This window comes from Anaerotignum sp. MSJ-24 (assembly GCF_018918145.1).
Classification (GTDB): Bacteria; Bacillota; Clostridia; order Lachnospirales; family Anaerotignaceae; genus Metalachnospira.
Genome location: NZ_JAHLPX010000008.1, coordinates 1 through 57,671, shown reverse-complemented (window position 1 = coordinate 57,671; position 57,671 = coordinate 1). Strand labels below are relative to the sequence as shown.

Below are 57,671 nucleotides of genomic sequence, written 5' to 3'. Positions count from 1 at the left end.
GATAAGTCCATGTATAAGCGAATACATGATATTCGGAACAACCGAGGAAATGATTATCGCCTCAAGCTCATCTGCCGAAACCTTGGAATAATCAAATAACGAGTGTATAAAGATACCTATTTCGTCTGCTGTCTGGTTATTTGAAGTTGTCATTCTCCAGCTTGCCATAAGCTTTTTACCTTTATATACGCCAAGCACAATATTTGTATTTCCTACATCAATTACCAACAGCATAAATACAGTCCTCCTCTTTGAATTGCAAAATATCAGTTAGAGCCGTTTTCTCCCCTCAACAGCTCTTCCTTTAATTTATTTCCTTCTTCGGTCATATTTATAACATACCACAGCTTAAGTGATTTAAGCAATTCTTTCTTCTCCGATTTTAAACTTTTGATTTCAAGCTCCGCTCCGATGTCATCAAAGTCAAAATCGCCTTCGTTTTTTATTATTTCAAATAAAATATTGCCGTCCTCTTCAAAGCTCATAAGAAATGTACAGCCGAGCCTTTCAGCCATTATTATACATATATTTCTTATTTCGTCCTTTATTGTGTCCGGTAAAACATTGAATTTCGGCTCGAAAAAATATTTCTGCTTTTCCCTTGATGCTCCGGCGATTACCGTCTTTTCCAAAAAAATCACCTCTTTAAAACAGAGAGAATAATATCTTTATTCTCTCTGTGTAAACTGTAAAACTTAATTAATTTAGGTTAGTCGCCTAATGTTGCAACCATAACTGCTTTGATTGTGTGCATTCTGTTTTCTGCTTCGTCAAATACAACTGATCTATCGCCTTCGATGATTTCGTTTGTTACTTCGTAATCTCTTACAGCAGGGAGGCAGTGCATAAATATTGTGCTGTCCTTTCCTGTTGCATCAAAAAGCTCTTTATTAACCTGATAAGGCTTAAGAAGTGCAACTCTTTCCGCTGACTTATCTTCCTCACCCATTGATACCCAAACATCTGTGTAGATGATGTCTGCATCTTTAACTGCTGCTTTGGGATCGTCATTGATTTCGATTGTTGCTCCGCTTTCCTTAGCATAGCCTTTGCAAAGCTCAACAAGCTTTTCATCGGGCCAGAGTGACTTAGGTGCTGCAATAACGAAGTGCATTCCCATTTTGCTGCAACCGATCATAAGGGCATTTGCCATGTTATTTCTGCCGTCGCCGATGAATACAAACTTAATTCCCTTCAGATGTCCGAATTTTTCTTTTATTGTCATGAAATCGGCAAGAACCTGTGTAGGGTGGTCCTCGTCTGTAAGGCCGTTCCATACAGGTACACCGCTGTATTTTGCAAGCTTCTCAACAACCTCCTGTGAGAAGCCTCTGAATTCGATACCGTCGAACATTCTGCCGAGCACTCTTGCTGTGTCCTCAACTGTTTCCTTGTGTCCGAGCTGAATGTCGTTCTTTCCGAGATATTCGGGATGAGCACCTTCATCAATACAGCCGACTGTGAAAGAACATCTTGTTCTTGTTGAAGGCTTTTCAAAAATAAGAGCTACGTTCTTATTCTTAAGATGCTTTTCAAAAATACCTTTTTTCTTTTTATCCTTTAAATCAATAGCAAGGTCAACGAGATATTCTATTTCCTCTGCGCTGTAATCCTTAAGTGTGAGAAAGCTTCTTCCTTTTAAATTAACACCCATTTTTATTCCTCCTTATAAAAGCCAAAGGGCTGCTTATTAACTAACTTAAACCGGCACGTCCATAAATATTAAGGATGTGCCGGCCTTGGTACATTTTTAAATTACCGAGTAAAAATTAAAGGTTTCCGAAGAACTGCTCTTTGTTTACAACAGCTCTGCCGTGTGTACCCTTGCAGATTTTGCCCTTTTCATCGAATACTTTAACATCGAATGTAAGGATTTTGCCTTTAACAACTTCTGTAAGCTCAGCCTCTACTCTTACCTTCTGTCCAACAGGTGTTGCAGCAAGGTGAAGGAAGTTGAATACTGTACCAACAGTTTCATATCCTTCGGGAAGTAAGGGTTTAACAGCCTCAAGGCAAGTCTGCTCGATCCATAAGATCATTGTAGGTGAAGAAAGTACGTTAATACCTTTGTTGCCTACTGCATCGGCTGTGTCTGCCGGTGTTACAACATACTCTTTTGTGTTCTTTAATCCTTCTTTGATACCAAAATCCATTTAAAAACATCTCCCTCTTCTTTATATTTGAATATTAAATGGGTTACAGGGTTTCTTCGGAAGCATTCAGAGTTTCTTCGCTTATATTTGCGGTTTTAAAAAGTGCTCTGAATTCATCTCCCGTAATTTTCTCCTTTTCCATAAGGAGCTTAGCCGAAGCATGGAGTACATTTATGTTTTCCTTAAGTATTCTCTTAGCTTCATTATATGACCAGTTAAGAATTTCCTTAACTTCAGCATCAATCTGATCGGCAGTGTTTTCACTGTAATTTCTTGTATGACCGATGTCACGGCCGATAAATACCTCATTGCTTTCATCGCCGTACTGTACAGGGCCGAACTTTTCGCTCATGCCGTACTTCATAATCATGCCTCTTGTCATTGATGTTGCTCTTTCAATATCATTGCTTGCACCTGTTGTTACGTCTTTAAGCACAAGCTCTTCTGCGGCACGGCCGCCAAGGAAGCTGATTATTTCATCTCTCATTTCGCCCTTTGTCACATACATTTTGTCCTCACCGGGAAGCGGCATTGTATATCCGCCAGCCATACCTGTGGGAATTATAGAAACGCTGTGAACGGGATCGCATTTTTCAAGAACCTCAAAAAGAATTGCATGGCCTGATTCATGATAAGCCGTAATAAGCTTTTCTTTTTCTGATATAATTCTGGATTTCTTTTCTGTACCGATACCGACCTTAACAAAAGCCGCCTGTATTTTTTCCATTGTAATCTTCTTTTCGCCTGCTCTTGCCGTAAGAAGTGCAGCTTCATTAAGAAGGTTTTCAAGGTCTGCTCCGGTAAAGCCCGAAGTTGTTTTTGCAACAACCTTGAAATCAACATCATCAGCAAAGGGCTTACCCTTTGAATGAACCTTAAGAATTGCCTCTCTGCCTTTAACATCAGGTCTTCCGACATAAACCTGTCTGTCAAAACGTCCCGGTCTTAATATAGCCGGATCGAGGATGTCGGCTCTGTTTGTTGCCGCCATTACTATAACGCCTTCGTTTATTCCGAAACCGTCCATCTCAACGAGAAGCTGGTTAAGAGTCTGTTCTCTTTCATCGTGTCCGCCGCCTAAGCCTGCACCTCTCTGTCTGCCGACAGCGTCAATCTCGTCGATAAATACAATACAGGGTGCATTTTTCTTTGCCTGGTCGAACAAATCCCTTACTCTTGATGCACCGACACCGACGAACATCTCAACGAAGTCCGAACCGGATATACTGAAAAAGGGAACGCCTGCTTCACCGGCAACTGCCTTCGCAAGAAGAGTTTTACCTGTACCCGGAGGTCCTACAAGAAGAACTCCCTTAGGTATTCTTGCACCAAGCTCAACATATTTCTTGGAATCCTTAAGGAAATCAACAAGCTCCTGAAGCTCGCATTTTTCCTCATCAAGACCGGCAACATTATCGAATGTTACCTTATTCTTTTCGTCCATTGTTACCTTTGCATTGCTCTTGCCGAAAGACATCATCTTTCCGCCGCCACCGCCCTGCATCTTCTGGAACATCACCATAAACAAAATTATGGCAACAACCATAAGCACAATAGACGGAAGTATCGACATGAACATGCCTGTGCTCGGTATATCCACTACCGTAAGTGTTATTTCTTTATCCGCACCGGATTCGTGCAGACCGTCCATAAATGTTGATACGGAAGGAATTGTTACCTTTGCCACTGTTCCGTCCTTAAACGAAACCGTTGCCGTTCCGTAGTTATCAACATCTGATTTTCTCTGCAAATCAATGGTTCTTACTGTTCCCTCATCAATATCCTCAACAAGCTGGTTATATGTATAACCTGTTGTCGCAGTCTGAGAAGAACTGCCTGTACCTGAGAATATCATAACCGCAATGATTATAATAAATATCACAACGTACAGAAACGCTCCTTGAAAAAACTTTTTCAACTTTTAATTACCTCCCAAAGATAATAATTAACAAACCTTATATCAAAGTCTGCTATTTTACCTATTCTAAACTATATTAAACTCTGTTATTGTATCATATTTATTAAATCTCTGCAACTTAATTGCTATAATTATACAATTTATTTAATACTTATAACTAAAACAAACATTTAAACCAAAACCGCAGAGTGTATAGCTCTACGGTTTGATATTTTTCTATATTATTCTTCATCAAAATTCATAACGCCGATATAGTCAAGGTTTCTGTATCTCTGGTCATAATCCAGTCCGTAGCCTACAACAAACTTATCGGGTATTTCAAAGCCGATGTAATCAACGGGAACTTCAACCTCACGGCGGCTCGGTTTATCCAGAATAGTGCATATCTTAAGGCTTGCAGGATTTCTTTCAAGTAAAAACTTTCTGAGCTGGCTGAGTGTATTGCCTGAGTCTATAATGTCCTCAACAATGAGTACATTCTTGCCTTCGATATTGCCGTCAAGATCCTTTTTGATTTTGATATGACCTGAGCTTTTTGTGTCTGAGCCATAGCTCGAAACAACCATAAAATCGAAAAGTACATCGCCTTTAATTTTTCTCGCAAGGTCAACCATAAAGAATATACCGCCCTTTAAAACACAGACCATATATATCTCTTTTCCTTCATAGTCCTTCATAATAACTTCCGCAAGTTCGTTAACTCTTTTTAAAACCTGCTCCTTTGATATAAGTATTTCAACTCTTTCCTTCATTTCGGGCTTCCTCCCACATATAAATATATAATATATTTTTTGTTTTTTCTGTGATATAAAAATCCATTCCCAATCTGCCGCCTATTGCGATTACTCTTCCGCCGCATGCCAGAAGCGGTATGCTGTTCCTTTTTTCCGACGGAATTTTTTCATCAATCATGTAGTCCTTAAGCTTTTTACTGCCTTTTCCGATATTTATTCTGTCACCGGCTCGTCTTGTTCGGATTTCTATAGGTTCACTGTTAATTTTATCATAATCTGCTTTTTTAGTATATACCTTTGTATCATTGCTGAATTTTTTTTCGTCATTTAGCGAAAGAAGTATCCGTTTGCCGATTTCCGGTATATATTTTTCCTCGTTGATATTGAGGACATAGCACATATCCTTAAGCTTTCCGGCTTTGCTTTCCGATTTTCTTATTATTTTTATACAGCCATAGCCCTTTTCCGCACATATACCGCCGGGAAGGTCAATTTTTCTGCCTGTTTCGCCCATAAGTATATCGTCTGTGCCTTCGATATGCTTTCTGCTGTAATCCTTTAAATTCGCTCTGCACGTTTTCAACGCAATTCTCAATATTCGTTTACGCATGACAGGCTTTTCTGCCGAAAGACTGTCCTTAAGCTCTACTCTGTCTGCCTCCGACCGAATGGCATATTCGGCATACTTCTCTTCGGCAAGCTCTTCGAGATAATTTTCGTCCTCTCTCAGCAAAACCGCTGTCGAGGCTATATTTGCTCCGGCAGAAGTGTTTATCTCGCTCTCAAGCCACGGCAGAAGTATTCTTCGCACCTTATTTCTTGTATAATCCGTTTTAAGATTTGTGCTGTCCGTACAGTAGGCTATATTGTTTGTATCGCAGTAATGCTCAATTTCCGCTCTTGTGCAGAAAAGCAAAGGTCTTATAATGCCGTTATTGACCGGCTTTATTCCGGCAAGCCCGTTAAGTCCGGCACCTCTGCAAAGGTGCATAAGCAGTGTTTCCGCCATGTCATTCGTATTATGGGCAACGGCTATTTTTGCACCGCCGAGCTTCTCCGCCGTTTCCCGGAATTTTTCGTATCTTACAAGGCGTCCGGTTTCCTCTTCACCCATACCTCGTTTTTTTGCCTCTGCCGGAATATCGCAATGATAAACCAAAAAATCTATGCCGAGCCCTTCACAGAATTTTCGTGATATTTCCTCATCTCGATATGCCTCATCGCCTCTGATACCGTGATTGATATGCACAGCGGTTATTTTTATATCAAATTTGTCCCTTAATGCCGCAAGTATATGCACCATAGCCGATGAATCCGCTCCGCCGCTGAGTCCGGCAACAACATTGCCGCCCTTTGACAGCATATTGTATTTTTCTATTGTTTCAAGCACCTTATTGTACATTTGTGTTCCTCCGGAGGTTTTATATATAGTTTTGACCTCATATCAGAATTATAACATTCCGATAAAATAATAAAAAGGTCAAAAACCCGTATTAACGAATTTTTGACCTTAAAATGCTTATATTATTAAGTATATTGACGATTTTTATAATTTATAGACGTACTCCTTAACACAGCTTTCAGTACCATATTCACTCATATATGTAGTGCTTATGCTCAAACAGTATTCACCGTCAATTATCCATTTATGAACCTTCTGCTCGGTCATATAGCACTTATCCGGGATTTGACTTGCCGCAATCTGTTTTGCTTTTTCGATAATGTCATCTGTTAAATTAACGGGCTTCGTTGCCAACAAATCCAAATCATAATCAACAGTTCTTTCTGTTAAATAATAAAGCTCCTTATTTTTTATAACAGCATAAAATCCTGTATTAGTATCAAATCCATTTATATATTTCTCATAATAAACCCTGTAAGTACTTTCGTCATCAGTATGAACCGGTTTAATTATGCGTTCATAATCATCTGGATTAAAATAGCTGTATTCAGATTTAATTTTGTTTTCAAGCTTATTAAAATCATATCCGGCAATATCGGTTACTTCAAAATTTTCATCATCTTTTTTATCGCTTATAGTTATTATATTTTTATCATATTCTTCTTCCAGTCCAAACCTTGTTATAAGCCAATTCATAGGAACATATATATTCCCGTCATAATTTAACAAGCCTGTTCTTTTATACGATTCATTCCCAAAAATATACACATTATTATACATTATCTTATTATCAACAATTTTTGCCGTTGCGTCTTTTTCTGTTGCAATTAATGGCTGATACTGTATATCTTTGTCACTGTTCATTATGTTTATACTGCCTTCAGCAGAATTATAGCTTACCTCCTTGCCTAAAAAATTGCTTATAGCTCTCAACGGTACATATTTATCGTCATCATAAGTAAATGTACTAAATATAGTTGTTTTTTCATTATATAAAAACACATCGGTATCAAAATGTATATTATAACTATCTGTATTAGCTGTTTCTGCATATGCCGTTTGAGATACCATGAGAATAGCCATTATAAATGCCGCAAATTTCTTCATATGTACTTACCTCCGGAAAATTATTTCATAAGCAATCAAGTTTTTATTATTTGTATTAATTATACCTTAATTGGATTATTTTGTATATATATTTTTGTAAAAGTCATTATATAATACCAATATGCTAAAAAAACGGACAAATCCATGTTTGCCCGTTTTAAACTATTTATATTTATATTTCTATCCCCAGACTCTTGCGGCAACAACAGTCATATCGTCCTGTATTCTGAATCCGGACCTCTCTTTTATCCTTTCAAGGACATTTTCCGCAATATCCTTCGGATCCTTCATGCTGTTTTCAGCCATAAGTCCTGTCAGAATCTGTTCCGACATATTTTCCCTGTCCATTACCTCTGCCGCACCATCCGTCAGCATAATTATAACATCATTCTTTTTCAGCCTGTATTCCGCTTTATCCATCTCAAAGTATTTCAGCATACCGATTGGCAATGATGACGAGCGTATGGCCTTTGCCTTTCCGTTTCGTATAACAAAGGTTGCCGCCGCACCTGTTTTTATAAATTCCGCCATACCCGTATACAGGTCAATATAGCACATATCGAGAGTCGCAAAGCTCTCCGAATTATTGCTCATAACAAGTACGGAATTTATCATTTTCAGTGCGGTTTCCCGTTTGAAGCCTGCCTCGGCAAACTGCTCCAAAAGCTCAATAACCGTTCTGCTTTCGTTTCCGGCCTCTTTTCCGCTTCCCATTCCGTCGGAAAGTGCCATCATATAGCCGCCCTTCGGCAGCTCCATAAAGGAATAGGAATCTCCCGACATATTTTCCTCGTCCTTTATTGCCATTGCCGCCGATGCCGAAATCCTGAAGCTGCATTTTTCACTAAGCACAAGTCTGCATACTCCGTTGCATCCCGATACACACTCCTTTTCCGTTCTTTTCATCTTTCGTCCGAGAATACTGCTTACCGTATCCACCGTATGCTCTCTGCATTCCTGTCTTCCCTTACAGCCTCTTCTGTATATCGCAACCTCATATTCACCGTTGTCACCTTCCTCCACAGTAACCTTTTCTATATTGTCGTTGTTTTTTCTCAGCTCATAATATATCACCTTTTCCAAGTTCTCTTTGAAATATATCCGGTTTTCTATTTCATCGGCAAGAGAGGAAAGCATCTCCTCAATGGCTCCCATTTGCTGTTTTGCAAGCTGTCTGCTCTCATGCAGACGCATATTCCATATAAGTCCCTCTCTGTGTCCCGAATAAGTCACATTAACGGCCTCGGCAAACTCCTTCTGCTTTATGCAGTAATCCCTGAACACCGATGGCATATCGGAGGTATGTATTATTCCCTTCTTCTCGCATAGAGAAAAAAGATCCATCATTGTCTGATATGTGCTGTAATATGAGCTGTTCCAGCAGCTCTCGCTTTTCTGACAGCCTTCACATACAAGACAGGCAACCCTGTCTGCCATTTCCGAAGTTTCCTTTTTTACCTCTTCCTCCTGTTTTTCCGCCGGTTTAAAGCTTTTTTCCAATGCCGACAAGCCTTCCGCATAGCCTTTCAGCCTTCCCGATATATATTTCCGCATGCCTGCATAATGTTCATTTCTTCCGAGCTCGGCTATATCAGACAGCATAAAGGTTTCCTTAAGCTTATCGGACGAAAGCATAAACATAATACAGGACGCACACACCCCCAATACAAGAGAAATTTTAAGAACTCCGAAATAATATCCTGTTAAAACCGATACCGCAAAGCAGCTCAGTACCGTAAACAACTTATTTTTCCCCATTGCTCCGCTGACAACGCCTGTCGAGCAAAGCACCGCCGCCGTTCTTATATCAACCGCTCCCGTAACCATCATAAGTCCAGAAACAACAATTCCTGCCATTGCACAATATTCGGTGCCGAACAGCCGTCCCGACAGCATTACGAAATAAAATCCCAGAATTATGTTCAGCGGTATAACTCCTTTATACAGCGATACTGCTCCGGCAGATGCCAGTCCCATAAGTATCACCAGAACAGGTATGTCATTTTTTTCAACGGTTTTGTTATATACCGCAGTTCTTACGGCGGAAAAGCCTTGGTCAAACACATAAACCAGTCCGAATGCCGCAAGTCCTTCTATAAAGGAAATAAGCAGTAAATATTTAATATCGTTCTGTATTATTCCCCGTATGACGCCCGACAGCATGAATGCCAGAAATGCCGCAAGTCCCTTTTCCGCCGTAAGCAGTGTTTTATGTACGCAGTTCCTTATCAAGCCATAGGCAATGCACAATATGACACATACGGAATAATCATTGAAAAACACTGTTTTGTTTTTGAGAAAATATCCGGCACATACGGTCATTGCCGCCGCCGGAAGAGATACGCCTTCTCCGGCAAATGCCATTATATAGGCCGCCCCGACGGGATTAAAAGAATTAAAGGCACAAAAGCTTCCGCACAAAAGACCTATGAGTCCGGTAAGGCCGCCCATTATTGGTGCTCCCGTAATTTCCTTATTTTTTATTACGGCTCTTGCCGATGTTGTTTTTTCCATATTCACTCCCCCTGCCTGTATGAGGGATTATATATTTTCAGAACCAATTTTTTTGTCTATATATAGACATCAAATAATCTTTTTTACAACAAAAAATCCTGTGGATAAAATCCACAGGATTTTTGAATACATATTAACTTAAAGAATTTTCTTGAGAAGCTCGTCAACCGAAGCTACGAGTGCGTCCGTTTTTTCAACGGCCTTTTCGAGAGAATCTGCCTTTACTCCCATATAGAACTTAATCTTAGGCTCTGTTCCGGAAGGTCTTACGCAAAGCCACGCTCTGTCATCAAGGTTGTAATAAAGAACATTTGACTTCGGAAGTGTGCTTGCCTCGGTTTCTCCGGTAAGCAGGTTTTTGAATACTCCTGTCTTGTAATCCTTTGCCCAGATAACCTTATTTCCGGCAAAATCGGAAGGTACATTGTTTCTGAGATATTCCATTATCTTCTGAATCTGCTCTGCACCGTCAACACCCTTGAGTGTAACCGATTTTACGCCTTCCTTATAGAAGCCGTATTTATTATAAAGCTCCATAAGTCCGTCATAAAGAGTCATGCCTTTATTCTTATAATATGCCGCCATTTCGCATACAAGCATTGATGCTCCTACTGCGTCCTTATCTCTTGCATATGTACCGGAAAGACAGCCATAGCTTTCCTCAAAGCCGAAAACATATAAATAGCTGTGATCTTCCTCAAACTGTTTTATTTTTTCGCCGATAAACTTAAAGCCTGTAAGCACGTCAAAGAGCTTAACACCATAGTTCTCTGCAATGGCTCTTACCATTTCCGTTGTAACTATTGTTTTTACCATTGCCGCATTTTCGGGAAGAGTGCCTTTTTCCTTTCTTCCGCCGAGAACATATTCGGTAAGCAATGCACCTGTCATATTTCCGGTAAGAATGTCATAGTTACCGTTATTATCCTTAACAACAACGCCTATTCTGTCGCTGTCCGGATCTGTTCCGATTATAATATCGGCCTGCTTTTCCTGTGCAAGCTTAATTGCAAGAGTAAAGGCTTTGGGATCTTCGGGATTCGGATAACCAACCGTAGGGAATGTTCCGTCGGGCTTTTCCTGTTCGGGAACAACATAAACATTTTCAAAACCGACCTCTGCAAGAACTCGTCTTACGTTCTTGTTGCCTGCACCGTGAAGCGGTGTATAAACAATCTTCATGTCCTTTGCCTTAATAACCTCTTCCGGTCTTACTGCCTGTTTTTTGATGTTTTCAACAAAAGCGTCGTCTATTTCTTTTCCGACAACATTAAAAAGTCCGTTCTTTACAGCCTCGGCTTTGTCCATCATTTTGATAGCGGAAAAGTCTGTTATGCTGTTTACTTCACCGATAATTCCTTCGTCCTTAGGTGCAACAACCTGTGCTCCGTCAGCCCAATATACCTTATAGCCGTTATATTCGGGTGGATTATGGCTTGCTGTAACAACAATTCCGGCTGTACATCCAAGATGTCTTACTGCAAATGAAAGCTCAGGTGTAGGTCTTAATTCATCAAATATATAAGCCTTTATTCCGTTTGCATTCAAAACAAGCGCTGACATTTCCGCAAATTCCGATGACATATTTCTTGAGTCATATGCAAGAGCTACCCCCATAGCCTTGCCTTCCGGATTGTTTTTGAGTATATAGTTTGAAAGTCCCTGTGTAGCCTTTCCGACGGTATACTTGTTCATTCTGTTTGTTCCGGCACCTATTATGCCTCGCAAACCGCCTGTTCCGAATTCAAGATCCTTATAAAATCTATCCTTAATTTCAAGATCATTGCCTTTTATGGCCTCAAGCTCTTTTCTGGTTTCTTCATCAAACTGAGGTGATGTAAGCCAGAAATTATATTTATCCATGTAGTCCATTTTCTGCCTCCTTTACTCTGCGTTGAGCAATACAGATATCGTTTTTTGTTCCTCATTAACTGATGTATTTATTGTGTAATCGGAATAGCCGTCCTTTTTGAAGGTTATCCGATAATCGCCATATTCTATCTGTGCCGAAAACGGTGTTGTTCCGATAAGCACATCATTTGCATAAACCGATGCTCCTGCCGGATTCGATTCCACGCTCAACATAGCTTTAGGCTGAACAAGCTTTTCGAGTATTATTTTTTCCTCAACAAGCGGCTCATTAACGGCTATTGTTGAGCTGTATGTCTTATAGCCTTCTGCCGAAACGCTTATGTTATAAGTTCCCATACTTAAAACTATCGGCGAGTCCTTTTCCACCTGTTTTCCGTCAACAATTATTATGCAGTCATCAACATTTACGCTGACCGTAAGCACACCTGTCTTTTCCTGTACGGATGCCATATCCACCGCATAGGTTTCTCCTGCCGCAATATGAATATCAACGGTAAGCTGATCTATATTAGAGCCCGATATTCCCAAAGAATGTGCTCCTGCGGAAACCGCAGTTTTATCATCATCGAACTCAACCTTTTCTCCGTCTATTGTTATTTCCGGATTTTCGATTTTATCAATATTATTCAGCTGAATATATCCATGATATTTTTCAACGCTTACCGACCATACAGTATTTCTTATTCCCTTAAGCGTTACAACGTCCTCACTGCACAAATCGTCGGCACTTATAAAATCACCGTTATATATAAACAGTGTGCTGTCGTTATAGTCATATTTCGTAGTGCCGTTTGATATAGTGTTTTTCGATGTATCTATATCAATATTTTCAAAGCCTGTTTTTTCCCATATATTATCTGTATATGCGATACTCACAATCTCATCTGTATCCTTTGATACTCCGAAGCTTACAATATCGCCTCTGGAAACGGTTTTTCCTACGGCTGTACTGCCGTCCTCAAGCGTTACCTTAAGATTTTCCGAAACGGCATAAAGCGATGTTTTTCCGTCTTCGGTGTTGATTATTTCGTATTTATTTTCATCAACGGACACAACAACTCCGTAAAAATAATCACATTCAACATCACCGTCTGATGTTTCCGTATTGTTTGATCTAAAGCCGGACGCAAGCTGTACTGCCGCAACTATAACCGCAACCGCAAGCACCGCCACAATCACAATAAGTATCAGACGCATTTTATCCTCGGACTTTCTTTTCTTTCCGCCGTTTGGGCCTCTGCCTCTCGGTACGCTTTTTACCGGAGGTATTTCCTCGGTTTCGCCGTAATACTCTTCCTCGTCGTCATCATAATCGGTATAGTCCGAATCATCCGGCTCGTCATAATCCTCATAATCATCGTAATCATCTTCGGAATTGTTATCCGGATTTTCTTCCATTTCGTTCAGCTTTGCCTTTATATAGTCTATTCGGACAGTTTCGCCCATATCTTTATTCTCGTCGAAATTGTATTCGCTCATAATGTCACCTCATCAATAGTTGGGGTTTATACATTTTTCCTAAGTACCATTTTAAATGTTTACAGTCAAAATAGCAACAAAAATTATATTGACCTCACAAGCCGCATTTCTCTGTCTTTTCCTGCAATGCAGTTTTCAAATCTTTCCACAGCCGCCTCGGATATACATACCCGGCGTTTGTTATAATGCTCATTGCACAGCTTAAGGAATTTATAGGGATAAATAAGCATTCCTTTTACAACGTCGCTTTCTGCCGAGGTAATACTGCGGTATCTGCTGTAATTTTCAAGAATAAGCGATATTCCGTATTCATCGGCATTTCCGCTTTTTATATATTTTCTTATAAGATGTGCCAAATCAAGAATACTGAGGTCATATGTACAGCCGTCAAGACCGGAAATTATTATATTCCCGTTTTCGGTAATTCTTACATTATCATTCTTGAATGAGTTGTGGCACACGCAATATACCTTTTCCGCCGCTGTACTTACGCCGAGATAATCGGATTTTTTCAGCAGCTCCTCCGCCATATTTATTCTTTCCGTATAATAGTCATAATATTTCATAATAAGAAGATCTATTGCGGAATAATTACCGTCGTTCTTTATTTTTCGTCTTATTCTCGAAAACTCGTTTAGTCTTTTCTCAAAAAGCTGTTCCAAAGAACCATAGGTTCTTCTCATTGTGTTATCCACAAAACCTTCGGCGGCATTGTGGAAAAACGCCAGTGCCGATGCCGCTTCGGATATATCCGAATTATCCTCCATATCCAGCCGTCTTGCCGGAATATATTTTATAAGCACATAGGCATTCTCGTCCATTCTGTAGCATGGCATATCCTCTGTTGTTCTGTAAGATATATCAACGCCGTTCATGCCTCTTGCCTTAAGATACTCCTTCAATATATATTCACGTTCAAGGCTTTCATCATCGGCATATGTTTTTTTAAGCTCAAGCATTCCTCTGTCCGTTTTGCATACAAGGCCCGTTCTTGTTCTGTATGCACTTATAAGCTTTATTCCAAACCCCTGCTGAAGTATTTTTGCATTTATATCCTCCATAATAATCCCTCCGCCTCATACAGTATGCCTGTTTTACAATATTATGCGGCAGAAGGCATATTTATTATATTTCGGATAAATTACATATCGGCAAAATTATCGGTAACGAATTTTTCGAGCTGATCCTCGGTATTAAATTCCGGATTCTTATGAACCTCATCCAAAACGGCGGCAAGCACCGTACCGATTTTCTTTCCGTCGGTAACACCGAGCTCACGTATTTTTGTTCCGTTTATGGCTAAATCCTTAATAAATACAGCCTCTTTGTTTTCAATAACTTCATTATATATATTTTGTGCATTATCTGCATTCGGACGGTTTTCGGCCTCATAAAGCTTAAGCAGAAGCTCATAATCCTCACAGCCGATAACTGACGCAAGCCTTTTTGTCGAGTATTTATCTGTACAAGGCTCTTCGCTGTCATATTTCGTAAGCACAACAGCGGTTTTCATTGTTTTTGTATCAAATTTAAGCTTTTTAAAGAAGCTCTCAGCATTCTTTTTACCCATTCTTTTAACGAATACCGCCCATCTGAGCGAAGGATTTTTCTCTGCCGCCGCAAGCTCCTTATATATTTCAACACAGTTGTTTTTCAAGCTTTCGGCAAGCATGGGAAATATATTCTCCGTAAGACCGCTTTCGGCAAGAAAGCTAATTTTTTCGGGACGGTCGCTCATAATAAGCTTTTGCAGTTCCTCTCGTATTCTTTCGGCACTTATTTTTGAAATAAGCTCTGCATTATCTTTAAGTGCCTTCCATGTATCCTCTTCTATTTCAAAACCGAGCTGTGCCGCAAAACGAACTGCCCTGAGCATTCTCAAGGCGTCCTCTTTAAAACGCTCATCAGCACAGCCGACTCCCCGTATACATTTCTTTTCTATATCAGCCATACCGCCGAAGGGATCAATAAAACCTTCCGAAGGATGGTATGCTATTGCGTTCATTGTGAAATCACGTCTTAAAAGGTCTTCATGTATATCTCTTGTGAATTCAACCTCGGACGGGTGACGGCAGTCGGTATATTCGCCTTCTATTCTGTAGGTTGTCACCTCATATTTATCGTTTTCAATACGGACTGTTATCGTTCCGTGCTTTATTCCCGTATCATAAGTATTTTTAAAGCAGGCTTTTGTTTCCTCCGGCTTTGCCGAGGTTGTTATGTCCCAATCTCCCGGTGTTCTTCCGAGAATCATATCTCTTACACAGCCTCCGACAATATATGCCTCATATCCATGCGAATTCAGTGTTTTTATTATTTTTTCAGCCTTGCTGTCAATTTTGAAATTATTAAGCGGCATAATATCCTCCATATACAAATTTTTACTGTTATTTAATAATAACATAAAAGTTTTAAAAAAAATATAAAAATGTTAAAAAAATTGTTGACATTCATTTCAATACATGATAATATATTTCTTGCAGTTGAGAAAACAACTTCTCACAAAACAATTTAATATGTGCACCTTTAGCTCAGTTGGTAGAGCAACTGACTCTTAATCAGTGGGTCTGGGGTTCGAGCCCCCAAAGGTGTATCGCAGCGGCGAGGTTTTGCAAATGTTTAGGTTGTGGGGCCTCGTTGTTTTTTTTGCGTATTTTTTATTGCCGCTTTTCTCCTTATATACTATTATATAATTAATATTATATTTAAGGAGGTAATTACCCATGGACGAAAAATTAATGCGCAGTCATATAGATCCGGAGCTTCTTGACAATTATGACAAGTCTGCCGGCTTTGACCTGCGTCATCTTGATACCTTTAAGCCTGCCTGTGACAAACAGGAGCTTGCCAATCTAAAAGACGATCCCGATGTTCATATTTATGAAAAAATGATTCCCGGCCCGGAAGGTGCACCGGATATTAAGCTCCGTATTTACGAACCAACAGACAGAACAGCCGAGCCTCTTCCATGCGGTATGTTCTTCCACGGCGGCGGCTTTTTATTCGGAAGCGTATACAGACAAAACGATATGTGCTTGCGTATGTGCAAAAACGTAAATATGGTTGTTGTGTCCGTCGAATACAGATTATCACCTATGTATAAAGCTCCTGCACCCATTGAGGACGCCTATGCCGCTCTGCTCTGGGTAGACAAAAACCATAAAGAAATAGGTATAGATAATACTAAAATAGCCATAACCGGATTAAGTGCCGGAGGCTGTGTAACTGCCGCTCTTGCCCTTATGACAAGGGACCGAAAAGGCCCTAAGCCTGTTTTACAGATTCCGTTATATGCAATGCTTGACCATAAGGCAGATACTTGTTCACAGCACGCAATAACAAGCGAAAAGGTATGGTGCTATAATTACAGCAAAATTGCATGGGATACATATATAGAAAAAGGCACTGAATTAAATTATTATATATCACCTATTCTTGCCGAGGATTTATCGAATCTTCCGCCTGTATTCTCGTTTATAGGCACAGTCGATCCGCTTCTTGACGAAAACATAGAATATTGGAACAAGCTTATTCGTGCCGGTATACCCGTAGAATATCACATATTCCCCGGCTGTTATCACAGCTTTGAAATAGCCGTTCCGGATTCCCATTACGGAAAAATGGCATACAAGCTTATGTACTCAGCTTTAAGACGTGCATTTGGCACAGAAAAATAATTTTATACACAAAACAGGCTGTATTATCCACATGATATACAGCCTGTTTATCCATTTCTATACATATTCAATTAGTACTTCCATTCTATTTAATGCTTATTTTTAAACTCCAAATTTTGATTTTAGATTAATTCTTACATTATATTAACAGCAAGCTTTTGTACAGGAGTTCCGTTCGTATACAAATTCATATAAACATTGGTGCATTTTTTATACTGTGCAAATGTTTTTCTCGCCTGGCATTCATCGCAATATACCTTCCAACAGCCACAGCATTTGCAGTTGCGTCCGGAATTTTCAATAAAACCGATAACATCGCCAAGCGGATAACCGAGAAACACACCGATTTCATGCGGAAATTCAAAGCTGTCCGTTATTCTGTGCTTAAGTCTTGCCAAAACATTTTCAAGTTTGTTGACCGTATAACCGTATCTTTCAAGAAATTTAACCACATGAATATCCATAAAAGTTTTCAACAATCTTGCCTTTCTATATACATAAATAAGTGCACGATTCCCGTTTCTTTTCATAACTGACACTGTTATGCCCTTATTTTTGAGTTCAAGATTGCAATTTTTAACCTCGTCAAGCAATTCAACATCGGATTCAAATTCATAGGTAAACATATTTGCCGTTTTAAGTCCGGCTAATGTAGGTGAACAAAATCTAATTAAGCATTTTTCAAGCATGCACATTCTCCATTCTCTGAACAACTGTTACAGTGTTCTTTAAGTATCTCATGAAGTGCATTGGCACTGCTTGTGTGGATTCTCGCTACGCATGTACCGCATTTCTTTGCTTCCTGTAAAGCACAGCATGTCATACTGTGTGAAACCGTATTTGTAAAAACAACAAGTAAGTCGGGCTGTCCGATTTTTCTTTTAAGCGAGCTTGCTTCCTTTGTAAATACCTTAGCCTTATAGCCATAAGTTTTGCAAATCTGCTGATACTGTCTTTCCATTCTTTCGTTTCCACCTATAATTACAACACTCATATTTTCATCACCTTTCCATTTATCGTTAGTTGTAACTAACATTAAGTTTTTTTATTAGGCGGACTTATAAAGCCCGCCTATATTGATTTAATTAATTTTGTTTATTTGCAACCATGGTTGCAGCCACCGCATGAACCACAGTTTCCGCCGCAAATATGCTTACCTTCTTTACGATCCTTATGTAAGCTTTTAATTATAAGAATCACAATAGCAATTATAATTACTGCTCCGATTAATGTGGACATACAATCGCCTCCGTTTTAATTAGTTTCTTGCAGCAGCATCTACTGAAGAAAGCTGGTTTACATTCTTTTCCTGGTATCCTTTTCTGAAAAGGAGATACAGGATTATTACAAGGACTATTACTGCAGCTACTGTACCAACACCAAATGCTACCTGTCCTGTTGCAAGACCAACAAGCTGGTATACGATTAATGCGATTGCATAAGCGAATACGCACTGATAACCGATTGCACCCCAAGTCCATTTAGCGTTGTTCATCTCTCTCTTAATAGCTCCGATTGCGGCAAAGCAAGGTGCGCAGAGAAGGTTGAAGATAAGGAATGAGTAAGCTGTAAGCTGTGTGAAGTGCTGAGCGATATTACCAAGGTCACCAAATGCACCTTCTTCTACAAGCTCAAGAGCATCTCCAGAAACTGCATAAAGTGTACCGAATGTACCAACAACTTCTTCCTTAGCAACAAGACCAAGTACTGTTGCAACTGCTGACTGCCAGTTGCCGAATCCAAGAGGTCTGAAGATTATTGCTATCGTATTACCGACATTAGCAATGATTGAAGCATCAATATCCTCTACCATTCCGAAGCCTTCTGCTGTGAAACCAAAGCTTGAAAGGAACCATACTGCGATTGATGAAAGTGTAATGATTGTGCCGGCTTTCTTAATGAATGACCAGCCACGTTCCCATGTACCTCTGAGTACGTTCATTACTGTAGGTTTATGGTATGCAGGAAGCTCCATAACGAAGGGAGCGGGATCACCTGCAAATATTTTTGTTTTCTTAAGAATAATACCTGAAATAACGATTGCAGCAATACCTATAAAGTAAGCTGAAGGAGCAACCCAAGACGCACCACCGAAGATAGCACCTGCCATTAAAGCAACGATAGGCATTTTAGCACCGCAGGGAATGAATGTTGTTGTCATAATTGTCATCTTACGGTCTCTGTCCTGCTCGATCGTTCTTGATGCCATGATACCGGGAACACCACAACCTGTGCCGACAAGCATAGGAATGAAGCTCTTTCCCGAAAGTCCGAAACGACGGAAGATACGGTCCATGATGAATGCAACTCTGGCCATGTATCCACAGTCTTCAAGGATACAAAGCATAAGGAAGAGTACAAGCATCTGAGGAACGAAACCAAGAACGGCACCAACACCGCCTACGATACCGTCAACAACAAGTCCTGTGAGCCATTCAGCACAATTTGCATTTTCCATAAGTGTCTGAACACCAGGGCTGATGATTTCTCCGAAGAGTGTATCGTTTGTCCAGTCGGTAAGAATACTGCCGACTGATGAAATTGCTATGTAATATACAAGCCACATGATACCTGCAAATATAGGAAGTGCAAGCCATCTGTTTGTAACAATTCTGTCGATTTTATCAGATGTTGACATTTCACCTGCTTTGTTCTTCTTATAGCAGTCGTTTATAATCTTTGAAATCCATTCGTATCTTGAGAATGTGATTATTGATTCAGCATCGTCATCAAGCTCTTTCTCGCAAGCGTCGATGTCGCCTTCGATGTGCTTGAGTGTTTCCTGTGAAAGATTGAGCTGTTCAAGAACCTTCTCATCTCTTTCAAAGATTTTGATTGCATACCATCTCTGCTGTTCTTCGGGAAGGTTATGAAGAGCTGCCTCTTCGATATGAGCGATTGTGTGCTCTACACAGCCTTCAAATGTATGAAGGGGAATTGTTTTTCCGTTCTTCGCCATTTTGATTGCTTCCTCAGCAGCCTCCATTGTTCCTTTTTCTCTGAGGGCAGAGATTTTGCAAACCTTAACGCCAAGTTCTTTTTCAAGTCTTTCAATATTAATCTTGTCGCCGTTCTTTTCAACAACGTCCATCATGTTGATTGCAACGACAACAGGAATACCAAGCTCTGTAAGCTGTGTTGTAAGGTAAAGGTTTCTTTCAAGGTTTGTACCGTCGATGATGTTAAGGATAGCATCGGGACGTTCACCGATAAGATAATTTCTTGCTACAACCTCTTCAAGTGTGTAAGGTGAAAGAGAATAAATACCGGGAAGGTCAGTAATTGTTACATCTTTGTGACCTTTGAGTCTACCTTCTTTTTTCTCTACTGTAACGCCGGGCCAGTTTCCTACAAACTGATTAGAGCCTGTCAGCGCATTAAATAATGTTGTTTTACCACAGTTGGGATTTCCCGCCAGGGCAATTCGTATATTCATAAAACTGTTCTCCTCTCAGGTTATTATTAACCAATTTTTACCCTTTAATTTATAGAGCATATACGCCCTAAGCATTGATTACTCAACTTCTATCATTTCAGCGTCGCCTTTACGGATTGAAAGCTCATAGCTTCTTACCGTAATTTCAAGCGGATCTCCGAGTGGTGCAACCTTTCTGAGATAAACAGATACGCCCTTTGTGATACCCATATCCATTATTCTTCTTCTTACCGCACCGTCACCATGGAGCTTTTTAACAACTACTGTTTCGCCGATTTTCATGTCTTTCAGTGTTTTCATCTTTCATTTCTCCTTAAACCATAATCTTTAATGCCATTTCTTTGCTTATCGCAACTCGTGCTTCTTTGACCTGGACAATAAGATTTCCGCCCATCACAGAAACAACCTTGATTTCTCCTCCGACAACAAAGCCAAGCTTTTCAAGAAACTGTTTTGTTTCTGTCTGACCGCCGATTTTTCTTATTAACCTTGTCTCTCCGACATTGACCATTGATAAAGGCATACTATCACCTCTTAAGTTAGCATTATATAACATTAATTCAAAAAATAAATTAGGTTTCCCTAACTTTGCTTTATTTATATTAGTATATGCTAACTATTTTGTCAACATTTTTTTACTCTATTTTTTAAATAATATTTAAGATTTTTTCCATTAACAATTCGTCTTTTTGCTGATATAATATGCCCAAGGAAGGGAGATATGTATAATGAAGAAAAATTATTTCAAAAAATATACAGCACTTTTAATGGCATCAGCCATTGCCGTAGGAGTTTCGGCATGTACAAAAAGTTCTGATAATACTGCAAATAACGACACAAAAGCCGAACAGTCTGCAGAGGAAAATAATACTGCCGACAGCACCGATTTTGTAATAGACGAGGCTTCCGAAAACGCACTTCCGGAAGACGCACAAAATATGATTGAGCCTATGGAGGTCATAACGACCTGTATGATTGAAAACAACTATCTTTATGATACAGAAAATCCTGATTTCTTCTGGGCGGCTGTCCATTATATGTGCGGAATATGCGGTCTTAACGATGCCTATGCTGTTGTGGATACCGAAAAGGGAACTCTCACAATGCCCAAGGAAGATGTAATAAAATACGCACAGGTTGCATTTGCGAACTATAACGATTTATATGAAATACCGGATTCTTCAAAAGACAGCGTTAAATACGATAAGGATAGCGAAACTTATATATTCAGCATCGGCGACAAGGGTATCACCGAGCCGGTTATAAATTCCGTAACAGAAAACGGCGACGGAACTTATACGGTAGCTGTTGACCTTATGGATCCCACAGATAACACTCTTATTGCCGAATGCGAATTTGTTCTTGCAGAAAACACTAATGCCGATGAAAATTCAGAATATAAATATTCAATCAAATCCGCAAAACTCACAAATACAGAAGGCGTTGAAACCGATACTGAAAATCAGTAAATCTTTTGACAGACAAAAACAGCACAGCAGTTTATTGACTGCTGCGCTGTTTTTTGATTAATTCAATGTTTTAAGATTTTCTTCAACAAAATCCCAGAAACGAGGCAAATCTACGCCTGTTCCTACAAGTGCATTAGTGTTTCGCCTAACCTTCCTAATGAATGTATACGAAAAAGGATACCTAAATTCCGGTATCCTCTCTCTTTCCCCAAACTTATTCCCTTTCGGAAATATCTATATAAATTACTTATATAAACTTATTTATTTGCAAGTCCCATTTTTTCCTCGCAGAAAATTCTGCTGTCCATTAACTTAACTTCGCCGTCTGTTTTCGGCTCGAAGCCCATAAGGTCTGTTATCTGTGTCTTTATATCTATTCCGGGTGCTACTTCCTTAAGATATACACCGTCTTTTCTAAGCTCGAATACAGCTCTTTCTGTTATATAGAGTACGGGCTTTGATGCCTCGGCAGCATATTTGCCGCTGAATGTAATCTGCTGTACTTCTTTAACGAATTTGCTTTCCTTGCCTTCGTTTGTTATTACAAGCTTGCCGTTTTCGATTTTTGTTTTAAGTCCGCCGGCTGTGAATGTTCCGCAGAAGCATACCTTCTTTGCATTCTGTGAAATATTGATAAATCCGCCGCAGCCTGATACTCTTGTGCCGAATTTACTTACGTTTACGTTACCTGTTTCGTCTGCCTGCGCAAGTCCGAGGTATGCAATGTCAATACCGCCGCCGTCATAGAAGTCGAACATAAAGCTCTGGTCAAAATAGCAGTCTGCATTTCTTGATGCACCAAACTGTGTTCCACCCATAGGAATACCGCCGACAGGGCCTGCCTCAACGGTAAGTGTCATATAATCGCCTATGCCTTCTTCATTTGCAACCATAGAAACATATTCGGGAACACCGATACCAAGGTTTACAACAGAGCCTTCCGTAAGCTCCATAGCGGCACGACGTCCGATAATCTTTTTAGCTGTAAGAGGTGCCATTTCTGTATTTCCGCCTGCAACCGCTCTTGCCTCACCTGTAAATGTAGGGTCATATTCGCAGTCAAAGCACTGCTGATGGTCAATAGGCTCACTTACAACAACAGCGTCAACAAGTATTCCGGGAACCTTTACAAGCTTAGGATCAAGTGAACCTGCCGCAACAACCTTTTCAACCTGGAATATTACAATACCGCCGTTGTTTCTTGTTGCCTGTGCCATTGAAAGCGCATCGCAGGGTGTAACTTCTTTCTGGAGTGAAACATTGCCTGTTTCATCTGCATATGTTCCTCTGAGTAAGCATACATTGATAGGGAAAGGTTTATATAAAAGAAGCTCCTGTCCGTGAATATTGATTACCTCAACAAGCTCCTCTTTTGTAACATCATTGATTTTACCGCCTTCTATTCTGGGATCGGCAAATGTTCCTATACCGACATTAGATATAGTTCCGATTTTTTTAGCCGCCATATCTCTGTACATCTGGCAGATAATACCCTGAGGAAGGTTATAAGCTTCGATTTTATTTTCAAAAGCAAGCTGGCCAAGCTTCGGAGCCATGTTCCAGTGACCTGCGATTACTTTTTTTACAAGACCTTCATGTGCAAAATGGTCTGAACCTCTGCCATCACGGTTTCCCTGTCCGGCTGCGTATATATAGGTAAGGTTTTTAGGTGAACCTGTTTCAAGGAATCTTGCCTCAATAGCCTTTGAAAGTGTTTCAGGGCTTCCGCTTCCTACGAAACCGCCTGTTGCAACGGAATCACCGTCTTTAACGAGCATAGCTGCCTCTGATGCAGTTAATACTTTTACTTTTCTCATCTCAATACTTCCTCCTTCAGCGATAATATTCCCCTTATTATCTCTAATCATTTTTTGAATTTATTCAATAAACTGTCTGTATTTTTTATTATTATAGAATAGTAATCCGTTATTTGGAATGAAATCAAACGGCATTTGCTTTAATCAACTTGCATTAATATGAATTTTTGACTCAATTTTAATTCAATTTGACAAAATAATTGATATATATATTTACAAACGCATTGTTTTGAATTATAAATATATATATACTTAATAAATAATAAAAAGGCGGTGATTGCAATGAGCAGATACGGAGAATTATTGAAAACACTTATCAAGTTTACCGATATAAAAATGTCAACTGTCGCAGATAATCTCGGTTACGATGTTTCATATATAAGCAAATGGTGCAACAAGTCAAAACTTCCTGCCGGACGTGTTTCCAACGAAGTAAACCGAAACCTTGCAAAGCTGTTTTCGGACGAAATAATCAATCAGAACGAGCTTAGCAGCTTCTGTTCCGAATTTTCTGTGGTCATATCCGAAGATAAGCTGGAAAACTACTTATATAATGCCCTTAAGGACGCATTCAAAAAGTCCGAAGGCGAATCCGAGGCTCCCGGAAGAAAAACAACCTATAACACAAGAACTCTTGTTTATCAGCGTGAGCTTTCGGATTTTTTTGACAAGGAACTTTTCAATATTTTATACTCATCGGCAGAACCGGTCGAAATGCTCTGTACTTTCAATATATTTGATTATATAAACACAAGCGAATTATCCGACAATCCGATTGTTAACTCACCTATTCATGTAAAACTCGGAATAGCAACAGAAAATGTCTCAAAAAAGGACTTTTTCTCTCTGTATAATTTAATAAATAAATATCATTACATATCCTTTGATTTTTATGACAATTCCGGCTTCGGAAACCAGAATATAATAGTAATAAAGGATAAAATTGCTGTAATCTGTCCTACGGACGGACACGGAAACATATCCGTTGCCGTAATAATAAACGATCCAGAAAAGGTTCAGACCATTTATGAGCGTACAAAGGCTCTTTTCAGAATAAACCATATGCTCATAATTGCCACTACCGCAAAGGAAATGATGCAGACAGGTTACCGCAGCAGCTTTTACGCATATGGCGATTTTCAGATGTTCATGGCAAGAGGCTTTGAATTTCTTGTACCGCCGGAACTCATTGATTCTATCGTAAAATCAGCCTACGAACAGGGCTTTGACGAATCAACGGAAAAGTTTTTAAGAAAGCTGATAGTAACATGGGATGATATATTTTCAAAGGAAAAAGCGGATTTCTTCATACTTAAATCCACAATACTCAAATATATTGATGACGGAGAATTGTATTTCACAGACATTCTTCACCGTATGTCCGTAAGCGAGAGAGAAGCACATATCAAGCATGTACTTGAAATGTGCAAGAAAAACCCCAATCTTAATTTCTATGTTATTGATGATGAAAATATAAACTATCCTCAGCAGAATTACTATTTTGCCATGTTTAATAATCATAAAAAGCTTTTCCTCAAAAATACAAAGCATTTCTATACCAAAATGGGACCTCAATTTTACAGCATACTGAACGAATCACTTATAAACAACATTACCGATGCGGTAGCATCTATAAAAGACCTGCCTATATGCACACACTATCCGGCAGAGGCTCTTCAGTCCTTTATGGACAGATACGGCGGTATGGTTTACAAAATGCTTTCACTTAACGAACTTAACGACTTATGTAAATAAAAAAATCCTGTATTGCGATTTGCAATACAGGATTATCTTTTTATATTCTGTTATCCGAGCAAATATTTATGCTTATCCTGAATTGTTACAAGAAGAAGCTCAATATTCTTATCAAGGTCGTTACTCTTGGATATATCATATATTCTTACATCATTCAGACGAACCTTGAATCTTGTTCCGCCTAAAGGTAAACATCCTCTGTTTGTACTCTCGTTAAAATCCTTTTCGCTTCTGAATATTGTAAATTTATCCTTATAAGGTGCGGAATTATACGGACAGAATGTTTTACAGTTACCACATTCGTTGCATAAACGGTCAACATGAACTATCTGCTTTCCTACACCTTCAACATTTACAACCACATTGGCTCTGTTGGGACACACATCCACGCAGCATTCGCAAACTACATTGCATGCAAGACATCTGTCGCCTTCGCAGGCCTTCGGCATTGAAAGAATACCCTTCTTTGCGACTGCCTCTTCCTCTGTCTGCTTTGCCTCTTCGGGAATAACAGCTGTTATCTCTTTTCCTGTTATCTCCTCAACAAATTTCTTTGCATCGGCTATGCCTTCAACAACTGTTGCAGGTCCTCTGAATGCATCTCCGGCAACATATACATTCTGCACATTTGTACAGAAGGAAGGTCTGCCCTTTTTATCAACGGCAATTCCCTGTGCCTCAAAATATTCGCTGTCAACGGCTTCACCTACTGCCACAATAACCATATCTGCGTCTATATCATAAAGCTCATCTGTTTCAACAGGACTTCTTCTGCCGCTTTCGTCCGGCTCGCCGAGAACCATTTTTCTGACTGTAAGCTTTCCGTTTTCATGCTTAACCGGTGCGGCAAGCTCAACAAACTTAACTCCGTCATACTGTGCAAGCATAAGCTCCTCTTCATCGGCCGGCATATATTTCTTCGTACGTCTGTATACAATATATACATTTTCAACACCGTCACAGCGTTTTGCGGCTCTTGCTGCGTCCATTGCGGTATTTCCACCACCGATTACGGCTATGTTCTTACCGTATCCGGCTGTTTCTCCGGCTTTAACCTTTTTGAGGAATTCTATTACATTAATACTGTCTATATCAAGCTTACCGGGCTTTTCGGCTCCGACGCAATAAAGAATATGTGTATAGCCTGCTTCCTTAAGCTCATTTAATGACGGAGCAGGTGTATTAAGCTTAATTTCGGCACCCATTTTTTCCATAAGCTTAATATCGTTGTCGATAGCCTCATCACTTATTCTGAAAGAAGGAATTACGTTTCTTACAATACCGCCGAGCTTGCCTTCCTTCTCGAATATTGTAGCCTTTATTCCTTCTCTTCCGAGGAAGAACGCCGCCGCAATACCTGTCGGGCCGCCGCCGACTATCGCTACATTTTTATCCGATGAAGCCACAGGTGTATCAAGCTTTTCCATTAACTGTGCATATCCGTTTTCAGCCGCAGTAAGCTTTGTTCCTCTTATAAGCACAGACTCTTCATAGAAGTTTCTTGTGCATTTGCTCATACAGCGGTGTGAACAGATTGTTCCCGTAATGAACGGAAGAGGATTTTTAGCCGTAATAACCTCAAGCGCCTCTGTGTAAAGACCTTTTTTACATAATTCTATATATTCTGGAATATCCTGACCTATTGGACAGCCACCCTTACAAGGTGCTGTAAAACAGTTAATAAGCGGAACTTCCTTATCAAGCTTTCTGTTGGGAATAGGTTTAACCGGCTTTACATGGTGAATATCGGTTTTTGCTTTTTCCGAAAGCTCTGCAACCATATCGCAGTTTACACCGTCAAAATCCTTAAACTCGCATTTTTCAAGGCTTTCCGCCATCTGTGTCAATCTCTGGTATCCGCCCGGCTTAAGTATTGTTGTTGCAACGGTAACAGGCCATATGCCTGCCTCAAAAAGCTTATTTATGTTGAAATAATCAGCACCGCCGGAATAGCTTATTCTCATCTTTCCGTCAAACGCCTTTGAAATTCTGTTTGCCATTTCTATTGTTAAAGGATAAAGAGCCTTTCCGCTCATATACATTTCTTCGGAAGGAAGCTCTCCGGCCTTGACATCAACCGGGAATGTATTTGAAAGCTTAAGACCGAACTCAAGCCCGTTGTCCTCTGCAAGCTTTTTAAGCCGTGTAAACATGGGAATTGCGTCTTCATACTGCAAATCCTCATTGAAATGGTGTTCATCAAAGGCTATATAGTCATAGCCCATTGAATCAAGTGTTTCTCTTGCCGTTTTATAGCCTAAAAGAGTTGGATTGCACTTAACAAAGGTATTAAGCTTTTTCTCTGTGATAAGATATGAAGCTATTCTTTCGATTTCATCGGGAGGACATCCGTGAAGTGTTGAAAGAGTCACACTATTGCATATATTAGGTGAAATTTTACTTATAAGCATTCCTTTATCAGGAAATGCCTCTCTTAAAATAGCCTTATAGCCAATCCAATAAGGCAATGTTTCCGCATTTTTTAATCCATCTATAAATTTATCTACCTTTTCACCCTTTATGCCCTTAAGGTCATAGCCGACACTCATGTTGAACACAACTCCGTCAGCGTCACCGATTCCGAGTGCATCGCTTAGAACCTTTATAAGCATCCATGCCTTAACATATTCGTCCACTGCCTGTGTAACCGTAAGCTCTGTTGACCACTCGCAGTTATAGCCTTCGTCGTCGGCAAGAATACAAGGTCTTGCTATGCACTTTGCAAGCTCATCTCCGTCCATCTCCTGTACGGTTTTAAGCTCAAAAAATCTTGCTCCGGCAAAATATGCCGCAATTATATTCTGTGCAAGCTGTGTATTGGGGCCTGCCGCAGGGCCAAACGGTAAATCAAGCTTTTCTCCGAATATGCTTAATGCTTTGTCGTTGCTCTTTTTATAAAAGCGGTTAATTCCAAAAACCGTTTCGTTTGCTTTATATTCCTTCAATGCCCAGCTTAAAAGCTGTCTTAATGGAATAGGTGTCATTTTTTCACCCATATTTATCTCTCCTTTATCGCTAAATATATCAGCCGTTGATCTTTTTCCATAAATCCTTTGAGGCTTTAAGTATTTCTGCATTTATTTTTTCTTCGTCTATGCCAATAAGCTCTCTGTCTTTCATAAGCACTCTGCCGTTTGCAACGGTTGTAATACAGTTTCTGCCGTTCATGCCGAACATCATATGTCCGTCGATATTTTTATCGGAGAACGGTGTATACGGCTTATATTCCATAACGATTATATCTGCCGCAGCTCCGGCTTTAAGAATACCGATAGGTTCGTCAAAATATCTTGCTCCTATTGCGGCATTGTTCTTAAAGAGCATATCCGTTGCTTCGCACCAGCCGACATTGGGCATTTTTGCATTATGTCGCTGTATTGCAAGAGCGGCCTTAAGGCTTTCGAGCATATCATGTGTATATGCGTCTGTGCCAAGACCAACCAATATGTCCTTCTTAAAAAAGTCAAGCACAGGTGAACAGCCAACCGCATTGCCCATATTTGATTCAGGATTGTTCACAACCATTGTATCGGTTTCTTTTATAAGCTCCATTTCAGCCTCGTTCACATGTATACAGTGTCCGAGAATTGTTTTAGGGCCGAGAATGCCTTTATCGTAAAGTCTTTCGACAGGACGTTTTTTGTATTTTTCCCATGTATCCTCTACATCGTTGGGACCTTCCGAAACATGAATATGGAAACCTGTCATTCCGTTATTCATTTCAACGCATTTTTCAAGCGTTTTATCGGAAAGCGTGAACGGTGCATGCATACCGAACATAGCCTTAAGCATACCGTCAGGCTCAGTTATCGTATGTTTAATAAAGTCATAGTTTTCCTTTATTGCCTGTGAGCATTTGAATTCGCCGTCTCTATCGCTAACCTCATAGCACAGACAGCTTCTTACACCAAGCTCCTTTGCCACATCGGCTATTTCAAAGAGGGATCCTGGTATATCGCAATAGCTTGCATGATGATCAAAAATAGTAGTAACACCATTTTTTATACACTCTATATATGTTGCATAGGCAGATGCTCTTGTGCCTTCAAGATTGAGCTTTCTATCCAAATTCCACCACATACCATCAAGCACTTCATAGAAGTTAGTCGGATTATATCCGTTTATCGAAAGTCCTCTTGCAAGCGCACTGTAAATATGCGTATGGGCATTTATAAAAGCCGGCATTATAACATTGCCGTGTGCGTCTATTATTTCAGCATTGGGATATTTAAGCTTAAGAGTAAGATCGTCACCAACCTCAACTATTTTATTTCCCTCAACAACAACACCGCCATCCTCAAAATAAGGATTTTCGCTGTCTCTTGTGATAAGTCGTCCGTTTGTAACCAGAAACATTTAATATCCCTCCAATATCCGAGTTTTTTAATCTGAAAAATATTTTTAATCAATAAATAAATTTTATAATATTTTCATAAAAAAAGCAATGCAAATAAGGTTATATTGGGGTATTTGTAAACATTGAAATATATGTTATACTCATATTGCAGAAAACGGAGGTATTTTAAATGCTAAGATTCAACAATGACTACAACGAAGGAGCTCACGAAAGCATACTCAAAAAGCTTGCCGAAATAAACATGAACCAGATCGGCGGCTATGGCGAAGACGAATACTGCGATGAGGCAAGAGATATTATAAAAAAATTATGTGACGCTCCCGGTGCGGACGTTCATTTTCTCGTAGGCGGAACCCAGACAAATCTTACTGTGATTTCATCTGCGTTAAGACCGTACCAGTGTGCTGTCTGTGCAACAACCGGACACATAAACGTACACGAAACAGGTGCAATCGAAGCAACGGGACACAAGGTTTTTGCCGTTCCTTCGGACAACGGAAAGCTTACCGCCAAAATGATAGAAGAGATTTACAACAAGCATTGGTCAGATGATGCACATGAGCATATCGCACAGCCCAAACTTGTATACATATCCGAATCAACGGAAATAGGCACGATATATACCAAAAAGGAGCTTGAGGAAATATATGCCGTATGCAAAAAATGCGGTATGTATCTTTTCATAGACGGTGCAAGGCTTGCCTATGCCCTTGCAAGCGAAAAGAACGACCTTGATTTTAAAACAATAGCCGCAAACTGCGATGTATTTTATATAGGCGGAACAAAATGCGGTGCATTGTTCGGAGAGGCTGTTGTCATTACAAACGATACTCTTAAACAGGATTTCCGATACATGATTAAGCAGAAGGGCGGAATGCTCGCCAAAGGCTGGCTTTTAGGCGTTCAGTTCTCGGAGCTTCTCCGTGACGGACTTTATTTAAAGCTTGCGGAAAGAGCGGACAGGCTTGCAATAAAAATAAGAAATGCGGCTTTGGAAAACGGCTATAAGCTTTACTATGACAGCTATACAAACCAGCAGTTTTTCGTTATGTCAAACAAAACCTATACCGAATTGAGCAAAAAATATGTTTTCTCAACAGAGGCAAAGCCGGACAACGACCACATTGCGGTTCGTATATGCACAGACTGGGCAACAAAAGAGGAAAACGTAGACCAATTAATAAAGGATATGGCTATCTATAAATAAAGGAGGAATTTTATGAAACTCGGTGTTATCGGCGGAGCCGGACTTCTCGGCTCAACCTCTGCGTATCTTGCAGGCATGAAGGGCTATCTTGGCGAAATCAAGCTTGTTGACATCAAGGAAAACCTTGCCAAATGTCATGTAATGGATATGGGACAGGCATTTGCGGCTTTTTCAAAAACAAAGGTCAGCTATGCCGAATATAAGGATCTCGGCGATTGCGACATCATTCTGATTTCCGCAAGCATACCGGAGCGAAAGGTAAGCGACAGAATGGAATATCTCCGTGACAACATGAAGATAGTAAAGCCCATATGCGAGCAGATAAAAGCCAACTGCAAAGAGGCTGTCATAATAAACGCAACAAATCCCGTTGACATATTCAACTATATCATATGGAAAGTTCTCGGCTGGGACAGAAAGAAAATTCTCGGCTTTAACGGAAACGACACCTACCGTCTTAAATGGGCAACAGCAGAAATAACAGGTAAGGAATTCGGCAAAATAGACGGCTTCTGTATCGGAGAGCATGGAGCCAACAAAATAAACCTCTATGATCAGATGACCTATGACGGAAAAGCTCTCGTTCTTTCGGATGCAGACAAAAAGGCAATAGAGGACGTAACGGCAAACTTCTTTGCGGAATTTCAGGCTCTCGACAGCGGAAGAACCTCCGGCTGGACTTCTGCGGTGAACATAGAAGAGCTTATAGAGGCTGTGGCAACAAATTCCGGAAAGAAAATAGAATGTTCTTCTGTTCTTTTAGGTGAATACGGCTATGAGGATGTATCCTTCGGAATACCTGTTTCAGTCGGAAAAGAAGGTATAATAAGCTATGAGCTTCCCGAACTTACCACTGAGCAGAAATATAAGCTTAATGAAATTTCAAAAACAATGCAGGAAACCTTAAATAAAATAGATTTCTAAAAAAGAATCGGCGGCAGACGGGTCTTAACCTGTCTGCCGCCGTTGTTTTATCTGTTTGATGCCACATGGAAAAGAAACCAAGGCAATATACCGCTTAAAACCGATAAACCTATAAACATAACAGCAGCCATTTTGTTACAAAGCGAATCATCAACGCCTTTGTAAGGTTCTGATTTTTTGTTATAAATATATTTCATTGACAGTCTGTTAAATAACAGTAACGCAACAAAAGAAACTGCCTCTATAAAACGATACAACAATACAGCATTTTCATATGTAATTTTGGGCGGCACAATCGCTATGTTTACAACTTCAATAGCAAACGATACTATGTACCAGATTATTTTAGGCTTTAATTTGAAAATATCAGTGTCTTTCTTAGAAGGTTCTTTCACGACCATGCACATTATCTTAAGCATCGAACCAATATTAATAAAATTTAATATCTCACGCCAAAACGGCATTATATTCGAAGACTTTACTCCATAATGAAAAGGTTCTATTTTATATGGTTGTACATAACAACAAACACTATAATTCAGATGGTCAAACCCAATAACACAAACCATAAGCATCGATATAACAGATATGACAAATAAAAGCTTGTCATAAAACTGTTCTTTTTCATTGCTGTCATCAATGGGAATATATTTAAGGTTTTTATCATCTGAGCTGTTCAAGGGTGATTCTCCTTTCGCCATTAAACAAATGCCAACCTATTATTTACACCAGCTTTATCCTTTTTCCGTCCGTCTTTGGCGTTATAACACCTATCCTCTGTGCAGAAGGCACTGCCGTTTTCAGCTCCTCATAAAATCTGTCTGCATCTGCCTCGTCAACGGCAATAAGCAGTCCTCCGGCTGTCTGTGGATCTAAGAGCATATCCTGTATATAAAGTTCGGTATTTCCTTCATCTACATAGCTTTCTGCATAGCTTCTGTTTCTATAAAGGCCTTCGGGTAAAACTCCCATTTTTGCCAACGACTTTGCCTCTTCTATAAGATCAATGTCATCCGTATGTATTTCCGCATTTACCTCCGAGCCCTGAACCATTTCCAGCAAATGTCCCATAAGACTAAAGCCCGTAACATCTGTACAAGCGTGCACATCATACTTAACCATAACATCTCTTGCACTCTTGTTTAATGTCGTCATAAGCGAATATGCAAGCTTTTCGCTCTCTTTTGAAACTATTTCTGCCTTCATGCCTGTCGTGAGTATGCCTATACCGATAGGCTTTGTAAGAAACAGCACATCTCCGACCTTTGCGCCGCTGTTGGTTATGACCTTATCAGGATTTATAAAGCCCGTTACCGCCAGACCATATTTAGGCTCTTCATCAAATATCGAATGTCCTCCGGTTATTATTACGCCTGCCTCATATGCCTTATCATAGCCGCCTCTCAATATCTCATGCACATGCTCCTTATCCATGGACTTAGGCACAGCCATTATATTAAGTGCAAGCTTTGGCTCTCCGCCCATGGCATATATATCGGACATGGCATTTACCGCCGCTATCTGTCCGAAGATATACGGATCATCGGCTATCGGCGGAAAGAAATCCACCGTCTGCACAATAGCCGTATCGTCATTTATTTTATAAACCGACGCATCATCGCTTTTATCGAAGCCCACAAGCAGTCTTTCGTCCTTAACAACCTTTATATCCGACAAAAGCTGTGCAAGAACTCCTGCTCCTACCTTTGCTCCACAGCCGGCACAGCTTGCCAGCTTTGTAAGCTTTATATTATTATCCATATTTAATCCTCCTTAAGTGCAAGACATGCCTCAAGAACTCCGCCGCCGACCGCAAGTGCCTTGTCCGAAACACAGTAGCAATGTTCTATTTTGCATCTCGGATCGACATCTCCGCTTTTCATGCCTTTAAAAACAGGCGTATTATCTGGAAGTATTCCTCTCAGCACTCCGCCTATAAGGCATCTGACAGGCTCATCATCAACATATGCCACAATCTGTCCTGCATCAACAACATCACCTATATTGCAGACAGGTCTGAAAACTCCGTCCTTTACGGCTCTTATTATTCTTTCGACCGTATAACCGCCTATGTTTCCCGGAACACCTGTGTTTTCTGCCGCAAAGCCTTCCTTTATCACTCTGCCAAGATAATGTCCTCTCTGTGTTTCGATAACCGCATGGCAGTCCTTTCCGGCACAATAGCCCGGACCGACAGCAATTACAACAGGTGCGTCTGTTATTTTTGTTCCGACATTTCTTTTGGCAAGCACCGCATCAATAAGGAAATCCGGCTTAAAAAGCTTAACGCTTTCCGCCTTTTCATCTGCCATGACCGCAATGTTTCCTTCTTTTATTATCTCCAATGCCTCTTCTGTATTTTCTGCCTTAAACGCCGTAACATCTTCAACCTTCATGCTTCCGTTCACAAGTGCCTGTGAAAAACAGACCGTTCTTCTTATTGCCGTAGGATGCTCAATATCCAGCATAACTATATCAAACTTTGCGTGCTTAAGTCTTAATGCTATTCCGGAGGCAATATCTCCGGCACCTCTAATTACCGCAAACATACCAATCTTCCTTTCATTATCTCGCCTGCATAAACAGGCTTATTTATATATCGTGCAATGTCTTTTGCATTTTCCGTATCTTTTTCTGTCCCGACCTGATTTATAACTATAACGTCACCGAGATTTTCCTTATTAATTGCCTCTGCCGCTGTCTGCGGAGAAACAATATCGGTTATATTACCTTGAACGATTTCTGCATAAAGCTCCGGTCTGTGACAGACCTCGTAAATTTTTCTGCTTATTCCGCTTATGCCGACAACCAGTATAACCTTATCCGTGCCATTCGGTATAACGGGCTCATAATCGTTATGTGCCTTAAGCGGCATATGTTTTGAGCCGTCTGCCTCAACAACGATATAATCGGCAAGCCTGATAAGTCTTTCAAAGGGAATGTCCGACGAAGTAAGCTTATTGTTTTCTGCCGTTTTTCCTATACATACAACATTTTCATTCCTAAAAGCATCTAATATGTCTTTCTCTGACGGTGATACAAGTGTTATAATATTTTCGGGAGGATATATATGTGTAGTTGTACATATGATTACCTTTCCTTTTTGGGAAAGCTCCTTTGCAAGCTTAAGCATAAGCGTTGTTTTGCCTCCACTGCCTATTATTGCAGTAATTCCTTTTTTAATATCCAGAATATCAGAGAGCATAACAACCACCGCCAATCATTATTTTAATAAAAGAATAACACCTTTAAGGAGTGTTGACAATGGAAAACCAATCAAACGATTTAAGTGCAAAAATAAGAATACATTTCTTTACAACCGACAAATGCTTCGGCCCCGGCATATATGAACTGCTCGAAAATGTTCGTCAATACGGCTCTCTGCGTTCTGCCGCCACAAGCATGAACATGGCATATTCAAAGGCATGGAAAATGGTCAAGCTCTGCGAGGAAAATCTCGGTTTTAAGCTGTTAATCTCAACAACAGGCGGAAAAAACGGAGGCGGAGCACATGTAACAGCCGAAGCATTGCGGTTTATGCAGGCTTATGACGAATACTGCCATGAAATACGAGAGTTTTCCGATAAATTACTGAAGGAAAAATTCAGTTTTTACAAAAACAATTAAATTTGCAACCATGTTCATTATTTTCTGTATATATAAGTGAAGGGCAAAAGGAGGAAGATAAATGAATTCAGAGGACAAAAGCATTATATCTCTTTTCTTCAGCCGTTCCGAGAGAGCTATCACCGCCGTAAGCGATAAATACGGTTTATATTGCGGAAAAATAGCAATGAACATACTTCAAAACGAAGCCGACAAGGAAGAAACTCTAAACGACACATGGCTTAAGGCATGGAATACAATTCCGCCGCAAAATCCAAATCCGCTTAAAACCTATCTCGGAATGCTGACAAGAACAATAGCAATAAACCGATACAGCTATTACAAGGCACAAAAGAGAAACGGACATTTTGACATACTTCTTTCAGAGCTTGAGGATGTAATACCGTCCTCAACGGCCGAACAGGAATATGAGGCAGGAGAAATATATAAAAGCATAAATGAATTTCTCAAAAAGACTGACAAAGCCTCACGCATAATTTTTGTGAGAAGATATTACTATGCCGATTCAATAGCCGACATAGCCAAGTTTTTCGGTTTCAGTGAAAGCAAGGTAAAATCATCATTATTTCGGACTCGCACAAAATTAAGAGATTTTCTTGAAAAGGAGGGTATTGAAATATGACAGGCGAGGATTTATTTAGGGAAATAGGAAAAATAGACAACAAGTTTATACAAGAGGCTGACAATTGCTATGCAAAGCACGATTTCAAACGCTATGCTGCCATAGCTGCCTGTATTATAATCGCCGCCGCAACAGCATTAAATTCAAGCTCTGTTCAAGCGGCAATAAAACGGTTATTCTCATTCATACCGGGTATCGCAATAACCGAAGAAACCGAGGATAGCAAAAACGAAATACTTTATTCTATGGACGGAGAAGAACAAACACAAACCGATGGAAATGTTGAATTTACATTGATGAACGCATACGTTACAAGCTCATATATAGACATAATGTGGAAAGCAACTCTTAACTTCAATGACGAAAGTAAAGATAACGAAACAGTAACCGAGCTTGCGGAAAAATACGGCTATTCGGATTATATAAAGCCCAACGAAGAAGCAATGTTTCCTATTCCGGATCTTTATTCGACCGTAACCATAGGCAATGCCATATATCCTTATACGGAAAACACAAGTGCCGGAGGTTCACCGACAGAGCAGACCTGTATAACAAGAATAGAAAATATTGAAAACGATATAGCTGTATACGGCGTTAATATGCCCGTAACCATTACATTCTGCGATATGACTTTTGATATACATTTCAAACCAATTCAGTACTATGACTCGGTAGATGAAATAGGCCCTACGGCAATGCACAACAATATATCCGTTACCGCAATGCCCACATGGTCTGAAAATAAGCTTACAATAAAGCTTTACTCACTGAATTACAGTGAATTTCTGCAGGTATACGGCTATTATGATGATTTAAAAGCTGATGCAACATTACCGTATATAATAATAAAAGGAAACACAATACAGGCACAGGTCTTAAGCGGTGACGGTACCGAATTTGAATTTGATTTAAGCGGACTTGACATAACTGATGAGGATAAAAAATCGGCAATTCTCCATATTCCGGTAATATCCGTAGGAAACCAGGAAAATGTTACATTAAATATTAACGCACATGACGACGGCACAATAGACCACCCTGACAAAATCAGCTTTAAATACTGTGATGTAGACATTATTTCGATGTGGATAAACAAAAATAACCCAGATAACGAAATAACAATGACCTACCGTATACAAAAGAAATCCGACAACATAGGCTTGTGCAATTTCACTGTAGCTTCGCTCAACAACAAATCTTCCGGTATAGGAACTTGGAAACAGACATCTGATAACACAGACATTGAAGCAATGGGATTTCACGCTGATGCTGTTCCATCGAAAAAATGTAAACATATAACATTTACATTTCCAATCTACACTCTTTACGATGAATATGTTTTTGCGTTAAGTTAAAATAAACAAAAAGCGGCTCTGATTCCTGTAAACACAGTTTCAGAGTCGTTTAATTTTGCACAAAAATATCATTGATTTTATATCATTAATAATTAACAATATACACATTCATTAATATATAGTATAATTAACATAAAATATTAACATATTTAATTATATGGGGAGGTTTTTATAATGGGAGTAATGGAGCTTTTATCACTTAAAGGCAAAAACGCACTTATAATCGGCGGAAGCAAAGGTCTTGGTGAAGGTATTGCAAAAGGACTTGCGGAAGCAGGTGCAGCTGTTGTTGTATCCAGCCGTAATCAGGCTGACTGCGATAAAGCAGCAGAGATGATTGTATCATCAACAGGCGGAACAGCACTTGGTATCTCTGCCGACATTTCAACAAAAGAAGGCGTTGATGGTCTTGTAAATGCCATGATTGAAAAGCTCGGTCATATTGATATACTTGTAAACAGTGCCGGTGTAAACATAAGAAAGCCTGCTATCGAGTATACAGTTGAGGACTGGGATAAGGTTCAGGACGTACAGCTTAAAGGTGTATTCCTTGCGTGCCAAGCAGTCGGAAAGCACATGATCGAAAAAGGCATTCACGGAAAAATCATCAACATTTCTTCCATTAACGCAAGAGTAGTTGCCCGTCCCAATATAGTTTCATATGTTGCCGCAAAGGGTGCTGTTATGCAGATGACAAAGGCTCTCGCCGTTGAATGGGCACAGTACGGCATTTGTGTAAATGCTGTTGCTCCCGGCTTCTTCGAAACAGCAATGACAAAGGTTCTTTTCGAGGATCCTGCAACAAGAGAGGAAATGTTCAGACATATCCCTGTTAAACGCTTCGGAAACGCAGACACAGACCTTGCCGGAATGGCAGTTTATTTCGCATCTGACGCATCTAACTACACAACAGGTCAGATAATCTATATCGACGGTGGCTATACATCAATCTGATACATAACAAAAGGCGGAAGTTTAAACTTCCGCCTTTATTTTTATAAATTCAATTTATTTATTATACCGGATAATACGCCTGCAACCGGCCATATTATCCAACTTCTGCCCCAATCTCCGGTTATAAAACTATATGCAAGATATATTCCGACAACAACGGTCCAGTATATGCTCACAAGCCTACTGTTTTTCTTATTTAAAAACTTTTTCTGTTTTTCATAATCCCCTTCTTCAAGTATCTTCTGAAAACCACCCCATATTATTGATGTTTTTACTATAATACGCACACCCAATGCAACCAATACAAGCGTAATCGGGACGCCCAATACAACAAAAGGATTTTCTTCACCGACAAATCCTACAACAAAAAATATCGGTATTGCCGAAACTACACAAAGCGTTATTCCCAAAACCATATGCATTGTATACATTCTATAATACTTTTCCTTTTTCTCTCCAACCATTCCCGTAACACCGTATTCGGTATCAATAAGCTCTGTATCAAGATATTCATATTTATTTGCTTTCATTCCGCTTATTATAAACAATGCAACAGCAACAGCAATCATTGCAAGTAACACCGAAACTCCTACCATTGCTGTCTGTTCTTCTGAAAATGACAAAGTGCCTGCTTCTGATAAAACAGCAAGAACAATAAGCGGTATTGGAGCCAAAATGCAAATAAGTACACCTATAGAAATATACGTAGCTATACTCTGAGTTATATTGAGAAACTCATTAGCATCTTCCATAGATACATATTTCAATTCTTCCGACTTTTCTCCTGTTTCTATATATTCATCTTTTTCGTTTTCAAGCTCGTCCTTAAGAAGATAATCTGTACTGACACCAAAAATCTGCGAAAGCTGTATTATTTTATTAATATCGGGAATCGATTGAGCTCCCTCCCACTTTGAAACAGATTGTCTGCTTACATTAAGCTTTTCCGCAAGCTGTTCCTGTGACAGGCCGTGTTGTTTTCTCAATGCAATAAGTTTATCCGCAAAAATCATTTTCATCTCTCCTTATATCTGTTTTATGGATATAGTATATAAATGCTCTCCATTGCATTCCATAAAGCAGACTTTACAATTCCGCAACAAGCGGTTGCGATTCCGATTTTATGCGATTTATGGCAATTATATCATATTATTTTTAATATAACAAAGGCGGTTTTTATTGATTGATATATAAAAACCGCCTTTACTTTATTTTATTTTATGTTGTTGATAAAAGCTTTTTAAATCTGCCTTCACCTCATCGGAAAGCATAGTCTTCTTTACTCCGCATACAGCTCCTTCAAGTGCCATAAGCCGATGAATACACGCCGATTCATCAATCTGCTGTATTCTGAGCCATGCATCCTTAGCACCAATTTTCTTTAAATCATCAACAGTATTTACTCCGACCTCATTAAGCTGTTGTTCGACTTTCTTTCCTATATTGGGAAGTTCCGATAATTCACCCATATATAAAGCTCCTTGCAAATAAAATTTTAAAGCTTTCCGAGTCTTTTCAGCATTGTTTTTTTAACTGCATTGAATATGTTTTCATAGCCTGTACATCTACAAAGATGTCCCGAAAGAAGTTTTCTTAATTCATCATCTGTATATTCTCTGCCGGATTCGAGTATTTCAAGGGCCGTCATTATAAATCCGGGAGTACAAAAGCCGCACTGAACAGCACCTTCATCAATAAATGCCTGCTGAATATCCGAAAGCTCTCCGTTAGGGCCGAGAAGTCCTTCGACCGTCTTTATCTCCTTGCCGTCCGCCCATATGGCGAGATATATGCATGAATTAAAGCACTCTCCGTCAATAAGCACGTTGCAGGCGCCGCATTCGCCGACCTCACAGCCTTTTTTTACCGATGTAAGGCGGTAATCGTTTCTGAGCATATCTGTAAGAGAAGCTCTTACATCAACAACCGTTTCGGTATACTTTCCGTTAATTGTACATTTAACAAGCTTTCTCTGCATCAGATCTCACCTCCTGCAAGCCTTACAGCCTCTGTCATCGCACGCTTTGACAGCTCTTCGATAAGCTGGAGTCTAAGCTCCTTTGACGCTCTCCAGCTTGTTCTGGGATTTACGTCATCAAGTGCTTTTTTTGCAAATGCCGCTATATTTTCGGCAGTAGCTTCTTTTCCATTTAAGAATTCCTCTGCACTTTTTGCCCTTATGGGAACTGGAGCGGCAACGCCATAGGCAATTCTTGCGGAAACTATCGTTTTTTTATCGTCCGAAAGCTTAACATTGGCTGAACAGCCGGTTGTTGCAATGTCCATTGCGTTTCTCATTGCATACTTTATATAATGTCCGTAATAGTTTTCATAGCTTTCTTTTTTAATAAGTATAGAAGTAAGCAATTCACCATGCTTAAGATCGACCTTTCCGGCACTTATATAAAAATCATGTATCGGAACTGTTCTTACACCGTACGGCCCTGTTATTTCCATAATGGCATCATAGGCATGAAGTGTTGATGCCGAATCGGCAGATGTAACACCATTACAGGTGTTTCCGCCTATCGTACCGATATTTCTTATCTGTGGGCCGCCGACCATGTCAACAGCCTCTCCGAGAACATTTATATATTTCTGTATTATCGGATTTTTTGTTATATGCGAAAAGCTTGTAAGCGGACGAATACGGATTGTTCCGTCCTCCTCCATTGTAACGCCTCTGAGCTCATCAAGTCCGTAAATGCTGACAAGCTCACAGCCGGCGAGCTTTCCTTCTCTCATTTTTATAAGAACGTCGCTTCCTCCGGCAATTATTACCGCCTCGGGATGCTCCGTAAGAAGCTGAACCGCATTTTCAACGGATTCCGCTTCGTATAAAGCCTTTATATCATACATCTGACAGCACCTCCTTTAAATAAGTCCTTCTTCTTTAAAACGCACAAACAGCTTATGCGGATTTAAAGGAAGCTCATTTACCGAAACACCTGTTGCGTTAAGAAGTGCATTTCTTATTGCCGGAGCCGCCGGAACAGCCGGAGGCTCGCCGAGTGCCTTTGTTCCGTATGCACTTGTCGGCTCATAGTTTTCCACAAATTCAGCCTCAAGATGAGGATGATCCATTATTGTGGAAAGCTTATAATCAAGAAGGTTATTATTAAGCGGTTTGCCTGTCTTAGGATCATAAAGCATTTGTTCGCTCAAAGCATAGCCGATAGCCATACTCATTCCGCCATGCACCTGTGCCGCCGCAAGCTGTGGATTGATAAGCTTTCCGCAGTCATGCACATTGACAATATCAAGCACCTTTATTTTGCAAAGCGGTATATCCACCTCTATCTCCGCAAAACAACAGCCAAATGAATAAGCATTTGATTTACACTGATATGTACTTTCCGCCGTAATATGCTCACAGTTTGTTACGCTGTAAAGCACCTCTGTCGAAAGCTCGCCAAGCGTCATAAGCACCTTGTTATCTGTTGTACGGACAATGTTTCCGTCCTTTATGTCAAGATTATAAACGGGCATTCTTGTAAGCTCATTTGCATGCTTAAGTATTTTTTCCTTAAGCAGCTCCGCCGTCTGTCTTATTGAAAAGCCGGCAACATAGGTCTGTCTTGAGGCATATGAGCCTGTACCGAATGGCGTTACGTCCGTATCCTGTGTGGATATAACATGAACGTCTTCAAACTTAATTCCCAGTGTTTCCGACGCCATCTGTGCAAATGCCGTATCGGAGCCCTGGCCTATTTCCGTTTCGCCTATCTGAAGCTGTATCGAGCCGTCCTGATTGAGCACCATACGGCATGAGCTTGTTTCAAGCGATATGGGCCAAACGGCAGTATTATACCAGAATATTGACATACCGATTCCACGGCGTATAGGCCCTGTCTGGTTTTTATATTTTTCAAGCTTTTCGTCCCAATGGATATATTCCCTGCCCTTTGCAATACACTGGTTAAGGCTGTCGAAGTAATTTACGTTCTTGGAGAACGGATCGGTAAAGCCGACCTCCATCATATTTTTCTGACGAAGCTTAATTGAATCAAGCTTTAATGCCTTTGCTATATCCTCAACATGGCTTTCCATTGCAAAGGTTATCTGCGGAATGCCATATGCACGCATAGCTCCGGCTGTTGCCCTGTTTGTATATATTGTATATGCGTCGGCCTGCGATGCCTTGCTTCTGTATATCTGCGAAAATGCCGAAATACCCTTTGCGGCAATACTGTGGCCATGCGATGTATATGCTCCCTGATTGGAGAAGGACTCGCATTTTCTCGCAACAAAGGTTCCGTCCGGACGTGCATAGGTTATAAGGTGAACTCTTATAGCATGACGTACACGGTTGCATGCAAAGGTTTCCTCTCTTGTCATATCCAGCTTAACGGCTCTGCCTCCGACCTGTGTTGTAAGATAAGCACAAAGCGGCTCATAAAGTGCGTCCTGTTTGTTTCCGAAACCGCCGCCGATATAAGGCTTTATTATTCTTACCTTGCCCCAAGGAATGCCAAGTGCCTGACCGACAATTCGTCTTATTATATGCGGAATCTGTGTTGAAGAAACAACGACAATTCTGCCCTGCTCCATATAGGAATAACATATATGGTTTTCGATATGACAGTGCTGAACCGTTGCCGTATCATACCAGCCTTCGAACTTTATAAGACCTTCCTCTTTTATCGCCTCATCATAATCACCGTTATAAATCTGTGTATGGTTAAGTATATTGTTTTTATATTCTTCGTGAATCTGAGGTGCTCCGTCCTGCATTGCCTCAATCTGGTCAAGTACAAAAGGATATTCCTCATATTCCGCCTTAATGGCTCTTATTGCCCGGTTTGCCGCAACCTCGTCCTCGGCAATTACAGCCGCAACATCATCTCCGTAATATCTTACTCTGCTTGTAAGCAGAAGTCTGTCGGCAACGTCCTGATGTGCCGGATCGGTTGACCAGGGGTGTCCTGCCGTAGGGAATTTATACTGCGGTACATCGAAACAAGTAATTATTTTTACTACTCCGGGAATTTTTTCTGCTTCAGAGGTATCAATAGACTTAACAACTCCATTAGCTATTGTCGATCTGAATACCTTGGCAACAAGCATATTCTTTTCAGCAAGATCATCGGTATATTTTGCTCTACCCGTAACCTTTTCATAAGCATCAACTCTTTTTTCGCTTACACCAACAGCCATTATACTCACCTCTCATATTAATTTATAGTTATAGTTGGTTAAATTATATCATTATTCAAATAATAAATAAAGTTTTTAGCCAATATGTCGTAATTCTAAATTTAGGATAACGCTTTTACTGTGATTTACAGCTTTATTTTCTTGATAATAAGCGGTATAAATGGTAACATTAACTATATATCTATTAACAGACCGGAAGTGATAACCATGTCATTAATTACTATAAACGGAACTCAATACAATGTAACCGAAAACATAAAGCTAATGCCGTTTTTAAGGGATAATCTTCATCTTACGTCCGTAAAAAACGGCTGTAACGAAGGTGCATGCGGAACCTGTACGGTCATAATCGACGGAAGAGCCATGAAGGCATGTGTGCAGAAAACCGCAAATCTTGACGGAAAAACCGTAATAACCTGCGAAGGCTTGTCTGACCGTGAAAAGGACGTATACAGCTATGCCTTTGCCAAGGTCGGAGCTGTGCAGTGCGGCTTCTGCATACCGGGAATGGTCGTGTGTGCAAAGGCACTTATCGACAAAAATCCAAATCCGACAAAGGCTGATGTAAAGCTTGCAATCAAAAACAATATATGCCGCTGTACCGGATATGTAAAAATAGAAGAGGCTATATTGCTTGCCGCAGATATTTTCAGAAATAATACGGAAATAAAAGCCGACTGTTCAAACGGCAGTATCGGAGAAAACATAATCCGTATAGACGCTCTCGAAAAAGCAATAGGCACAGCCAAATATGCCGATGATTACTATATGGAAAATATGATATACGGCTCGGCATTAAGGAGCGAATATCCGAGAGCAAAGGTGCTTTCTATTGATGTTTCCGAGGCTTTGGCACTTGACGGAGTTATTGCTGTTATGACTGCCGAAGATCTGCCCGGAGCAAAAAAAGTCGGTCATATTAAAAAGGACTGGGACGTTATAATTCCGGTCGGCGGAATAACTCATTATTTAGGCGACGCAATAGCTCTTGTTGCCGCCGAAAGTCCCGAAATACTTGAAGAGGCAAAGAAAAAAATAAAGGTTGAATATGAGGTTCTCAAAGGAGTATTTTCTCCGGCAGAGTCCATGGCAGAAAATGCACCGTTATTGCATGAAACCGGAAATCTTCTTTCCTACGAGCATTTGGTTCGCGGAGATGCCGATAAGGTTATTGCCGAAAGCAAATATTCCGTAACAAATCATTACAGTGTGCCGTTTACCGAGCACGCATTTATGGAGCCGGAATGTGCCGTTGCCTTTCCGGAGGACGGCGGAATACACATAATAAGCGGTGATCAGGGAATATATCAGACACAGAAGGAATGTGCCGAAGCAACAGGTCTGCCAAAGGAAAAAATCAGAGTATCGGCGGCAATGGTCGGAGGCGGGTTCGGCGGCAAAGAGGATATGAGTGTTCAGCACCATGCGGCTTTGCTTGCACAAAAAACAGGTCGTCCCGTAAAGGTTCGTCTTACAAGAGCCGAAAGCATTCTTATTCATCCCAAGCGCCATGCAATGGAAATGGATTTTACAACCGCTTGTGACGAAAACGGCTATCTTACAGCAATGAAGGCTGTTATTATATCCGATACCGGAGCCTATGCAAGCCTTGGCGGCCCTGTTCTGCAAAGAGCATGTACTCATGCGGCAGGCCCATATAATTATCAGGTAATAGACATAACAGGAAAGGCATATTACACAAACAATCCGCCAGCCGGAGCTTTCCGAGGCTTTGGTGTTACTCAAAGCTGTTTTGCAACCGAATGTAACATAAATCAGCTTGCGGAGCTTGTAGGTATATCACCTTTTGAAATAAGATACAGAAATGCACTCCGCCCCGGCGATATTCTTCCCAACGGACAGATTGCAGATGAAACAACCGCACTTGTGGAAACACTGGACGCCGTAAGGGATATATACGAAAAAAATCCGAAATGCGGTATTGCCTGTGCATTGAAAAACAGCGGTCTCGGCGTAGGCATACCCGATACAGGCAGATGTCTTATAACGATAAAAGACGGAATTGTGCATTTCACCTCCTCTGCCGCCTGCATAGGACAGGGAATGGGAACGGTACAGCTCCAGATGATTTGCGAAACAACCGGAATTTCTCCGAACAAAATAGTATATGATACACCGGACACATCAATTTCTCCGGACGCCGGAAACACAACAGCCTCCAGACAGACACTTTTCACAGGAGAAGCCGCCGCTGATGCCGCAAGAAAGCTAAAAACCGCACTGGACAAGGAAGGCTCTCTCAAGGCACTCGAAGGCCAATCCTTCCTCGGAGAATATACCGGAGTAACCGACAAAATTGGCTCAGACAAGAAAAATCCCGTCAGCCATATTGCTTATGGCTACGCAACACACGTTGTTGAGCTTAATGACGATGGAACACTCAAATGTGTTACTGCCGTACATGATGTCGGAAATCCCGTAAATCCAATATCAGTGGAAGGTCAGATAGAAGGCGGAGTTACAATGAGTCTCGGCTATGCTTTAACCGAAGATTATCCGCTTAAGGACGGCAAGCCGACTGCACGTTACGGAACATTAGGCATATTCAGAGCAGACAAAATGCCTGAAATTAACGCAATCGTAACAGGCAAAAAAATACGAGGTCTTGCATACGGTGCAAAGGGTATTGGCGAGATTGCCTCTATACCTACTGCTCCTGCCGTACAGCTTGCGTACTATAATTATGACGGAGTTTTCAGAACAAAGTTACCGCTTGAAAAAACACCGTATAAAAAATAAAATACAAATTTTTACAACAGCTGATTTTAAAAAAATCAGCTGTTGTTTTATAATTTTTTTAAAAATCTATTGACATATACCTATGGGGGTACTATAATCGCATTAATAGTTGAACAGTTATTCAAATGAAAGGATGAACAATCATGGAAGATAATTCGGAATATCTCCACGCACACAGCGATTTGATTGAAAGGGTAAACGAAAATATGCCCGATGAGGAAATATTATATGAAATCGCCGAGCTTTATAAAATATTCGGCGACAGCACAAGAATAAAAATACTTTATGTGTTATTTGAGGCTGAAATGTGTGTAAACGACATTGCCCAGCTTTTAAATATAAGTACGTCTGCAATTTCCCACCAGCTTAGAATTCTAAAGCAGGCCCAGCTGGTTAAATTCAGACGAGAAGGAAAGACTATTTTTTATTCCCTCTCTGATGACCATGTAAGAACGATACTTAATCAGGGTATGGAACACATTTGTGAATAATAAGGAGGATTTTAAAATGAAAAAATCATACAAACTTCAGGATCTTGACTGTGCAAACTGTGCTGCAAAAATGGAAACGGCAATCAACAAAATCAACGGTGTAAACAAAGCAACAGTAAGCTTTATGACACAGAAACTCACTATCGACGCAGACGACAGCCTTTTTGATGAAATACTTAAGGAAACAGTGGCAACAATCAAAAAGGTTGAGCCCGACTGCACAGTATTAATTAAATAATAAGGGTGTGACCGAGTTGACAGGCAAACAGAAAAAACAGTTAACCAAAATCATTATAAGCGGAATACTTTTAATTCTTCTTGCTTTTACTCATTTTACCGGATACTTAAAATTTATTGTTTATATTATACCTTATCTGATTGTCGGATTTCCTGTACTCAGAAGTGCGGTAATAAACATATCTCACGGTCAGGTATTTGATGAAAACTTTCTTATGTGTATCGCAACAATCGGTGCTTTATGCGTAGGAGAATATCCCGAAGCGGTATTCGTTATGCTTTTTTACCAGGTCGGAGATTTATTCGAAACCATCGCTGTCGGAAAAAGCAGAAACTCTATTACAGAGCTTATGGACATCTGCCCTGAATATGTAAATATCGAAAAAGATGGCGAAATTTCAGAAATTGATCCCGATGAAGCCTGCATTGATGACATCATGGTTATCAAACCCGGCGAAAAAGTACCTCTTGACGGTATAATAATCGAAGGCAGTTCAAGCCTTAACACAACGGCACTTACGGGAGAATCCCTTCCTCTTGACGTAAACATAGGCGACAGCATAACAAGCGGCTGTATAAACATAAATGGTCTTTTAAAAGCAAAGGTAACAAAGGAATATTCTGATTCAACAGTATCAAAAATACTTGAGCTTGTTGAAAATTCAGCCGATAACAAGGCTCATACAGAAAACTTTATAACCAAATTCGCAAGATACTACACTCCTGCCGTTGTTTTCTCGGCTGTGGCACTTGCGTTCATTCCTCCGCTTGTAACCGGCGGAAACTTCACAGACTGGATAATGAGAGCATTAAACTTCCTTGTTGTTTCTTGTCCATGTGCTTTGGTTATATCTGTACCGCTTTCATTCTTCAGCGGCATCGGCTGTGCATCAAAAAACGGTATACTCATAAAAGGTTCAAACTATCTTGAGGCAATAGCAAAAGCCGATACGGTTGTTTTCGATAAAACAGGAACGCTTACAAAAGGTTCTTTCTCAATATCGGAAATACACCCCAACGGAATAAGCAAAAATGAGCTTATTGAAACAACGGCACTTGCGGAAGGTTTTTCAGACCATCCGATTTCATTATCAATAAAAAAGGCTTACGGAAAGCCTATTGATAATTCAAGAGTAACAGATATAGAAAATATGTCCGGCTACGGTATTAAAGCAACAGTTGACGGAAAAACAGTATATGCCGGAAACGAAAAGCTTATGAAAAAATACGGCATTGAACACCCTTCCGTATCAACAGGAACGGTTATCCATACTGCAGCAGACGGAAAATACCTCGGTTATATAGTAATAGCCGATGAAGTCAAAGAAGATTCAGCCGAAGCTATATCAAAGCTCAAATCCAACGGCATAAAGAACACAGTAATATTATCGGGCGACAAAAAGCCTGTTGCCGATGACATTGCCGCAAAGCTTGGCATAGACAATGTTTATGCAGAGCTTCTTCCCGACCAGAAGGTTGAAAAGCTTGAGGAAATAATCAAGTCATCAAACGGAAATGTAGTATTTGTCGGCGACGGCATAAACGACGCACCTTCCATTTCAAGAGCAGATGTCGGAATCGCCATGGGTGGTCTTGGTTCCGATGCGGCAATAGAGGCTGCCGACATAGTTCTTATGGACGACAAGCCGTCAAAAATACCGCTTGCTCTTAAGATTGCAAGAAAGACACATACGATAGTAAACCAGAACATCTACTTTGCACTCGCAATTAAATTCCTCGTACTTATATTAAGTGCTTTAGGAAAATCAAATATGTGGGAAGCGGTTTTCGCAGATGTCGGCGTATCTGTTGTGGCAATAATAAACGCTATGCGTGCATTAAAGATAAAAGAATAATCCCCTTTTAAGCTTAAACGGTTCGATACAGTTAATTCATGTATCGAACCGTTATTTTTACGCTGTTTTATTTTCTGACAATATCATAGACTTCCTTTATGTTTGCCGGAGTTGTTCGGCAGCAGCCGCCTATAATTCCCGCACCGGCTTTATACCATATTTCCGCCCATTGACCATAGGTTTTTCCGTCTTTTGCTCCATGCCATGTTTTTGTTTCCGAATCATATATTTCACCGCTGTTCGGATAAACAATGACAGGCTTATCGGTTTCCTTCTTTATCTCCTTTATAAGATTTTCCACAAAATGAGGTGCTGTACAGTTAAGTCCTATTGCCTTAACACAGGAAATTCCGTTGAGCTTTTTCGCACATTCTCTTATAGGTGTTCCGTCGCTTATTTCCGTTTCGTTTTTACAGCTAAAGCTTATCCAGCACTCCGCACCGATTTCTTCAACGATTTCCACAACGGCAAGTGCCTCTGTAAGTGACGGAATTGTTTCGACGGCAAGTATCTCCGCTCCTGCATTCCAAAGCAGCTCCATACGTTTTTTATGGAATTTTTTAAGCTCCTCAACGGAAATATTATAATCTCCTCTGTATTCCGAACCATCGGCAAGATATGCACCATAAGGGCCTATTGCGGCAGCTATAAGCGGATATACTCTTCCGCTGTTTCTGCCTTCTGTGCTCCACCATCCTTCTCTTGCATCCTGAAGAAGCTTAACGGAACGGACAATCAGCTTTTCTGCCTCTTCCTCCGAATAACCTTTTTTCATATATCCGGGTATTGTTGCCTGATAGCTTGCTGTTATGCCGCAGTCTGCTCCGGCCTTAAAATAGCTTAAATGCACCTTTTTGATAAGCTCTGGCTGTTCCGCAAGCACCTTTGCACTCCAAAGCTCGTCATTAAGGTCACAGCCCATTGTCTCCAGCTCGGTTGCCATTGCTCCGTCAACAATCATTGTCTTTACTTTGTTCATAACATTATCAAATGTGTTTTTCATATAGTCTTTATTTATATAGTCTTTATTCATATAGTCTTTTCTCCTAACTTATTTATAACGCCCCAAAAGCTGCCAATGTAATTGACAGCTGATTGGAAATTTATATGGGTTTAATGAATTTAATAAACTTATTTATGTTCAACCGTTTCGTACTGAACCTTTTCGGGGTGCTCTCCACGGTTAATTGCAGGTATAAATCTATCCCAGAAATCATTGAATAATCTGAAAATTTCTTTTCTCTTGGTATAGATAAATATGAGCGTAATTATTACATATGCTGCCGAAAGAAGGTCTGTAACAGCCCAGAGCATATCAGCCTTAATATTATAGAATATAAGACAGGGCAGCATATAATATACCATATAGAACGGTCTTGCTATTTTGTTTGCCTTTGTATCGCCGAAAGCATAGTTTACTGATTTTTCACAGCTGTAATACATACCGATAATTGTTGTCCATGCGAATATTGCAATAGCTATTGCCATAAAGTATCCGCCAAATTTTCCGTAAGCAACCTTGAATGCAACTGTTGTAAGCTGTGCACTTGTTATGTCCGGATAGTCTATGTATGAATTTGTAAGAAGTATAGATAAAGCTGTTACTGTGCAAACAACGATTGTATCGAGAAAAACTTCGCCCCAGCCCCATGATGACTGACGAACAGGGTGATCTGTTTTTCCTGCCGCATGAGCAACAATTCCGTAACCTGTACCTGCGTCATTGCTGTAAAGACCTCTTGCTATACCATATCTGAGTGCATCCTTAACAGTTGCTCCGGCAAAACCGCCGATTCCTGCCATAGGTGTGAAAGCACTTTTAAATATAAGGCCAACTGCTGTCGGCACATTCTGTATATTAAGAATGAGTATGCCGATTCCGGCTATAATATAGCCCATAGCCATAAAAGGAACAACCTTTTCCATTATTGATGAAATTCTTTTAAGACCGCCGGCAATAGTAGCAAAGCAGGTAATACCGAGAACGATAATTGAAATTTTAGGATTAATATTAAAACCTTCAAGAAGCGAGCTTGTAACCGATTCGGTCTGCACACAACAGGTCCAAGGCCCGAGCACAAAGCAGAACACTGCAAGTATTATTGCTCCTGTTTTCCAGCCGAGAGCATTTTTCATAACAAATGAACGATCGCAAAGGTATTCGTCCATAGAGTTTTCATATTTAACTCTGTATCTCTGTCCGAGTATGATTTCACAAGCCTTTGTACTCATACCAAGAAGTCCTGAAACCCACATCCAAAATATAGCTCCCGGACCTCCCATTGTTATGGCTGTTGCAACACCACCGATATTGCCTACACCGATAGTATTTGCCATTGCCGTACAGGCTGCTGCAAATCCGGAAACCGTTCCTTCACCGTCACCGCTTTTGAACATTTTCCCGAACGTATTCTGAAAATGGAATTTAATTTTTGTTATATAGCGGAATTTGAATTTGATTGAAAGATAAAGACCTGTTCCTACTAAGGCAATCGTCATTGGTGTTCCCCATAAAAAGTCTGATATTGCCGTAAGGATATTTAAAATTGTGTCCATAATATAATTTCGATGCCTCCATTTACTTTAAAACTTTAAAATGCCGTCAATGCGCCGTAGAAATCTTCTATAAGATCCTCCACCTCCTCAGCTCCTGTCGAAATTCTTATAAGCCCCTCGTGCATACCCATTGCAATAAGCTCATCTGCCGAAAATTCATTTCTGAAAGCAGATGCCGGGTGAGCGATTGTTGTTCTTATACCTCCAAGAGTTCCCATGTATTTAACGATTTTGAGTCTGTGCATAAACTCATTAACCTTATTAAGATCATCTTCAACTCTGAAACTTATCATTGCTCCATATCCGTTTGTAAACATGGCTTTTGCAAGCTCATGCTGCGGATGTGTTTCAAGGCTCGGATGAAAAACTTCTTTTACCTTAGGATTTTTAACAAGAGCTGCCGCAAGCAGTTCGGCGTTTTTATTCTGTTTTTTAACTCTCATTCCCATTGTCTTTATACTTCTTGATGTAAGCCATGCTGTATTCGGATCCATACAGCATCCGAGAAGAAGATATGTGCTCATCAATTTTTTGATTATTTCATTTGTTGATGTAACAGAGCCGCCTGTTATGTCGCTGTGTCCGCCGAAATATTTTGTAAGCGAATGGATAACTATATCCGCTCCTTTTTCGATAGGCTTAATAACAAATGGTGTTGTAAAAGTTGAATCTACCGCAACAAGTGCATTGTGCTTATGAGCAATTTCCGCAACCTTTGGCAGATCAACAACCAGTGTAAGCGGATTTGCAATAACCTCAGTATAGAACAGAACCGTATTATCCTTTACTGCCTTTTCGACCTCTTCAAGGTTCGTAAAATCGGCAAAAGTAATTTCAACATTATATCGGTCAAGAACATTTTCGATAAGCTCTATTGTTTCACCGTAAATTGCCTTGCTTGCAAGAACATGGTCTCCGCTTTTAAGCAGTCCGAGAAGTGTTGTTGAAATGGCCGCCATACCCGATGAGCAGACAATGGTTCTTTCGCCCTTTTCAAGATATGATATGGATTCGCCGAGACAATCTCTGTTGGGATTTGCCGTTCTGTTATAAAAATATTTTCCGCCGTTATTTGCGAAAGCATAATCTTCGGTATCTTTTATGCAATACGCTGTTGTGTTGTATATCGGAGCAACCTCGGGATTTTCTGTTATTCCCTTTATATCCATTCCTCTATACAAAATTTCTGTATCCTCACTGTAATTCATGTTTTACCTCTCCTAAATAATCATTATTTTACATAAATGGTAATAATTATTGTAAGAATAAGGTCAACCTTCATATTAAACAAATAATAAAATATTTTTTGTATTTATTTTTGTTCAATTATAATAATATCTGCATTTCATACCAAGCCTGTGACCAATCAACAAAATTATCCTCAAACTCAAGAGCGAGCACTAAATTCGGCAGTTCTTTATTCTTAAAATAATCCGTCAGTATGTCCGGATCCCAGTTTTCGTTCAAAGCCTGTGTTCTGAAGCAGAGATATTCACCTGCCGGAAGGCAGTCATAAAGGCTTTCGTCTATATCGGGCTTTTCGCTCAGATATATAAAATAATCCGTCGGATTGAATTTCTGCTTCATAAGCGATTCTACATTCAGCTTATAGCCATAAAGTCTTCTGTAATGCAAATCAGCATATTCTTTACGGCTTTTAACTCCGGCAAGACGTATCTCCATGTTATGGAGCGGCTCTCCCGGATAACATGGACATTTGACTATATATCTTTCCTCAAGCTGAATTTTATATAAATAATCCGAATTTTTATCTTTATCAAGATATGTGAAATAATCCATATACCACTCAATATCGCTTATTTTGCTTTTAAGCTCCTCAAGCTCAGCCATTGCCTCCTGTTTTTTCTGCTCGAGATAAGGGAGAAGGCAGTCAACTCTTCCACTGTGGATTATTTCTTTAATATCCTTTAACTGCATACCAAAGCCTTGAAGATATTTTATTCTGTCTATGTAATGGAACTGTTTATAAACATAATATCTGTAACCTGTGTTTTCATCACAATACGCCGGCGATAAAAGGCCGATTTTATCATAATATCGCAATGTCTGTGTTGTAACGCCGAGCAATGCCGCCGTTTCACCGATTGTATAATATTTTTTCACTTGGTTTTGCACCTCACTCTCAAACCTTATTTAAACTTAAATCAACTTTAAACTAAATATAAACCTTATTCTAAGTATAAGGTCAACATAAACTTTGCCTAAATTATAAAAAATTGCAATAAAAAAGCTCTGCTTTATGCAGAGCAAAAATTGTTTAGTTGATTTAATTTTATACTGTTATAACCTTTGCGGCCTTTTTCATTTTTTCAACAATCTCATACATATTGCTTACTGTTCCGACCTTAAGCTTTTCAGTTAAGCCGTAATAGTTAAGGCAGGTACCGCATACAATTACTTCTGTGCCTTTTTCCGTAAGCACCTTTATACTTGTTATTATGTCATCATTGTCCGATGTAGGAAGCTTAACACCGCTATTCATAAATATAAGTGTTGTCGGAACATCATCACTCTGTGAATAGGTATAGAGCATCATTTTGGCAAGGTTACTGCCAAGCTCATATTCGCCTTCACCGACATGGTCTTTTCCGAAAAATACAGCATATCCACAGCCGTTAGGTGTGCAGGCATTTACAGCCGGCTCTTCTTTTTTCACTTCAGCCGCTCCTCCGGCAAATGTAACATTAAAATCATTTCCGTTCTTCTCTGCCTTTACTTCAATTCCACTGTCAGCCGCAAGTCTTTTAAGGTTTTCAACTGCAATCTCGTTATCAACGGTTATTGTAATATCCCTTTCACCGTTATCAATTTCTTTTTTAACAAGAATTACCGGCATAGGGCATGCCTTGCCTCTTGCATCTATATATTTTGCCATTAAGTTTCTGCCTCCTTAAACCGTTATTTTATTAAAAGTATATCCGTCTTGCGAAGTAAAGTCAATAATCATATAATAGTCGCAAAGGAGCGTTATATTATGCGAAACAATCATTATTATACTATCGTTTTCAATTCAACCCATTATGCCATAGCGGCGGAAAAATATCTTTCCGAAAGCTTATCCGTAACCGTAATGCCGACATTGCGAAAAATATCCGCATCATGCGGAATGTCAATAAGAATAGAACCGGAGGATATTGATAAAGCAATCGAGCTTTTAAACAACAATTCGAGAATCAAGAAAAACAGCTTTATTTATGAAGTAAATGATGATGAAGTGAGAAAAATTGATTTATAAACGAACAAAAGACCTCAACGGGAGGTCTTTTGCCAGAAATAAAAGGTTTAATGAAATAAATAAAGGGGCCTTTATTAATTCATTTATGACTTTAAAGCAGGTGGACTTTAAAGTCATAAAGTATCATACACCTTTATATAAAATTTGTCAATTACTTTCCAAGAAATTCCTTGCCGCCCATGTAAGGTCTTAATACTTCGGGAATTCTTACAGAACCGTCTGCCTGGAGGTTGTTTTCAAGGAATGCAATAAGCATTCTGGGAGGTGCAACAACTGTGTTGTTAAGAGTATGAGCAAAATATTTCTCGCCGTTTTCACCTGTTACTCTTATTCTTAATCTTCTTGCCTGTGCATCACCGAGATTTGAGCAGCTGCCTACTTCGAAATATTTCTTCTGTCTGGGTGACCAAGCCTCAACGTCAACTGATTTAACCTTAAGGTCTGCAAGGTCGCCTGAGCAGCATTCAAGTGTTCTTACGGGAATGTCAAGTGATCTGAAAAGATCAACTGTGTTCTGCCAAAGCTTGTCAAACCACATTTTGCTGTCTTCGGGCTTACAAACAACAATCATTTCCTGTTTTTCAAACTGATGAATTCTGTAAACGCCTCTTTCTTCGATACCGTGAGCACCCTTTTCTTTACGGAAGCAAGGTGAATAGCTTGTAAGTGTGTAAGGAAGGTCAGCCTCTTTGTTCATTGTATCAATGAATTTACCGATCATTGAATGCTCGCTTGTGCCGATAAGGTAAAGGTCTTCGCCTTCGATTTTGTACATCATGGCATCCATTTCATCAAAGCTCATAACGCCTGTAACAACGTCGCTTCTGATCATAAAAGGAGGTACACAATAAGTAAATCCTCTGTCAATCATGAAATCTCTTGCATATGCGATAACTGCCGAATGAAGTCTTGCAACATCACCCATAAGATAATAGAAACCGTTTCCGGCTACCTTTCTTGCACTGTCAAGGTCAATACCGTTGAATTTTTCCATAATTTCTGTATGGTAAGGAATTTCAAAATCAGGAACAACGGGCTCGCCAAATTTCTGAACCTCTACATTTTCGCTGTCATCTTTACCGATTGGAACTGAAGGATCAATGATGTTAGGAATTGTCATCATAATCTTTTTAATTTTTTCCTCAACATCTTTTTCTCTTGCTGAAAGCTCGTCAACTCTTGCTGCCTCAGAAGCAATCTGAGCTTTAATCTTTTCTGCTTCTTCCTTTTCACCTTTAGCCATAAGACCGCCGATCTGTTTTGAAAGCTTATTTCTTTCTGCACGTAAAACTTCTACTTCCTGTTTGATTTTTCTGTTTTCAGCATCAAGCTCGATAACTTCATCAACAAGTGGAAGTTTTCTGTCCTGGAATTTGTTTTTAATATTCTGTTTTACAATATCAGGGTTTTCTCTTACAAATTTAATATCAAGCATTTCTTTTCCTCCTAAAAAACTAAAATAAAAAAGCCCATCCCTTATAAAATAAGGGACGAGCATTTAAACCCGTGTTGCCACCCAAATTGCCGATTATAAAACCGACCACTCATAACTGCTGTAAAGGGCTTACCCTCTCGGCTTTCACCGAAGGCTACGAAAGTGGAACATTCCGTCAAAATACCGATTTGCACCAACCATCGGCTCTCTGTAATTCCTCGTGGAACTTAGTTTTCATCAACCGCCTATGTTTAAGTATTATAACACAATAAATTTAAAAATCAACATCTACTTATAAAAATTTTTGTTCTAAATAAAAGCCCAAAAAACGGCAAGGACAAGCGAAGGAAGTAAATTTGCAACCTTTATTTTTTTGCCCCATACAAGGTTAAGACCTACACAAAATATCAGTATAGAGCCGATTAATGAAAGATTATTGAGTGCCTGTGTTGTAAGTACCGGTTCCAATGCCCGGGCAAATAATGTCATCAATCCTTGGAATATTCCGACAGGTATTGCCGAAAATATACAGCCCTTGCCTTGTGCGGCAGTCATAACCATTATAATAATAAGGTCAAGAACAGCCTTTGCCGAAAGAATTGAATAATCTCCGTAAATTCCGTCCTGTATTGCACCAACAACCGCCATTGCTCCTATACATACAGTAAGAGAGGCATTTACAAAGGCACTTACAAAGCCTGTATCTGACTCACTTTTTGTTTTATATTTGAGCCATTCGCCGAATTTCTCCATACCGGCTTCAATATTAATCAATTCACCGATTAATGCACCCAGAGCAAGGCAAATAACAATCATCATTGTACCGCCGCTTTCGAGTTCACCGTTATTATTTATACTGAGCATTTTTTCAACCGTTCCGCCAATGCCGAGAAAAAGCACACATACGCCTGTTGTAGTCATCAAAGTATTTTGTACTCTGTCCTTCATTCGGTTGCCAAACAGCAAACCGGCAAGTCCTCCGGCAACTATACCGATTACATTTATTAATGTTCCTAAGCCTGACATTATTTTTCTCCTAAAATTATAATTAAACGGACAAATTTTATATTAGTATCAGTGTCAGGCTATGTCAAGACAAATTATTTACAGACAGCAAAAAAGCTAAGAAACAAATCTTAGCTTTTGAATTGCGGGAGCAGGATTTGAACCTACGACCTTTGGGTTATGAGCCCAACGAGCTACCGAACTGCTCCATCCCGCGTCAATATAAAATTAATTAAAATGGTTGGGGAAGGATTCGGACCTTCGAAGCTATCGCAACAGATTTACAGTCTGCCCCCTTTGGCCACTCGGGAACCCAACCATATGATTAAAAGCCGATGAACGGACTCGAACCGTTAACCTGCTGATTACAAGTCAGCTGCTCTGCCAATTGAGCCACATCGGCATTTATCTAAAATGCTCTTCAAGCACCTTCAAAACCGAACATGTACTTACTTCATCAATTCTATCACACATCTTTTCTTTGGTCAAGCCCTCGACCTATTAGTATCAGTAAGCTAAACACATTACTGTGCGTACAC

The 57,671-nt window shown here is 39.9% G+C and carries 52 protein-coding genes, 4 tRNA genes and 1 other annotated feature (1 of these 57 running past the window's edge); of the genes, 15 read left to right on the top strand and 41 right to left on the bottom strand.

Features of this window, described 5'->3' with window-relative positions:
- The 13 genes from KQI66_RS09265 to KQI66_RS09205 form a co-directional block, all read right to left on the bottom strand.
- Window positions 1-234 carry the start of a type III pantothenate kinase gene (locus KQI66_RS09265; RefSeq protein WP_216428887.1) on the bottom strand. It extends 570 nt beyond the left edge of the window, so 234 of the gene's 804 nt are visible here — the first part of the coding sequence; it begins with the start codon at window positions 232-234; its stop codon lies off the left edge, out of view.
- 32 nt (window positions 235-266) lie between these two features.
- On the bottom strand, window positions 267-632 hold the full coding sequence (locus KQI66_RS09260; RefSeq protein ID WP_216428885.1) for a DUF6145 family protein: 366 nt from the start codon (window positions 630-632) through the stop codon (window positions 267-269).
- 77 nt (window positions 633-709) lie between these two features.
- Window positions 710-1,654 (bottom strand): ornithine carbamoyltransferase, encoded by a 945-nt coding sequence (gene argF / locus KQI66_RS09255; protein ID WP_216428883.1) that lies wholly within the window; start codon window positions 1,652-1,654, stop codon window positions 710-712.
- A gap of 115 nt (window positions 1,655-1,769) precedes the next feature.
- Entirely contained in the window at window positions 1,770-2,153 is a 384-nt protein-coding gene (locus KQI66_RS09250; protein WP_216428881.1) for a thioesterase family protein, read from the bottom strand.
- A 43-nt stretch (window positions 2,154-2,196) separates the two neighbouring features.
- A complete protein-coding gene (ftsH, locus tag KQI66_RS09245; RefSeq protein WP_216428879.1) occupies window positions 2,197-4,071 on the bottom strand; it encodes an ATP-dependent zinc metalloprotease FtsH in 1,875 nt (624 codons plus the stop codon).
- Window positions 4,072-4,292: 221 nt separating this feature from the next.
- Entirely contained in the window at window positions 4,293-4,823 is a 531-nt protein-coding gene (gene hpt / locus KQI66_RS09240; RefSeq protein ID WP_216428877.1) for a hypoxanthine phosphoribosyltransferase, read from the bottom strand.
- The gene (gene tilS, locus KQI66_RS09235; protein WP_216428875.1) at window positions 4,807-6,207 is read right to left on the bottom strand and encodes a tRNA lysidine(34) synthetase TilS; all 1,401 of its coding nucleotides are present in this window, start codon (window positions 6,205-6,207) and stop codon (window positions 4,807-4,809) included. The genes hpt and tilS overlap by 17 nt, the downstream gene beginning before the upstream one ends.
- Before the next feature lie 144 nt (window positions 6,208-6,351).
- The gene (locus KQI66_RS09230; protein ID WP_216428873.1) at window positions 6,352-7,314 is read right to left on the bottom strand and encodes a stalk domain-containing protein; all 963 of its coding nucleotides are present in this window, start codon (window positions 7,312-7,314) and stop codon (window positions 6,352-6,354) included.
- A 180-nt stretch (window positions 7,315-7,494) separates the two neighbouring features.
- Entirely contained in the window at window positions 7,495-9,828 is a 2,334-nt protein-coding gene (locus tag KQI66_RS09225) for a SpoIIE family protein phosphatase (RefSeq protein WP_216428871.1), read from the bottom strand.
- A 138-nt stretch (window positions 9,829-9,966) separates the two neighbouring features.
- Window positions 9,967-11,700, bottom strand: coding sequence for a phospho-sugar mutase (locus KQI66_RS09220; RefSeq protein WP_216428869.1), 1,734 nt, complete (start codon window positions 11,698-11,700; stop codon window positions 9,967-9,969).
- Window positions 11,701-11,712: 12 nt separating this feature from the next.
- Window positions 11,713-13,179, bottom strand: a complete 1,467-nt coding sequence (locus KQI66_RS09215; RefSeq protein WP_216428866.1) for a PEGA domain-containing protein — start codon at window positions 13,177-13,179, stop codon at window positions 11,713-11,715.
- Between the two features lie 83 nt (window positions 13,180-13,262).
- A complete protein-coding gene (locus KQI66_RS09210; protein ID WP_216428864.1) occupies window positions 13,263-14,240 on the bottom strand; it encodes a CotS family spore coat protein in 978 nt (325 codons plus the stop codon).
- 80 nt (window positions 14,241-14,320) lie between these two features.
- Window positions 14,321-15,538 carry a CCA tRNA nucleotidyltransferase gene (locus KQI66_RS09205; protein ID WP_216428862.1) on the bottom strand — a complete coding sequence of 406 codons (1,218 nt, stop codon included), beginning with the start codon at window positions 15,536-15,538 and terminating at the stop codon, window positions 14,321-14,323.
- 161 nt (window positions 15,539-15,699) lie between these two features.
- On the opposite strand from KQI66_RS09205, the gene KQI66_RS09200 reads away from it, so the two are divergent.
- Both KQI66_RS09200 and KQI66_RS09195 read left to right on the top strand, forming a co-directional pair.
- A tRNA-Lys gene (locus tag KQI66_RS09200) sits at window positions 15,700-15,772 on the top strand.
- 130 nt (window positions 15,773-15,902) lie between these two features.
- Window positions 15,903-16,856 carry an alpha/beta hydrolase gene (locus tag KQI66_RS09195; RefSeq protein ID WP_216428860.1) on the top strand — a complete coding sequence of 318 codons (954 nt, stop codon included), beginning with the start codon at window positions 15,903-15,905 and terminating at the stop codon, window positions 16,854-16,856.
- Between the two features lie 134 nt (window positions 16,857-16,990).
- Here KQI66_RS09195 and KQI66_RS09190 read toward each other — a convergent pair whose 3' ends face one another.
- The 6 genes from KQI66_RS09190 to KQI66_RS09165 form a co-directional block, all read right to left on the bottom strand.
- Window positions 16,991-17,545: a DUF3793 family protein gene (locus tag KQI66_RS09190; protein WP_216428858.1), complete on the bottom strand. Its 555-nt coding sequence runs from the start codon at window positions 17,543-17,545 to the stop codon at window positions 16,991-16,993.
- Complete coding sequence (locus KQI66_RS09185; protein ID WP_216428922.1) at window positions 17,527-17,850, bottom strand: DUF2325 domain-containing protein; 324 nt, start codon at window positions 17,848-17,850, stop codon at window positions 17,527-17,529. The genes KQI66_RS09190 and KQI66_RS09185 overlap by 19 nt, the downstream gene beginning before the upstream one ends.
- Before the next feature lie 101 nt (window positions 17,851-17,951).
- Window positions 17,952-18,095, bottom strand: coding sequence for a FeoB-associated Cys-rich membrane protein (locus KQI66_RS09180; RefSeq protein ID WP_216428856.1), 144 nt, complete (start codon window positions 18,093-18,095; stop codon window positions 17,952-17,954).
- A gap of 19 nt (window positions 18,096-18,114) precedes the next feature.
- On the bottom strand, window positions 18,115-20,292 hold the full coding sequence (feoB, locus tag KQI66_RS09175) for a ferrous iron transport protein B (protein ID WP_216428855.1): 2,178 nt from the start codon (window positions 20,290-20,292) through the stop codon (window positions 18,115-18,117).
- Between the two features lie 78 nt (window positions 20,293-20,370).
- On the bottom strand, window positions 20,371-20,592 hold the full coding sequence (locus KQI66_RS09170; protein WP_216428853.1) for a FeoA family protein: 222 nt from the start codon (window positions 20,590-20,592) through the stop codon (window positions 20,371-20,373).
- A 13-nt stretch (window positions 20,593-20,605) separates the two neighbouring features.
- Window positions 20,606-20,815 carry a FeoA family protein gene (locus KQI66_RS09165; protein WP_216428851.1) on the bottom strand — a complete coding sequence of 70 codons (210 nt, stop codon included), beginning with the start codon at window positions 20,813-20,815 and terminating at the stop codon, window positions 20,606-20,608.
- A gap of 205 nt (window positions 20,816-21,020) precedes the next feature.
- Here KQI66_RS09165 and KQI66_RS09160 point away from each other — a divergent pair, with 205 nt between their 5' ends.
- A complete protein-coding gene (locus KQI66_RS09160) occupies window positions 21,021-21,761 on the top strand; it encodes a hypothetical protein (RefSeq protein WP_216428849.1) in 741 nt (246 codons plus the stop codon).
- 257 nt (window positions 21,762-22,018) lie between these two features.
- On the opposite strand, the gene KQI66_RS09155 is transcribed toward KQI66_RS09160, so the two are convergent.
- Window positions 22,019-23,578, bottom strand: coding sequence for an acyl CoA:acetate/3-ketoacid CoA transferase (locus tag KQI66_RS09155; protein ID WP_216428847.1), 1,560 nt, complete (start codon window positions 23,576-23,578; stop codon window positions 22,019-22,021).
- Window positions 23,579-23,860: 282 nt separating this feature from the next.
- On the opposite strand from KQI66_RS09155, the gene KQI66_RS09150 reads away from it, so the two are divergent.
- A complete protein-coding gene (locus KQI66_RS09150; RefSeq protein WP_216428845.1) occupies window positions 23,861-25,333 on the top strand; it encodes a hypothetical protein in 1,473 nt (490 codons plus the stop codon).
- A 50-nt stretch (window positions 25,334-25,383) separates the two neighbouring features.
- Here the strand turns inward: KQI66_RS09150 and ygfK are convergent, their stop codons facing one another.
- Window positions 25,384-28,329: a putative selenate reductase subunit YgfK gene (gene ygfK / locus KQI66_RS09145; protein ID WP_216428842.1), complete on the bottom strand. Its 2,946-nt coding sequence runs from the start codon at window positions 28,327-28,329 to the stop codon at window positions 25,384-25,386.
- Between the two features lie 28 nt (window positions 28,330-28,357).
- Window positions 28,358-29,689 (bottom strand): putative aminohydrolase SsnA, encoded by a 1,332-nt coding sequence (gene ssnA / locus KQI66_RS09140; RefSeq protein WP_216428841.1) that lies wholly within the window; start codon window positions 29,687-29,689, stop codon window positions 28,358-28,360.
- Window positions 29,690-29,859: 170 nt separating this feature from the next.
- On the opposite strand from ssnA, the gene KQI66_RS09135 reads away from it, so the two are divergent.
- Both KQI66_RS09135 and KQI66_RS09130 read left to right on the top strand, forming a co-directional pair.
- Window positions 29,860-30,897: a threonine aldolase family protein gene (locus tag KQI66_RS09135; protein WP_216428839.1), complete on the top strand. Its 1,038-nt coding sequence runs from the start codon at window positions 29,860-29,862 to the stop codon at window positions 30,895-30,897.
- 12 nt (window positions 30,898-30,909) lie between these two features.
- Window positions 30,910-31,821: a malate dehydrogenase gene (locus tag KQI66_RS09130; protein ID WP_216428837.1), complete on the top strand. Its 912-nt coding sequence runs from the start codon at window positions 30,910-30,912 to the stop codon at window positions 31,819-31,821.
- Between the two features lie 47 nt (window positions 31,822-31,868).
- Here KQI66_RS09130 and KQI66_RS09125 read toward each other — a convergent pair whose 3' ends face one another.
- The 4 genes from KQI66_RS09125 to yqeC are packed head-to-tail and all read right to left on the bottom strand — an operon-like array spanning window position 31,869 to window position 35,026.
- Window positions 31,869-32,522: a hypothetical protein gene (locus tag KQI66_RS09125; RefSeq protein WP_216428836.1), complete on the bottom strand. Its 654-nt coding sequence runs from the start codon at window positions 32,520-32,522 to the stop codon at window positions 31,869-31,871.
- Window positions 32,523-32,544: 22 nt separating this feature from the next.
- Window positions 32,545-33,582 (bottom strand): selenide, water dikinase SelD, encoded by a 1,038-nt coding sequence (gene selD / locus KQI66_RS09120; protein WP_216428834.1) that lies wholly within the window; start codon window positions 33,580-33,582, stop codon window positions 32,545-32,547.
- 2 nt (window positions 33,583-33,584) lie between these two features.
- Window positions 33,585-34,370, bottom strand: coding sequence for a selenium-dependent molybdenum cofactor biosynthesis protein YqeB (gene yqeB / locus KQI66_RS09115; RefSeq protein ID WP_216428832.1), 786 nt, complete (start codon window positions 34,368-34,370; stop codon window positions 33,585-33,587).
- A complete protein-coding gene (gene yqeC / locus KQI66_RS09110) occupies window positions 34,358-35,026 on the bottom strand; it encodes a selenium cofactor biosynthesis protein YqeC (RefSeq protein ID WP_216428830.1) in 669 nt (222 codons plus the stop codon). Before yqeC ends, yqeB begins: the two co-directional genes overlap by 13 nt.
- A 59-nt stretch (window positions 35,027-35,085) precedes the next feature.
- On the opposite strand from yqeC, the gene KQI66_RS09105 reads away from it, so the two are divergent.
- The 4 genes from KQI66_RS09105 (at window position 35,086) to KQI66_RS09090 (ending at window position 38,379) form a co-directional block, all read left to right on the top strand.
- Window positions 35,086-35,448, top strand: coding sequence for a winged helix-turn-helix domain-containing protein (locus tag KQI66_RS09105; RefSeq protein ID WP_216428828.1), 363 nt, complete (start codon window positions 35,086-35,088; stop codon window positions 35,446-35,448).
- A gap of 61 nt (window positions 35,449-35,509) precedes the next feature.
- The gene (locus KQI66_RS09100; RefSeq protein WP_216428826.1) at window positions 35,510-36,070 is read left to right on the top strand and encodes an RNA polymerase sigma factor; all 561 of its coding nucleotides are present in this window, start codon (window positions 35,510-35,512) and stop codon (window positions 36,068-36,070) included.
- The gene (locus tag KQI66_RS09095) at window positions 36,067-37,425 is read left to right on the top strand and encodes a hypothetical protein (protein WP_216428824.1); all 1,359 of its coding nucleotides are present in this window, start codon (window positions 36,067-36,069) and stop codon (window positions 37,423-37,425) included. Before KQI66_RS09100 ends, KQI66_RS09095 begins: the two co-directional genes overlap by 4 nt.
- 174 nt (window positions 37,426-37,599) lie before the next feature.
- Window positions 37,600-38,379 (top strand): SDR family NAD(P)-dependent oxidoreductase, encoded by a 780-nt coding sequence (locus KQI66_RS09090; RefSeq protein WP_216428822.1) that lies wholly within the window; start codon window positions 37,600-37,602, stop codon window positions 38,377-38,379.
- A gap of 41 nt (window positions 38,380-38,420) precedes the next feature.
- Here KQI66_RS09090 and KQI66_RS09085 read toward each other — a convergent pair whose 3' ends face one another.
- From KQI66_RS09085 to xdhA, 5 genes are all read right to left on the bottom strand, one after another.
- Window positions 38,421-39,392, bottom strand: coding sequence for a helix-turn-helix domain-containing protein (locus KQI66_RS09085; protein WP_216428820.1), 972 nt, complete (start codon window positions 39,390-39,392; stop codon window positions 38,421-38,423).
- A gap of 195 nt (window positions 39,393-39,587) precedes the next feature.
- The gene (locus tag KQI66_RS09080; protein WP_216428818.1) at window positions 39,588-39,848 is read right to left on the bottom strand and encodes a TfoX/Sxy family protein; all 261 of its coding nucleotides are present in this window, start codon (window positions 39,846-39,848) and stop codon (window positions 39,588-39,590) included.
- Between the two features lie 26 nt (window positions 39,849-39,874).
- Entirely contained in the window at window positions 39,875-40,357 is a 483-nt protein-coding gene (gene xdhC, locus KQI66_RS09075) for a xanthine dehydrogenase subunit XdhC (RefSeq protein ID WP_216428816.1), read from the bottom strand.
- A complete protein-coding gene (gene xdhB, locus KQI66_RS09070; RefSeq protein ID WP_216428814.1) occupies window positions 40,357-41,238 on the bottom strand; it encodes a xanthine dehydrogenase subunit XdhB in 882 nt (293 codons plus the stop codon). Before xdhB ends, xdhC begins: the two co-directional genes overlap by 1 nt.
- A gap of 15 nt (window positions 41,239-41,253) precedes the next feature.
- A complete protein-coding gene (xdhA, locus tag KQI66_RS09065; protein WP_216428811.1) occupies window positions 41,254-43,536 on the bottom strand; it encodes a xanthine dehydrogenase subunit XdhA in 2,283 nt (760 codons plus the stop codon).
- Window positions 43,537-43,743: 207 nt separating this feature from the next.
- On the opposite strand from xdhA, the gene xdh reads away from it, so the two are divergent.
- The 4 genes from xdh to KQI66_RS09045 all read left to right on the top strand — a co-directional run bounded on the left by xdh (window position 43,744) and on the right by KQI66_RS09045 (window position 48,880).
- Complete coding sequence (xdh, locus tag KQI66_RS09060) at window positions 43,744-46,296, top strand: selenium-dependent xanthine dehydrogenase (protein WP_216428809.1); 2,553 nt, start codon at window positions 43,744-43,746, stop codon at window positions 46,294-46,296.
- 143 nt (window positions 46,297-46,439) lie between these two features.
- Window positions 46,440-46,787, top strand: a complete 348-nt coding sequence (locus KQI66_RS09055) for an ArsR/SmtB family transcription factor (protein ID WP_216428807.1) — start codon at window positions 46,440-46,442, stop codon at window positions 46,785-46,787.
- 16 nt (window positions 46,788-46,803) lie between these two features.
- Window positions 46,804-47,025, top strand: coding sequence for a cation transporter (locus KQI66_RS09050; protein WP_216428805.1), 222 nt, complete (start codon window positions 46,804-46,806; stop codon window positions 47,023-47,025).
- Between the two features lie 16 nt (window positions 47,026-47,041).
- Window positions 47,042-48,880, top strand: a complete 1,839-nt coding sequence (locus KQI66_RS09045) for a heavy metal translocating P-type ATPase (protein WP_216428803.1) — start codon at window positions 47,042-47,044, stop codon at window positions 48,878-48,880.
- Window positions 48,881-48,947: 67 nt separating this feature from the next.
- On the opposite strand, the gene mmuM is transcribed toward KQI66_RS09045, so the two are convergent.
- The 5 genes from mmuM to yedF all read right to left on the bottom strand — a co-directional run bounded on the left by mmuM (window position 48,948) and on the right by yedF (window position 54,332).
- Entirely contained in the window at window positions 48,948-49,913 is a 966-nt protein-coding gene (gene mmuM / locus KQI66_RS09040; RefSeq protein ID WP_253287734.1) for a homocysteine S-methyltransferase, read from the bottom strand.
- A 98-nt stretch (window positions 49,914-50,011) separates the two neighbouring features.
- Complete coding sequence (locus tag KQI66_RS09035) at window positions 50,012-51,379, bottom strand: alanine/glycine:cation symporter family protein (protein ID WP_253287733.1); 1,368 nt, start codon at window positions 51,377-51,379, stop codon at window positions 50,012-50,014.
- 92 nt (window positions 51,380-51,471) lie between these two features.
- Window positions 51,472-52,644, bottom strand: a complete 1,173-nt coding sequence (locus tag KQI66_RS09030) for a trans-sulfuration enzyme family protein (RefSeq protein WP_216428799.1) — start codon at window positions 52,642-52,644, stop codon at window positions 51,472-51,474.
- A 118-nt stretch (window positions 52,645-52,762) separates the two neighbouring features.
- Window positions 52,763-53,560: a MerR family transcriptional regulator gene (locus KQI66_RS09025; protein ID WP_216428797.1), complete on the bottom strand. Its 798-nt coding sequence runs from the start codon at window positions 53,558-53,560 to the stop codon at window positions 52,763-52,765.
- A 169-nt stretch (window positions 53,561-53,729) separates the two neighbouring features.
- Window positions 53,730-54,332, bottom strand: coding sequence for a sulfurtransferase-like selenium metabolism protein YedF (gene yedF / locus KQI66_RS09020; protein WP_216428795.1), 603 nt, complete (start codon window positions 54,330-54,332; stop codon window positions 53,730-53,732).
- A gap of 99 nt (window positions 54,333-54,431) precedes the next feature.
- Between yedF and KQI66_RS09015 the strand changes: the two genes are divergently transcribed.
- Window positions 54,432-54,692 carry a DUF3343 domain-containing protein gene (locus KQI66_RS09015; RefSeq protein WP_216428794.1) on the top strand — a complete coding sequence of 87 codons (261 nt, stop codon included), beginning with the start codon at window positions 54,432-54,434 and terminating at the stop codon, window positions 54,690-54,692.
- A 151-nt stretch (window positions 54,693-54,843) separates the two neighbouring features.
- Here KQI66_RS09015 and serS read toward each other — a convergent pair whose 3' ends face one another.
- The 5 genes from serS to KQI66_RS08990 all read right to left on the bottom strand — a co-directional run bounded on the left by serS (window position 54,844) and on the right by KQI66_RS08990 (window position 57,535).
- Window positions 54,844-56,127: a serine--tRNA ligase gene (gene serS, locus KQI66_RS09010; protein WP_216428792.1), complete on the bottom strand. Its 1,284-nt coding sequence runs from the start codon at window positions 56,125-56,127 to the stop codon at window positions 54,844-54,846.
- A gap of 48 nt (window positions 56,128-56,175) precedes the next feature.
- Window positions 56,176-56,378: a binding site (T-box leader), on the bottom strand.
- A gap of 58 nt (window positions 56,379-56,436) precedes the next feature.
- Entirely contained in the window at window positions 56,437-57,153 is a 717-nt protein-coding gene (locus tag KQI66_RS09005) for a DUF554 domain-containing protein (protein ID WP_216428790.1), read from the bottom strand.
- Between the two features lie 122 nt (window positions 57,154-57,275).
- Window positions 57,276-57,349, bottom strand: a tRNA-Met gene (locus KQI66_RS09000).
- Between the two features lie 21 nt (window positions 57,350-57,370).
- Window positions 57,371-57,451, bottom strand: a tRNA-Tyr gene (locus tag KQI66_RS08995).
- A gap of 11 nt (window positions 57,452-57,462) precedes the next feature.
- Window positions 57,463-57,535, bottom strand: a tRNA-Thr gene (locus KQI66_RS08990).
- Between the last annotated feature and the right edge of the window lie 136 nt (window positions 57,536-57,671).

Coding starts and splice junctions, on each gene's coding strand:
- argF (WP_216428883.1), bottom strand. CDS start 1,654: ATGGGTGTTAATTTAAAAGGAAGAAGCTTTCTCACACTTAAGGATTAC.
- KQI66_RS09250 (WP_216428881.1), bottom strand. CDS start 2,153: ATGGATTTTGGTATCAAAGAAGGATTAAAGAACACAAAAGAGTATGTT.
- hpt (WP_216428877.1), bottom strand. CDS start 4,823: ATGAAGGAAAGAGTTGAAATACTTATATCAAAGGAGCAGGTTTTAAAA.
- tilS (WP_216428875.1), bottom strand. CDS start 6,207: ATGTACAATAAGGTGCTTGAAACAATAGAAAAATACAATATGCTGTCA.
- KQI66_RS09230 (WP_216428873.1), bottom strand. CDS start 7,314: ATGAAGAAATTTGCGGCATTTATAATGGCTATTCTCATGGTATCTCAA.
- KQI66_RS09225 (WP_216428871.1), bottom strand. CDS start 9,828: ATGGAAAAAACAACATCGGCAAGAGCCGTAATAAAAAATAAGGAAATT.
- KQI66_RS09220 (WP_216428869.1), bottom strand. CDS start 11,700: ATGGACTACATGGATAAATATAATTTCTGGCTTACATCACCTCAGTTT.
- KQI66_RS09215 (WP_216428866.1), bottom strand. CDS start 13,179: ATGAGCGAATACAATTTCGACGAGAATAAAGATATGGGCGAAACTGTC.
- KQI66_RS09210 (WP_216428864.1), bottom strand. CDS start 14,240: ATGGAGGATATAAATGCAAAAATACTTCAGCAGGGGTTTGGAATAAAG.
- KQI66_RS09205 (WP_216428862.1), bottom strand. CDS start 15,538: ATGCCGCTTAATAATTTCAAAATTGACAGCAAGGCTGAAAAAATAATA.
- KQI66_RS09195 (WP_216428860.1), top strand. CDS start 15,903: ATGGACGAAAAATTAATGCGCAGTCATATAGATCCGGAGCTTCTTGAC.
- KQI66_RS09190 (WP_216428858.1), bottom strand. CDS start 17,545: ATGCTTGAAAAATGCTTAATTAGATTTTGTTCACCTACATTAGCCGGA.
- KQI66_RS09185 (WP_216428922.1), bottom strand. CDS start 17,850: ATGAGTGTTGTAATTATAGGTGGAAACGAAAGAATGGAAAGACAGTAT.
- KQI66_RS09180 (WP_216428856.1), bottom strand. CDS start 18,095: ATGTCCACATTAATCGGAGCAGTAATTATAATTGCTATTGTGATTCTT.
- feoB (WP_216428855.1), bottom strand. CDS start 20,292: ATGAATATACGAATTGCCCTGGCGGGAAATCCCAACTGTGGTAAAACA.
- KQI66_RS09170 (WP_216428853.1), bottom strand. CDS start 20,592: ATGAAAACACTGAAAGACATGAAAATCGGCGAAACAGTAGTTGTTAAA.
- KQI66_RS09165 (WP_216428851.1), bottom strand. CDS start 20,815: ATGCCTTTATCAATGGTCAATGTCGGAGAGACAAGGTTAATAAGAAAA.
- KQI66_RS09160 (WP_216428849.1), top strand. CDS start 21,021: ATGAAGAAAAATTATTTCAAAAAATATACAGCACTTTTAATGGCATCA.
- KQI66_RS09155 (WP_216428847.1), bottom strand. CDS start 23,578: ATGAGAAAAGTAAAAGTATTAACTGCATCAGAGGCAGCTATGCTCGTT.
- KQI66_RS09150 (WP_216428845.1), top strand. CDS start 23,861: ATGAGCAGATACGGAGAATTATTGAAAACACTTATCAAGTTTACCGAT.
- ygfK (WP_216428842.1), bottom strand. CDS start 28,329: ATGGGTGAAAAAATGACACCTATTCCATTAAGACAGCTTTTAAGCTGG.
- ssnA (WP_216428841.1), bottom strand. CDS start 29,689: ATGTTTCTGGTTACAAACGGACGACTTATCACAAGAGACAGCGAAAAT.
- KQI66_RS09135 (WP_216428839.1), top strand. CDS start 29,860: ATGCTAAGATTCAACAATGACTACAACGAAGGAGCTCACGAAAGCATA.
- KQI66_RS09130 (WP_216428837.1), top strand. CDS start 30,910: ATGAAACTCGGTGTTATCGGCGGAGCCGGACTTCTCGGCTCAACCTCT.
- KQI66_RS09125 (WP_216428836.1), bottom strand. CDS start 32,522: ATGGCGAAAGGAGAATCACCCTTGAACAGCTCAGATGATAAAAACCTT.
- selD (WP_216428834.1), bottom strand. CDS start 33,582: ATGGATAATAATATAAAGCTTACAAAGCTGGCAAGCTGTGCCGGCTGT.
- yqeB (WP_216428832.1), bottom strand. CDS start 34,370: ATGTTTGCGGTAATTAGAGGTGCCGGAGATATTGCCTCCGGAATAGCA.
- yqeC (WP_216428830.1), bottom strand. CDS start 35,026: ATGCTCTCTGATATTCTGGATATTAAAAAAGGAATTACTGCAATAATA.
- KQI66_RS09105 (WP_216428828.1), top strand. CDS start 35,086: ATGGAAAACCAATCAAACGATTTAAGTGCAAAAATAAGAATACATTTC.
- KQI66_RS09100 (WP_216428826.1), top strand. CDS start 35,510: ATGAATTCAGAGGACAAAAGCATTATATCTCTTTTCTTCAGCCGTTCC.
- KQI66_RS09095 (WP_216428824.1), top strand. CDS start 36,067: ATGACAGGCGAGGATTTATTTAGGGAAATAGGAAAAATAGACAACAAG.
- KQI66_RS09090 (WP_216428822.1), top strand. CDS start 37,600: ATGGGAGTAATGGAGCTTTTATCACTTAAAGGCAAAAACGCACTTATA.
- KQI66_RS09085 (WP_216428820.1), bottom strand. CDS start 39,392: ATGATTTTTGCGGATAAACTTATTGCATTGAGAAAACAACACGGCCTG.
- KQI66_RS09080 (WP_216428818.1), bottom strand. CDS start 39,848: ATGGGTGAATTATCGGAACTTCCCAATATAGGAAAGAAAGTCGAACAA.
- xdhC (WP_216428816.1), bottom strand. CDS start 40,357: ATGCAGAGAAAGCTTGTTAAATGTACAATTAACGGAAAGTATACCGAA.
- xdhB (WP_216428814.1), bottom strand. CDS start 41,238: ATGTATGATATAAAGGCTTTATACGAAGCGGAATCCGTTGAAAATGCG.
- xdhA (WP_216428811.1), bottom strand. CDS start 43,536: ATGGCTGTTGGTGTAAGCGAAAAAAGAGTTGATGCTTATGAAAAGGTT.
- xdh (WP_216428809.1), top strand. CDS start 43,744: ATGTCATTAATTACTATAAACGGAACTCAATACAATGTAACCGAAAAC.
- KQI66_RS09055 (WP_216428807.1), top strand. CDS start 46,440: ATGGAAGATAATTCGGAATATCTCCACGCACACAGCGATTTGATTGAA.
- KQI66_RS09050 (WP_216428805.1), top strand. CDS start 46,804: ATGAAAAAATCATACAAACTTCAGGATCTTGACTGTGCAAACTGTGCT.
- mmuM (WP_253287734.1), bottom strand. CDS start 49,913: ATGAATAAAGACTATATAAATAAAGACTATATGAAAAACACATTTGAT.
- KQI66_RS09035 (WP_253287733.1), bottom strand. CDS start 51,379: ATGACGATTGCCTTAGTAGGAACAGGTCTTTATCTTTCAATCAAATTC.
- KQI66_RS09030 (WP_216428799.1), bottom strand. CDS start 52,644: ATGAATTACAGTGAGGATACAGAAATTTTGTATAGAGGAATGGATATA.
- yedF (WP_216428795.1), bottom strand. CDS start 54,332: ATGGCAAAATATATAGATGCAAGAGGCAAGGCATGCCCTATGCCGGTA.
- KQI66_RS09015 (WP_216428794.1), top strand. CDS start 54,432: ATGCGAAACAATCATTATTATACTATCGTTTTCAATTCAACCCATTAT.
- serS (WP_216428792.1), bottom strand. CDS start 56,127: ATGCTTGATATTAAATTTGTAAGAGAAAACCCTGATATTGTAAAACAG.
- KQI66_RS09005 (WP_216428790.1), bottom strand. CDS start 57,153: ATGTCAGGCTTAGGAACATTAATAAATGTAATCGGTATAGTTGCCGGA.